Annotated in this window: 53 protein-coding genes and 1 pseudogene; 18 read left to right on the top strand and 36 right to left on the bottom strand. The window is 39.7% G+C overall.

Features of this window, described 5'->3' with window-relative positions; all coding sequences use genetic code 11:
• Positions 1-365 precede the first annotated feature (365 nt).
• Positions 366-467 (top strand): annotated as a pseudogene (locus K1M91_RS21550) (IS1595 family transposase); the annotation flags it as partial.
• A gap of 120 nt (positions 468-587) precedes the next feature.
• On the opposite strand, the gene K1M91_RS16625 reads toward K1M91_RS21550, so the two are convergent.
• From K1M91_RS16625 to wecA, 27 genes are all read right to left on the bottom strand, one after another.
• A complete protein-coding gene (locus K1M91_RS16625; RefSeq protein ID WP_232803390.1) occupies positions 588-1,592 on the bottom strand; it encodes a hypothetical protein in 1,005 nt (334 codons plus the stop codon).
• Positions 1,589-2,404, bottom strand: coding sequence for a glycosyltransferase family 2 protein (locus tag K1M91_RS16620; RefSeq protein WP_232803389.1), 816 nt, complete (start codon positions 2,402-2,404; stop codon positions 1,589-1,591). The genes K1M91_RS16625 and K1M91_RS16620 overlap by 4 nt, the downstream gene beginning before the upstream one ends.
• On the bottom strand, positions 2,405-3,325 hold the full coding sequence (locus tag K1M91_RS16615) for an NAD(P)-dependent oxidoreductase (RefSeq protein ID WP_232803388.1): 921 nt from the start codon (positions 3,323-3,325) through the stop codon (positions 2,405-2,407).
• Between the two features lie 3 nt (positions 3,326-3,328).
• Positions 3,329-3,757, bottom strand: a complete 429-nt coding sequence (locus K1M91_RS16610; protein WP_232803387.1) for a dTDP-4-dehydrorhamnose 3,5-epimerase family protein — start codon at positions 3,755-3,757, stop codon at positions 3,329-3,331.
• Complete coding sequence (gene rfbG, locus K1M91_RS16605) at positions 3,750-4,892, bottom strand: CDP-glucose 4,6-dehydratase (protein ID WP_232803386.1); 1,143 nt, start codon at positions 4,890-4,892, stop codon at positions 3,750-3,752. The genes K1M91_RS16610 and rfbG overlap by 8 nt, the downstream gene beginning before the upstream one ends.
• Entirely contained in the window at positions 4,864-5,634 is a 771-nt protein-coding gene (gene rfbF / locus K1M91_RS16600; protein ID WP_232803385.1) for a glucose-1-phosphate cytidylyltransferase, read from the bottom strand. Before rfbF ends, rfbG begins: the two co-directional genes overlap by 29 nt.
• Before the next feature lie 12 nt (positions 5,635-5,646).
• The gene (locus K1M91_RS16595) at positions 5,647-6,819 is read right to left on the bottom strand and encodes a glycosyltransferase family 4 protein (RefSeq protein ID WP_232803384.1); all 1,173 of its coding nucleotides are present in this window, start codon (positions 6,817-6,819) and stop codon (positions 5,647-5,649) included.
• Entirely contained in the window at positions 6,816-7,988 is a 1,173-nt protein-coding gene (locus K1M91_RS16590) for a hypothetical protein (protein ID WP_232803383.1), read from the bottom strand. Before K1M91_RS16590 ends, K1M91_RS16595 begins: the two co-directional genes overlap by 4 nt.
• A 10-nt stretch (positions 7,989-7,998) precedes the next feature.
• Entirely contained in the window at positions 7,999-9,453 is a 1,455-nt protein-coding gene (locus K1M91_RS16585) for a hypothetical protein (protein ID WP_232803382.1), read from the bottom strand.
• Positions 9,454-9,956: 503 nt separating this feature from the next.
• Positions 9,957-10,499 carry an acyltransferase gene (locus K1M91_RS16580; RefSeq protein WP_232803381.1) on the bottom strand — a complete coding sequence of 181 codons (543 nt, stop codon included), beginning with the start codon at positions 10,497-10,499 and terminating at the stop codon, positions 9,957-9,959.
• The gene (locus K1M91_RS16575) at positions 10,486-11,217 is read right to left on the bottom strand and encodes a HisA/HisF-related TIM barrel protein (protein ID WP_232803380.1); all 732 of its coding nucleotides are present in this window, start codon (positions 11,215-11,217) and stop codon (positions 10,486-10,488) included. Before K1M91_RS16575 ends, K1M91_RS16580 begins: the two co-directional genes overlap by 14 nt.
• A 50-nt stretch (positions 11,218-11,267) precedes the next feature.
• Positions 11,268-11,879, bottom strand: coding sequence for an imidazole glycerol phosphate synthase subunit HisH (gene hisH, locus K1M91_RS16570; RefSeq protein WP_232803379.1), 612 nt, complete (start codon positions 11,877-11,879; stop codon positions 11,268-11,270).
• Positions 11,876-13,018 (bottom strand): N-acetyl sugar amidotransferase, encoded by a 1,143-nt coding sequence (locus K1M91_RS16565; protein ID WP_232803378.1) that lies wholly within the window; start codon positions 13,016-13,018, stop codon positions 11,876-11,878. The genes hisH and K1M91_RS16565 overlap by 4 nt, the downstream gene beginning before the upstream one ends.
• Before the next feature lie 17 nt (positions 13,019-13,035).
• Positions 13,036-13,809: an oxidoreductase gene (locus K1M91_RS16560; RefSeq protein WP_232803377.1), complete on the bottom strand. Its 774-nt coding sequence runs from the start codon at positions 13,807-13,809 to the stop codon at positions 13,036-13,038.
• Positions 13,809-14,495, bottom strand: a complete 687-nt coding sequence (locus K1M91_RS16555) for an acylneuraminate cytidylyltransferase family protein (protein ID WP_232803376.1) — start codon at positions 14,493-14,495, stop codon at positions 13,809-13,811. The genes K1M91_RS16560 and K1M91_RS16555 overlap by 1 nt, the downstream gene beginning before the upstream one ends.
• 16 nt (positions 14,496-14,511) lie before the next feature.
• A complete protein-coding gene (locus K1M91_RS16550) occupies positions 14,512-15,498 on the bottom strand; it encodes a Gfo/Idh/MocA family oxidoreductase (protein ID WP_232803375.1) in 987 nt (328 codons plus the stop codon).
• The gene (locus K1M91_RS16545; protein WP_232803374.1) at positions 15,498-16,556 is read right to left on the bottom strand and encodes a nucleotidyltransferase family protein; all 1,059 of its coding nucleotides are present in this window, start codon (positions 16,554-16,556) and stop codon (positions 15,498-15,500) included. The genes K1M91_RS16550 and K1M91_RS16545 overlap by 1 nt, the downstream gene beginning before the upstream one ends.
• Complete coding sequence (locus tag K1M91_RS16540; RefSeq protein ID WP_232803373.1) at positions 16,553-17,212, bottom strand: acetyltransferase; 660 nt, start codon at positions 17,210-17,212, stop codon at positions 16,553-16,555. Before K1M91_RS16540 ends, K1M91_RS16545 begins: the two co-directional genes overlap by 4 nt.
• Positions 17,202-18,275: an N-acetylneuraminate synthase gene (gene neuB, locus K1M91_RS16535; protein ID WP_232803372.1), complete on the bottom strand. Its 1,074-nt coding sequence runs from the start codon at positions 18,273-18,275 to the stop codon at positions 17,202-17,204. Before neuB ends, K1M91_RS16540 begins: the two co-directional genes overlap by 11 nt.
• A 7-nt stretch (positions 18,276-18,282) precedes the next feature.
• The gene (gene neuC / locus K1M91_RS16530) at positions 18,283-19,452 is read right to left on the bottom strand and encodes a UDP-N-acetylglucosamine 2-epimerase (RefSeq protein ID WP_232803371.1); all 1,170 of its coding nucleotides are present in this window, start codon (positions 19,450-19,452) and stop codon (positions 18,283-18,285) included.
• A 43-nt stretch (positions 19,453-19,495) separates the two neighbouring features.
• On the bottom strand, positions 19,496-20,635 hold the full coding sequence (locus K1M91_RS16525; protein WP_232803370.1) for a LegC family aminotransferase: 1,140 nt from the start codon (positions 20,633-20,635) through the stop codon (positions 19,496-19,498).
• A gap of 64 nt (positions 20,636-20,699) precedes the next feature.
• On the bottom strand, positions 20,700-21,890 hold the full coding sequence (locus tag K1M91_RS16520; protein ID WP_232803369.1) for a UDP-N-acetylglucosamine 4,6-dehydratase: 1,191 nt from the start codon (positions 21,888-21,890) through the stop codon (positions 20,700-20,702).
• 169 nt (positions 21,891-22,059) lie between these two features.
• A complete protein-coding gene (locus K1M91_RS16515; RefSeq protein ID WP_232803368.1) occupies positions 22,060-23,031 on the bottom strand; it encodes a Wzz/FepE/Etk N-terminal domain-containing protein in 972 nt (323 codons plus the stop codon).
• A gap of 76 nt (positions 23,032-23,107) precedes the next feature.
• Positions 23,108-25,798 (bottom strand): SLBB domain-containing protein, encoded by a 2,691-nt coding sequence (locus K1M91_RS16510; RefSeq protein WP_232803367.1) that lies wholly within the window; start codon positions 25,796-25,798, stop codon positions 23,108-23,110.
• 24 nt (positions 25,799-25,822) lie between these two features.
• On the bottom strand, positions 25,823-27,148 hold the full coding sequence (locus tag K1M91_RS16505; protein ID WP_232803366.1) for a capsule assembly Wzi family protein: 1,326 nt from the start codon (positions 27,146-27,148) through the stop codon (positions 25,823-25,825).
• 220 nt (positions 27,149-27,368) lie between these two features.
• The gene (gene rfaH, locus K1M91_RS16500; protein WP_232803365.1) at positions 27,369-27,887 is read right to left on the bottom strand and encodes a transcription/translation regulatory transformer protein RfaH; all 519 of its coding nucleotides are present in this window, start codon (positions 27,885-27,887) and stop codon (positions 27,369-27,371) included.
• Between the two features lie 17 nt (positions 27,888-27,904).
• Positions 27,905-29,005, bottom strand: a complete 1,101-nt coding sequence (wecA, locus tag K1M91_RS16495; RefSeq protein ID WP_232803364.1) for a UDP-N-acetylglucosamine--undecaprenyl-phosphate N-acetylglucosaminephosphotransferase — start codon at positions 29,003-29,005, stop codon at positions 27,905-27,907.
• A gap of 460 nt (positions 29,006-29,465) precedes the next feature.
• On the opposite strand from wecA, the gene K1M91_RS16490 reads away from it, so the two are divergent.
• On the top strand, positions 29,466-31,361 hold the full coding sequence (locus K1M91_RS16490; RefSeq protein ID WP_232803363.1) for a nucleoside-diphosphate sugar epimerase/dehydratase: 1,896 nt from the start codon (positions 29,466-29,468) through the stop codon (positions 31,359-31,361).
• Between the two features lie 50 nt (positions 31,362-31,411).
• Here the strand turns inward: K1M91_RS16490 and K1M91_RS16485 are convergent, their stop codons facing one another.
• The 9 genes from K1M91_RS16485 to K1M91_RS16445 form a co-directional block, all read right to left on the bottom strand.
• Complete coding sequence (locus tag K1M91_RS16485) at positions 31,412-31,975, bottom strand: sugar transferase (RefSeq protein ID WP_232803362.1); 564 nt, start codon at positions 31,973-31,975, stop codon at positions 31,412-31,414.
• Positions 31,975-32,940, bottom strand: coding sequence for an NAD-dependent epimerase/dehydratase family protein (locus K1M91_RS16480; RefSeq protein WP_232803361.1), 966 nt, complete (start codon positions 32,938-32,940; stop codon positions 31,975-31,977). Before K1M91_RS16480 ends, K1M91_RS16485 begins: the two co-directional genes overlap by 1 nt.
• A complete protein-coding gene (locus K1M91_RS16475) occupies positions 32,918-33,706 on the bottom strand; it encodes a glycosyltransferase family 2 protein (protein WP_232803360.1) in 789 nt (262 codons plus the stop codon). The genes K1M91_RS16480 and K1M91_RS16475 overlap by 23 nt, the downstream gene beginning before the upstream one ends.
• A 48-nt stretch (positions 33,707-33,754) precedes the next feature.
• Positions 33,755-34,846: a glycosyltransferase gene (locus K1M91_RS16470; RefSeq protein WP_232803359.1), complete on the bottom strand. Its 1,092-nt coding sequence runs from the start codon at positions 34,844-34,846 to the stop codon at positions 33,755-33,757.
• Between the two features lie 217 nt (positions 34,847-35,063).
• Positions 35,064-37,223, bottom strand: coding sequence for a glycosyltransferase (locus K1M91_RS16465; RefSeq protein ID WP_232803358.1), 2,160 nt, complete (start codon positions 37,221-37,223; stop codon positions 35,064-35,066).
• Positions 37,223-38,512 (bottom strand): hypothetical protein, encoded by a 1,290-nt coding sequence (locus tag K1M91_RS16460; RefSeq protein ID WP_232803357.1) that lies wholly within the window; start codon positions 38,510-38,512, stop codon positions 37,223-37,225. Before K1M91_RS16460 ends, K1M91_RS16465 begins: the two co-directional genes overlap by 1 nt.
• 8 nt (positions 38,513-38,520) lie before the next feature.
• On the bottom strand, positions 38,521-39,264 hold the full coding sequence (locus K1M91_RS16455) for a sulfotransferase (RefSeq protein ID WP_232803356.1): 744 nt from the start codon (positions 39,262-39,264) through the stop codon (positions 38,521-38,523).
• Positions 39,254-40,558 carry an ABC transporter ATP-binding protein gene (locus K1M91_RS16450; protein WP_232803355.1) on the bottom strand — a complete coding sequence of 435 codons (1,305 nt, stop codon included), beginning with the start codon at positions 40,556-40,558 and terminating at the stop codon, positions 39,254-39,256. Before K1M91_RS16450 ends, K1M91_RS16455 begins: the two co-directional genes overlap by 11 nt.
• A gap of 103 nt (positions 40,559-40,661) precedes the next feature.
• Positions 40,662-42,134: a hypothetical protein gene (locus tag K1M91_RS16445; RefSeq protein WP_232803354.1), complete on the bottom strand. Its 1,473-nt coding sequence runs from the start codon at positions 42,132-42,134 to the stop codon at positions 40,662-40,664.
• An 824-nt stretch (positions 42,135-42,958) separates the two neighbouring features.
• On the opposite strand from K1M91_RS16445, the gene rfbA reads away from it, so the two are divergent.
• The 16 genes from rfbA (at position 42,959) to K1M91_RS16365 (ending at position 57,530) form a co-directional block, all read left to right on the top strand.
• Positions 42,959-43,849, top strand: coding sequence for a glucose-1-phosphate thymidylyltransferase RfbA (gene rfbA, locus K1M91_RS16440; RefSeq protein ID WP_232803353.1), 891 nt, complete (start codon positions 42,959-42,961; stop codon positions 43,847-43,849).
• Positions 43,836-44,384, top strand: a complete 549-nt coding sequence (gene rfbC / locus K1M91_RS16435) for a dTDP-4-dehydrorhamnose 3,5-epimerase (protein WP_232803352.1) — start codon at positions 43,836-43,838, stop codon at positions 44,382-44,384. Before rfbA ends, rfbC begins: the two co-directional genes overlap by 14 nt.
• A 72-nt stretch (positions 44,385-44,456) precedes the next feature.
• Positions 44,457-45,545 (top strand): dTDP-glucose 4,6-dehydratase, encoded by a 1,089-nt coding sequence (gene rfbB / locus K1M91_RS16430; RefSeq protein ID WP_232803351.1) that lies wholly within the window; start codon positions 44,457-44,459, stop codon positions 45,543-45,545.
• A complete protein-coding gene (locus K1M91_RS16425) occupies positions 45,546-46,346 on the top strand; it encodes an ABC transporter permease (RefSeq protein WP_232803350.1) in 801 nt (266 codons plus the stop codon).
• Positions 46,347-46,430: 84 nt separating this feature from the next.
• Positions 46,431-48,101 carry a type II/IV secretion system protein gene (locus K1M91_RS16420; RefSeq protein WP_232803349.1) on the top strand — a complete coding sequence of 557 codons (1,671 nt, stop codon included), beginning with the start codon at positions 46,431-46,433 and terminating at the stop codon, positions 48,099-48,101.
• A complete protein-coding gene (locus K1M91_RS16415; RefSeq protein ID WP_232803348.1) occupies positions 48,102-49,280 on the top strand; it encodes a type II secretion system F family protein in 1,179 nt (392 codons plus the stop codon). It begins immediately after the preceding gene.
• A 14-nt stretch (positions 49,281-49,294) separates the two neighbouring features.
• Positions 49,295-49,702 (top strand): type II secretion system major pseudopilin GspG, encoded by a 408-nt coding sequence (gene gspG / locus K1M91_RS16410; RefSeq protein ID WP_232803347.1) that lies wholly within the window; start codon positions 49,295-49,297, stop codon positions 49,700-49,702.
• A gap of 6 nt (positions 49,703-49,708) precedes the next feature.
• Positions 49,709-50,137: a prepilin-type N-terminal cleavage/methylation domain-containing protein gene (locus K1M91_RS16405; protein ID WP_232803346.1), complete on the top strand. Its 429-nt coding sequence runs from the start codon at positions 49,709-49,711 to the stop codon at positions 50,135-50,137.
• Complete coding sequence (locus tag K1M91_RS16400) at positions 50,134-50,532, top strand: prepilin-type N-terminal cleavage/methylation domain-containing protein (RefSeq protein ID WP_232803345.1); 399 nt, start codon at positions 50,134-50,136, stop codon at positions 50,530-50,532. The genes K1M91_RS16405 and K1M91_RS16400 overlap by 4 nt, the downstream gene beginning before the upstream one ends.
• Positions 50,529-51,230, top strand: a complete 702-nt coding sequence (locus K1M91_RS16395) for a prepilin-type N-terminal cleavage/methylation domain-containing protein (RefSeq protein WP_232803344.1) — start codon at positions 50,529-50,531, stop codon at positions 51,228-51,230. Before K1M91_RS16400 ends, K1M91_RS16395 begins: the two co-directional genes overlap by 4 nt.
• Positions 51,227-52,099, top strand: a complete 873-nt coding sequence (locus K1M91_RS16390; protein WP_232803343.1) for a hypothetical protein — start codon at positions 51,227-51,229, stop codon at positions 52,097-52,099. The genes K1M91_RS16395 and K1M91_RS16390 overlap by 4 nt, the downstream gene beginning before the upstream one ends.
• A 3-nt stretch (positions 52,100-52,102) precedes the next feature.
• Positions 52,103-53,203 carry a PilN domain-containing protein gene (locus K1M91_RS16385; RefSeq protein WP_232803342.1) on the top strand — a complete coding sequence of 367 codons (1,101 nt, stop codon included), beginning with the start codon at positions 52,103-52,105 and terminating at the stop codon, positions 53,201-53,203.
• Positions 53,193-53,825, top strand: a complete 633-nt coding sequence (locus tag K1M91_RS16380; RefSeq protein WP_232803341.1) for a hypothetical protein — start codon at positions 53,193-53,195, stop codon at positions 53,823-53,825. Before K1M91_RS16385 ends, K1M91_RS16380 begins: the two co-directional genes overlap by 11 nt.
• Entirely contained in the window at positions 53,822-54,298 is a 477-nt protein-coding gene (locus K1M91_RS16375) for a hypothetical protein (RefSeq protein WP_232803340.1), read from the top strand. Before K1M91_RS16380 ends, K1M91_RS16375 begins: the two co-directional genes overlap by 4 nt.
• Before the next feature lie 18 nt (positions 54,299-54,316).
• Positions 54,317-56,407 carry a secretin N-terminal domain-containing protein gene (locus K1M91_RS16370; RefSeq protein WP_232803339.1) on the top strand — a complete coding sequence of 697 codons (2,091 nt, stop codon included), beginning with the start codon at positions 54,317-54,319 and terminating at the stop codon, positions 56,405-56,407.
• A 61-nt stretch (positions 56,408-56,468) separates the two neighbouring features.
• Positions 56,469-57,530 carry an acyltransferase gene (locus K1M91_RS16365; RefSeq protein ID WP_232803338.1) on the top strand — a complete coding sequence of 354 codons (1,062 nt, stop codon included), beginning with the start codon at positions 56,469-56,471 and terminating at the stop codon, positions 57,528-57,530.
• Positions 57,531-57,671 lie beyond the last annotated feature (141 nt).

The raw sequence follows: 57,671 nt of genomic DNA, 5'->3' as shown, positions 1-57,671 counted from the left end.
TAGACTCGTATTATTAGGCAGATGTTCTCGGATCAAAAAATGTCTCTAAAAAAGACTAATTTGATTGCCCTGAAATAGCTCCGGCCTGAATTTTTATCTCACGTTACTTTATTTATTCTTCTTATATCAAGTTATTTGCTGGGTAATTTTCTAAATAGATACTACAGAAGATAACAGCAGTAAACATGTTCTGCGTTAAGTCCCCATAGATATTGTTATACACCTTCTTTGAAGTCCAAACCCATTCCCATTGTTGTGTTGGCTCGTGATGTCTCAGAGCCTCAGTTTTAAGGCTACCTGATTACCACTGAAAGTCCGTACGTCTAAGCTATGATTATGTTGAGTTCAAGCATGAGGTGGCTATCATGGCTAAAAACAAAGTTCAACTTCAGAAAGGTATTTCAACACATTGATTTATCATACAATATGGCACGGATGAACAATGCCGTAAACGCCTGTTTGATATGTGTTGTTTCAAGTATTCAAACAGCGCCGATGCCTGCTAGGTTACTTAATCGATGGTAATCAGAAAGCGTAACACTATAAGATAAGGGCTTCATAACTTACTCTTACCAAACTAATTGAGCTCATGGGCCACGCTTTCGACAATTTAATACGTATCCAAGTACTACCTGACCCGAAAGGAAAAACATAGCAGGATAGTGCCAAGTAAATAAAAAAATAATCAACAAAGGCATGAAATTAACTTTATTAGACTTATTTATCAAAAAAGCGACTATAAGACAGGAACCTACAAGTCCGAACCCTGAGAAAAAATACACCCAACCGAAATCCCCACCCAAACCAATGTTACTGTAATTCGAAACGTCTCCAAAGATAAAATCAATATAGGTAAAGGACGCAAAAACATCTTTAATCTGCCCCAGCTTAAATTCAACAAGAAAGTTAATATAAGCATTTGAGACCTTACTTGAAAAGAACGCCAAATCGAAATTATTGATAAATATCCCACCTAAAAAAATTAATAAAAGTGAAATAAACACAGTAAGAAGAGGCACTCTAACAAAAATAAAACAATAAATCATAAATATAAAACTTAAATAACCAACTCCAGATGAAAGAACAAGTACTGAAAGAGAAAGCATCAGAAAATTTAATAACTTAAAACGAAGCATTGTAAATAAAACAACAAGAATAAGGCTTGCTACCGATGCATTTCCAGCGAATGAATATGGTCGTTGATACCCCCCAATATTAAAGTGACTTGGTGCAGACGCATCGGGAAAATTAGGCATCAACTGAGGAGAAATAACTGTATTTATAACCACCGACTCAAGAACAACTAAAAAACACAAAAATAAAAAATGACTACTACAAAAGCGGTAAGAACTATATTTAAAAACAATATAAAAAATCAAGAAGCCAAAATAAAACCTAACAGAACTAATAGCCATGAGTGGTTCAAAAAATAAAACATTGACTAAAAAAACCACCGACAAATAAATAATAAAAAAATAAAAAAGAAGGTTATCGGTAAACTTAATATTTTTAAAAACAGATAAATAACCAATCGCATTTACAATCGGTAAAAAAGCCGAAAAGAAGCTGAAATAGAAAAGTCTGTTTTTCACTTTAATAACATCAACCTAAAAGCACGAAAAAAATTAAAAATTGTTGCCCCTAGAAAGTTATATGGAGCTTTAAACTTAACATGGGAATAACAATTAACTAACACACTCTTTACAAGCATCAAATATTTACCATCTTTACTGCTTAATGAAGATTCAATCACTCTATAGCTAACAAATTCATCTGAACACACCAAGTAAAAACCCGAGTTATTTGATAGAACTTCTAACCAAAACAAATAGTCCTCTACACACTTAAAAAAGTCATTTTCATTAAATCGAACTCCTTTAATGTTAGTTTTTTTCAAGATAACCGAGGAAGTTATTACATTATTTCTATACATCAACCCCTTTAAATCACATTCGGCAGTTCTCCTGAAACTCAACCCTCCAAAAACTCCTTTACCCTTTATTAAAGTATTACCATGCTCATCAATACGATGTATCGATGAAGACACGAAATCCCATCCCCCCCCCTTTAACAAGCAAAGTTGTTTTTCTAGCTTATCTGGGTGCCAAATATCATCTGAATCTAGAAATGCAATATATTCTCCTTGTGCATTTTCAATCCCAATATTCCTTGGTTTAGCTGGACCACCTGAATTTACCTCACAGCAAAATACTTTTAGATTTTTAAACTCAAATGCAAATCTATTAACTATCACCATACTCGAATCTGTCGATGCATTATCAACAACAATGACCTCATAGTTATTATATGTTTGGTTTAAAACAGATTGTAAAGTTTCTTCAATATAGTTTTCCGCATTGTATAACGGGATAACAATACTGACCAAAGGAGAAGATTCATTCATTTATCTAGCCAATAGTTGAAATATTTTTTTCGCTTCTTGCACTATACCGTCTCGATACTGATGAGTAATTACGGCACAAAGCTTCTTATTCGACACCAGTAATTCGGCAGGTTCAGTTTTATCTTGTTTGTTAGCAATTATAGCCACTTCTCCACCAAACTCTTGTCGATAAGCTAATTGAACTCTGTCGACCATCTGATTTAGCGAGTAGGATATCCCAGCGGAAAGGTTGAAAGTATCGTTCAATGGCTGTGACAGATAAAGCAACTTAATTACAACGTCAACGACATCACCCATCCAAATGAAGTCTCTGATCGCAAGTCCATTACTTTTTAGCTGAATTTTTTGCTGAGAAAAAGCTTGATTACAGATATCGTTGAGCACTAAGTACCATTTGTCTGAATCTTTAAACGTCGGGCAACCATAACTATTGGAAAGTCGAAGAATTACGTAGTTTAGTCCGCTCTGCCGATGGTGCTTTTCGATATATTTTTCAGCAAAATAATGCGTCAGCCCATAATCATTAAAAGGAGTAATCGAAGTAGACTCTTCAACAACCCCACTCGTTTTGCCATAGACATGGAAAGTACTGAAATACACAAGCTGACCAACTCCATGCCTCGCAAGAGCCTGACATAACAACTCTGTTCCTAACGAGTTAATCATTAAAGCATCTTTTGTATAATTAGCTTGAAAATGCTCGTTGTAACTCGCCGTATGAATACACACATCGTAGTAGCAGTCTATTGCGAAATTAAGTTGTTCTTGCTGAGTGATATCTGCCTGAACAAATCGATAATTGGGATGATTGACAACATGACGTTCTTTTCGTGCCAAGACCGTCACAGAGTGATTATCGAGGCACTCTCGCATTAGCCAAGAACCAAGATTACCTAATCCTCCAGTTATAAGAATATTCATGGCTTACCACTCAAACCGGATGTCATTGAGCGATTTAACCTCACTCTCGTTTGGATCGTGAGGAATACTCGCCAGATTAAGCAATAAATTCCGTGACTCACCTATACCTTGAAAAGACAACCAAATACCATGTGGTACAGTAAGACGACAGTAGTTATCTGCCGACAGCTCTGTTTGATAGAATTCCCCATATGTACTCGACAAAGGCCGGTCATCGTAAGCGACAAACTTGATCCTTCCTAACGGAACTACCAGGTTTAACACCATCTCAGAGTGCTTCTTCCAGCCTTTAATTTCTCGAAAATTGACTTCTGAGAAATACGCTTCACCAAAACCCGCATATCCACTATCGGAACTTTTCATAGCATGAAAAATATCACCTTTCTCGTGGGGAATTTTTTTAAGCTTAGTAAGTATTAAACCATCAATCATTATCTTTACACCACTGAATATTTTTCGCCGTGGCTTCCTTCTGATAGATTCGAATTTGCTCTATGGTAAAGCTCAACATATCACAATCTTCATTATAAAATTTATAGTACCACTCGCTTACAAATTTAATACATTGTTGATAGTTTAAGTTTGCTTCCCATTTAAGGTTAAACAAAGCCTTATCGCAATTAAGCTTTAACAGACCAGCCTCATGAAAAGGTATATTATCGGTAACTAAATAAGCATCACTAGTACGCTCAAAATTCCAAAAACTACTTAAATCGTAAAGCAGTTCTTTAACCGTGTGATTTTGCTCAGCTCTAGGTCCAAAGTTATACTGCTCCCCATGATTACGATTGTCTTCTACAAGTCCTTGGCCAAGGGCTAGATATCCACTTAAAGGCTCTAACACATGTTGCCAAGGTCTCGTTGCTTCAGGGCATCGAATTTCAACTTGCTCACCTTGACTCCACGCTCTCATACAATCAGCTACGATTCTATCCGCAGCCCAATCTCCACCACCTATCACGTTACCAGCGCGCCCTGTTGCTACGCGTACTTTACTGCTTGGGTCTTTGAAAAATGACTGTTGGTAAGCGTGGAAAATAACCTCGGCAGCACCTTTTGACCCGCTATAAATATCTTTCCCACCTAAATGATCAGTCTCTTTATAGCCCCATACCCACTCAACATTTTCATAGCATTTATCACTAGTAATTATTACAGCATAACACTCTTGATCATACTTCCTAAGTATTTCAAGCACATTAGCTGTCCCGATAACATTAGATGATATTGTATCAATTGGATCTTTATATGAAAGGGAGACAATAGGTTGAGCGGCTAAGTGGAATAAAAAATCAGGTTTAAAATCATTTACTATAGATGATAACTTCTCTAAATCTCTAACATCACAAAAATGGTGCTCTATTTTTTCCTGTAAAGCCAGCTCTTCGAACATAGATGGCTTTGTAGGTATATCTTTTGATATACCACATATATTTGCCCCTAAATCAAGCAACCAAGTAGTAAGCCAAGTTCCTTTAAAACCAGTGTGACCGGTGATAAGTACCTTTCTATCTTTGTAAACATTATTAAACATTGTTTTACCAGGTCTTCCAGAGAGCTTTTCCATTTTCAATCATCTCATTTAATTTCTGTTTATCATTCAATGAATCCATACATTTCCAAAAGCCATGGTGTTTAAAGGCCATTAATTCACCATCTAAAGCCAAATCTTGTAACGGCCTTTGCTCAAAGACAGTCGAGTCGCCTTCTTTGATGTAATCAAATACGTTCGGTTCACAAACAAAGAAACCACCATTGATCCAAGAGCCGTCTCCTTTGGGTTTCTCAAGAAAATTTGTCACATTATCATTGTCTAACTCTAATGCACCAAATCGGCCATCAGGTTGTACTGATGTCATCGTAATACTTTTTCCATGTGACTCATGAAACTGAACTAGCTTCGAAATATTTACGTCAGATACACCGTCGCCATATGTTAGCATAAACCTTTCATTATTAATTATCTGTTGAGCACGTTTTACCCTACCTCCGGTCATTGTATTTAAACCAGTATCAAGTAAGGTGACGGTCCAAGGCTCAGAGGTATTTTTATGAATTTTCATTTCATTTGTAGAAAGATTGATTGTAACGTCACTCTGATGCAGAAAATAATTGGCAAAATATTCTTTAATATAGTACCCCTTGTAGCCAAGGAGTATTATGAAGTCATTGAACCCATGTTGTGAGTACATTTTCATTATGTGCCATAATATTGGCTTTCCACCAACCTCCACCATTGGCTTTGGACGCAGACCGGTTTCTTCACTAAGGCGAGTACCGAAACCGCCTGCCAGTAATAAAACTTTCATAATAAGATCACCCTAAAATAATTTATCGTAATTTTGTGCCATTATTGTCGAACTATATTTTTTCTTAAAACTATCTCTTGCAGCATCTATTAAGAGCTGGTTGTAACTTTTATCTTCCAGAATATTGGTTATATATGTACAAAGAGAATTGACATCACCATAGTTAACAAGAATACCATCTATTTCATGCTCAATCACCTCAACCATTCCACCAACTCTAGTAGCTATTACTGCTGTGCCCAAAGACATCGCTTCAATAATCGTCAACCCAAATGATTCATTTTCTTTTGAAGGTACGACGAGCAAATCAGAGGTAGCAATAATTGATTGAGCGTCTTTCCTAAAGCCAAGTAGAGTAATATTTTCAACCCCACTAGCTAGTTCAACGATTCTTTTTTTCTCATGCTGCGTTCCCGTGCCACAGACAATCAATTGGTACTGCGGTAATTTTTTCATCGCAGAAAAGAGAAATTCATGGCCTTTCCTTTCTTCGAAAGTACCAAGCATGACAATAGTTTTTTTCCTAGCCGTTTCGGTTATATTATCAACTAAGTTAAAAACATTATGAGCATCGATAATAGGTTTTGATATTCCATTGTAAACAACCTCAACAGGAATATTTTTAAGTCCAGACCTGACTTGAACTGATTGTGCACAGCTTCTTGAAACTGTTACGAAAGACTTTATTGAGCGACACAACAGCCGATCACAAGAGTATTGAAAGAAACCTATAAACTTCCGATATGGCCTAGCATTATTATGGAAATTATAGATACACCTCTTTCGATTTATTAAAAACCAAGCGATGGCCGCCAAATTACAGCTTTCTCCACCAGGGAAGCCACCATTAACAATCATTAACTCGCTAAAATGCATATTTTTTTTGAAAAAATCCAACAATTGAACAAGCAAAATTGGATATGAAACAAGCAACAAAATACCTTTAATAATATTTTCTAGCCAAGAAAAGCGTGATAAAATTCCGCTCCCAGGTTTGATAAAATTATGTCTAGAAAAGAAATTCACCAATTTTACACTGTTACCGAACTGATTTTTTAGATCTTCTGCTCCTTCATGGCTCTCATTAATAACCAAGCAACAGTCGTCCCTCCACTCATTCAATAAATTATTTAGAAAGGTATCTAAACCACCTTTTCTGTAATTTTCACAAAAAATAACTCTCACTCTCTGCCTCCATTTTTCATAAACTCAATCATATTAATGGCATTTAATGGTTTTAGTGAGGGCATATGAGTAACATAATTATCTATATATGCATTATATTTCTTTGGGTTTATTTCAAAATCTGACTGAGAAAATGTGAAAGGCGTGCTTGTTGAGATACAGGGACACCCCAACTCTTCACTAAAAGTTTTTGTAAGCCCGTTATCATAACCGTTATCGGTTAATAGTGGGTCTTCCACTAAAATTAGTGGCGTTTTGAAATGGGCAACAGCATGTATTGCGGTACTGTTATGTGTCATGCATATTAAAGCTCCCCGAATGGCATCAATCGTCTCTCCTAAAAACACTTCCCACCCCTCCCAAACATTTTGATACTTTTTGTACCCAATCATCCTCGGGTGCATGGAAATTTTAACCTTGCAATTGTAACTAATACTAGCTTTTATCAACAGTGACTTTATTCTTTCAAAATATTTTTCATCATTATTACTGATATCACCATTGCATTTAAGTGTATCTGTATGGTACGGGATTGCCTGGTCGATCCATAATATATATTTTTCTTTATTATCACCCGAGGTTTCAGTAGAAAGCCTCTCAGAATTCATAAGTAAATACAGATAAATATCATAAGATTGACATTCAATAACTTTTGTTTTTTCATCAATCCCAGGATAAGCTTTATCTGATAGCACGCCAGATCGCATAACAAAATAATACGGTAGCTTCTTATAGAGATATCGCCCATAGATTTTACTAATTATTTTTTTTACTATCTTTTTCCTTTTCAAGACAGGTAATAGTTTTGAAGAGAAAAAATTTGATTCTGTATTTGTAATTAATGGCATTGCGCCTAACGTTTGCAGCCCTATATTTTTAGTAAAATCAAATATTTTCTTGTGAAAGGTTGGGGGAAGTACTCCTCCACAAATGATAAAATCACTTTTTGAGATACTAAACCTCAAAGATTCAAAGTCAGTTATTGTATTACAGTATATGATATCTATTGGTACTTGATTCTTTATTAGTTCATCACTTTCACACCAAATTAAAGTTGATACATCAACAACGATGACTTTCACACCTAGAAGAGATAATTCGTATAGCCCATACCTGTAATAATCACGATCACTAACTCTATTCACACTAAAAAACCAAACTTTCATCATGCTCACCTAATTAGAATATATTCGTCCATTTTTTCTTTATCAGTATAGCAAAAGCCCCCCCCAATATTGCATATACCAGTCCTGAAGCTGCTACATTTAAAATGGCAGAATTAAAGTATGATATTTTTGATATATAGCAAAATAAGAAAAGAGGAGGAAGCACCCAAAACTGTTGCAATAGCAATTTGAAAAAGTTAATTTCTAAATATTTGGAATTGAAATATAGTTGCGTATTCACACCAAAAAACTGAATCAGAATCATTTTAATCGCTAACCCCATGGCCCCTAACTCAAAGAAGCTCAAAGTTAAAAAACTAATTGCCACCCCTATCAATGTATAAAATAAGCCAATATTCCTATACAATCTAACCTTTTCAGACGCAAAAAATAAAGAGGAGCTTATTTGTCCATATGTTTGGTGTAATGGATAAAAAGCCATTATCATCAATGACACATGCGCATCAAAATATCTATCATCAGAAAAGACCAAGAGTAGATCTGTAGCGTTCATCATAATAAACACACAAAAAAAGGCGGAAACTAAATATAGTCTAGGAGAATAGGATAAAAATATGCTTCTGACCTCTTTCAATTTACCGCTATGTATTGACTTTGAGAACTCCCTCATAATTATTGGTGTCATAGCACTTGTAAAAATCAGGCACATAGCTGATATTGAGTATGCCAACCCATAATATCCAACCTCTTCGGCACCAGACACTCTTTGCAACAACCAAATATCAAAAAAACTACCTAACACAGCTACAATATTAAATATAATTAGAGGCGAACAAAATTTATAAAACTCTTTTAAAATACTTCTCCAACCAGATATAAAAAATAAAATTTTAACAGAGATAACGTTAAGTTTTATAAAAACCAAAGAAACTACCAACGCAAAAAAAAATGACAAACCAATTTGCAGTATAAAATAAAGCTCCAGATCTAAACTCAAGAAATAAAATGCACTAAAAATAATACCTAAAGAAATTAGCCGATGTATTACTTTTATAATTTCTATTGAAACGGTAAGAGCATATGAGTCTGATATTTTCACTAAAACCTGCGTAAGCCAAGTGATAAAACCAAACATTAATGCATAATAAATATAAACCCTATCGACTTCCGAGAATATATCAACTGAAAACCCAAAGCATTCAACTGAATAAACAAAAGTTATCGCGCAGAAAAAAATAATTAGTGAAAAAAAGAAATAGAAACCCAACAATTCCTTTCTCTCATTATTAGCCGATAATTTTGTAAAAAATGCCGTGGATGTATTCGAATCCAAAAAGGAAAACAATTGATTGAATAGTTGTTGAAGGTAATTGAATTGGCCGTAGGCAATTGGGCCTAGTGCTTTTGGTGCTATTGCTACCAAGATTGCATTTATTATCCCAGATATAACGCTGGATAAAAGCTTAAATACGTACCTCTTTTTTAGGCTATCGTTATTTTTATACATTTAGTTTTTCATTACTGTTATTTATAGGAATTAGATGGACAGATCTGTAACTAAAACGCAATTACACTGGTATGTGTCAGGCGCTAAAACAAATAGCTAATATATTGTTTTTCTCACTGAAATTGATTAACAGTAGCCGGAATAACCCTTTTTGTGTAGTTTTACCTCTTATTTAAGTAAGGACTGCTTGGTGAAAATAAGCCCGAGATGTTCCTCATAATGAACTATCTAGGGAAGTTTAGTGAGCGACGCTCTGTGATCAAGCACATTACGATTTGCGCAGATGTTCATTAAAGAACTGTTATAATTCCACAGAATCACAAACATTTACTTTCCAAGGTATATCTTTTAAATTAGAGACTACTTCAAGGATTTTTAAACAGCCTTGGTAAGTTAGTTAATTTATCGAGCTACAACTTGACTGGTATTTGTTTTGATATGGCTAGTCACAGTTGTTCTAATGAAACCAGCACCATCAGCTACAAAAACCTTCATTTATTAGCTCACTTTAATTCTTTTATTATCTTCGCTGGATTGCCAACTGCTACACAAAAGTCAGGAATCGACTTCGTTACGACAGCCCCCGCACCTATTACACTGTTTTTTCCCACTGTTACGCCAGGAAGTATAATACTATTGGCGCCGATCCATGCCCCCTCCTTGACTATCACATCTTTAGAAGGATAATAGCCTTGCTCAATTAGCGGTATATCCCTTCGGTCAAAGCGATGATTGTTGACATAAAAGTGTACACCTGCGCCAATCATTACATTATTTTCAATGACGATCTGCGCAAATTCATCTGCGAATAACATAGTTAATGGTCTTATTACAACATTTTCCCCAATACAAATATTTGAGCAACTTATTGCATAAGCTCCTGATCGAAAGTCAGCGGTAATAGCAAAGTACTTAAACTTTTTACTACACAGTTTTCTCATTTTACTTTTGTAATGTAGCATCCAGTGAGTAAACGGAATATCAGGTCCTATCCGATCAGTATCAATGCAAAACTTTATTTTTTTTACTATCTCAAAAATCAGCATTATCCCACCTAGCTAAATTGGCTCCCTCATTTAGCATAAATTCACGTGCTTTAGGTAAACCATTGCCTATGAAATTAAACAAGTTAGCTGTTGCAACACCTGATACGCCTTCAACATTTAGCCCATCATTTAAATGCGCTCCATTACCAGCACCACCTAAGATAATGAAAGGAACATTAACTGAATTAGCGTACTTGGTTATATTTGGTATGTCATAACCAAAACCAGTCCCGTCTTTCTCAATAGAATTAAATAAGATTTCACCAACTCCTAGCCTTTCTAGTCGTTTCAGATAATCTTCCATTGCCACTGGTACTGAAACCGTTCCATCCTTAATATATACAATCGGTTCATGTTCAATGATTTTATAATCAACAGAAGCAATAAGACTTTGTGCCCCGTATCGAGCAATTATTTGCTTAGCCAACATTTCATTTTCATATAATGGTGTATTGAGTAATACCTTATCTGCCCCAGAATTGAACAGTTTTTCTGCATCATCTATACTTCTAATGCCACCACCTGCAGTTACTGGAATAAATACATCTTCAACTAGACGGCTGATTGTTTCAGAAAACTTGTCAATATTTTTTTCTTTTCTAGTTGCATCAACAACAAGTAACTCATCCATAGAAAAAGAGATTTTTTGAAATTTATAGTTTTTCTCTAGCCAGTTTATATCTCCAACACGCTGCAATCTAAAATTACGGCTTTGCATAAAGCAGCCTTCATTGTAAATAAGCCCAAAAATCAACCTGTTACGTAGCATTAAAATTTCTCAATAAAGTTGCGAATCAGCTTAAGCCCATTGTGTTGGCTTAGCTCCGGATGAAACTGGACTCCTGCAATATGATTTTTTTCAAATGATGCAATAAAGTTTTCACCGTAAACACACCTAGACGCACAGATATCAGCTTCTGATTGCATTCTGAAGCTATGGGTAAAGTAATAATCAAGTTCTGTATTAATCCCCGAATACAACCGACTATTTAAAACAGGCTCAACCTGATTATATCCAACATGAGGAATTTTAATTCCTTTCGAATTAAAAGCTTCAACCTTTGCATCAATAAGCGCAAGACCTTCATGAAACCCATCTTCAGTACTAGAGCGGCCAATTAGTTGCATACCTAAACATATACCTAGGATCGGAATTTTTTTACACAGAACTAATTCCCGGATTATTGAATGCAAGTCTAATTCATGAATTTTTTTCACTGCCATAGCGTAGTTCCCTACGCCAGGCAAAATAAGTTTATCTGCTGACGCTAATATGGATGAATCATTAGACAATATTACATCTTCAAACCCAAGATACCGTATAGCACTTATAACAGACTTCACATTCCCCATACCATAATCAACAACAACTATTTTCATACTTCGAAATCTTCGCCTACAGTAAACTTAGGTTCCCAAATACCATTAACTTTCTCAAATAGGTCCTTATTAGCATATTTATCTAGAACCACATCAAACTCATCTTTTGTCATCTTATAATAATCTAAATATAGATCTATAAATTCATGTGGATACTGATTGTCGTATGCGGCCACCAAGTTAAGAGCTTGTTCACGCGTCATTGCCCCCCTTCTTATTTCTATACCCGCATCTTGAGTTGCTCGACCAAAGCCAAATTTTAGGTACATGAGATAAGCGTGAAGAGAATACAGAGCCTGATCATTCTGTGCAAAATTCGTAAATGTTCCAGCTGTGCCCTCTTCTTTTTCTTTGAGTCCACAGTGCTCTTTAGCCACAACATAGTTTCGATAAGAATCCCACGCTTCAAAATATGACCAGTGTGTAAATGCTAGTTCGGACTCAGAAACTTGCTCATCAGTAGGAAATTTCCAGAAAGCTAAGTCACCTTCATTGACATCAGGTTGCTTAAGTACTTCATTAAATACTTTTTCATAGCCACCTTCAAAGTAAACCCGCTTCATATATTCTATATCATAAAGTGCTTTATTTTTACTCTCTGTTGAACCACCATATTCTACTTCACCATCTTCCCCGTAAAATATTAACGGTATACCAAAATTCATCGCTGTTTGGATTACTGCCGTTTTTATCGCTATTAACCAGCCGTAGTAAGGGAATCCTTTTTCGACAAATCCTAACTTATTTAGCTTTTGCATTACATTTGCATCAGGAGATATATGAATATGATTGAAGCCTGAAGCTATAAAGTTCGATAAGTTTTCATCACCAAGCTCAAGGCTTAATGCTGGTCTAATGGTGACAGCTAAAGGATTCATTCCATACTTATGCTTGAGAGTATACGCAACATATGAACCATCTTTACCACCGCTAACTGGTACAATACAATCAAATCCTTTGCTATTTGAAGAGCGATACTTATTTAATAGCGCGTCTAACTCTTCTTGTCTGTTAGACCAATTTAAATCTTTCTTTTCTTCTTTCCATTGGCAAGCATTACAACTACCATTTTCATCAAATGATATACGTGGCCGGGTTGACATATTCAAACAAGTTTTACACCAAAATATTTTTTTCATAACTGACCTTTTAATTTTTACAAACTGAAACCATCATCTACAACTAAATTTTGCCCTGTGACATAGCGTGATTGCTCAGAGAGCAAAAACAGCACAGAGCCTACAATTTCTTCAACATCCAACATCCCTGCACCATGCGTTTTATCCTTATAAGCTTGCAAAAAAGCATCTGGTTGGTTATCAAAAATACCACCCGGACTTACACAGTTGATTCGAAAACGGCTGTCATTTACGTAGGACACCACGTATTTGTTAAGATGCAGGATAGCTGATTTGATTGCAGCGTATTCAACTGGCATCGTCATTGGTGTGTTGTTATAGATCTCGAATTTCGGTGCAACCACCCCATAAATTGAGGAAATATTCACCAGCGAAAATGAATTTTGCCTCGACTTAAAAAATGAGGCGCATTGTTGGGTGAAGAGAAAAGCACTCCCCAAATGTAAGGATAAGTTTTCATTAAAACTCTCTAAGCTCACATCAAAAAGATGCTTACCGTAAGTTTTATTTCTTGGATAAGTCGCATTTACAGCTCCATCGAGCTGTAAATCATGTTGCTTAAAAAACTTCGTTACATCAACTTCATTAGTTACATCCAACTCGCGGCAAGACAACCTTTCATCATTGATATTAATACCCAAAGAAGAAAGACGAGCTTGCATTCCCTCCAAACTTATATCTGCAGCAATAACCCTTGCATCTTGTTTAAGCAAAGCGGAAACTAGCCTAGTCCCCAAAAGACCTCCAGCGCCCGCTACAAAGATAGCTTTGTTTTCAAGTAGCTTTTCCATTAGTGTCCCTCAATTATCGCTTCTGCCAACTTGAAATCATAAATATCGTCGATATCAACTGCTCGCTCTTTTGGCACTTCAATACTGGTGACTTTACCAGAAAAAATCCCATAGTGGTTCAAAACAAAGTTGGGGGTCGTGGCATACACTACCGTGGTGATATCAAATACCGACGGTGCATCTTGGCGACGCGAAACCTCTGCGTGTGGCTTATTGACAAGTTCAACCATTCCGGACTCGGCCAGCTTAACCATATTGAAAAAGGGACTACGACTAGCTGGTGTTACAGAGATACATACATCCGCTTCTGTAGTGTTCAGCTTAGATATTGCCCCTTCAACATCGCCAACACTCCTTAATGGACTTGTAGCAGGTAAGCTAACAAAACCATCAAATTCACCATAGCTCGTTCGGACCCATTCGATAGCATGGCGCCAAGAAAGCCATTCAGGGCTAGTATCGCTGGCTAGCTCTGCTGGTCGGTCGATAACAATTGCACCAGCGGCAATTGCGACTTCAGCAATCTCTGAGTCATCGGTTGAAACAAACACATGCTCAATCAAAGGTGTGGCCAAAGCCGTATCAACCGAATATTGCAACAACGGTTTGCCAGCTAAAAGTTTGATATTTTTCCGTGGCAGCCCCTTAGAGCCACCTCTTGCAAAAATAAAAGCAAAATTTTTCATTCGATCATTAACCTTCTCATTCACCCGATACAGATCTCATTGGAAAACGCTGTTTGATATGTTCTATCAGTTCAACACTTTTCGCCGCCTCTGCAAGTGAAACACATTGATTTGGCTGTTTTTGGATAAGCGCGGCAAAATCAGTAATCATTGCCGTATACATTTGGTTTTTATCCCACGTTGGTTCACTGTAAAGTACTTGAGCACCTTGAGGTGATACGAATCGAATTTCATTGCCGATTAAGTCCCACTCCAATGCTCCTTTACTGCCCACAAAACGGCACTGGCGATACGCATTTCGCTGCAAAAAATCGAAGTGCATATGCACAATGGCTTGCTTTGTGGTGCTCAAAAGCATGTCTGCGCTATCTTCAACTTCCAGGCTAAGCTCTTCAGTTTGACGCAATATAGCGTGCTCTAAGATCAACTCCCCCAATAGCCATTGGGTGTAGTCAAACTCATGGCTAAGTTCTAACAAAGCACCACCACCTAAACTTGCTTTAGCTGAAACACTCTTACGATAGTCCTTACTAGGACGCCAGTCCGGCAAATACTGCCCAATCTCGATATGAGCATGATATAAATACCCGACTTTATCTGACGCGAGTAGGCTCTTTATTTCCAGCGCAGAAGATAGATAACGTAGGCAATAACCAATTGCAATAGGTGTTTGATATTGTGAGGCAACACCCTGCAGCATCTTTAATTCATCGAGGGTTGCTGTCACCGGTTTCTCTATTAAAACTGGAATGCCAGCTTCAATCAGAGGGATAGCGTGCGCGGCATGGAACGGCGCAGGCGATGCAACGATTACGAGTTGAACACGCTGTTCTATCAACGCATCAATTGAAGGCACTAAATGATCTGCATCATTAACGATTTCTTGAGGAATACGCCCGCTTGCCGACATAGCATATAATTGCAGATTCGGAAACAATTGTTTTAAGTTTCGACGATGGCGAGTAGCGATATTTCCCAACCCAACAACAGCAGCTCTTTCCATTAGTCCAAACCCAAGGTGTGGATATCAGCTTGTGCTCGGTTAAAGTCATCCATTCGACCAATATCTAACCAGTATTCGTGAATAGGAAACATTAAAATATTGTCGTTGTCTCGCATATGCTGCTCAAGAAGAGTTGGCATATCTATCTTGTGATTCTCAGGGACCGACTGTACAACTTTCGGAGACACCACGTAAATTCCTGCATTGACGAAAAACCTTTGGATCGGCTTTTCAACCATACTTTTGATTTTACTCCCTTCACCATTGATTACACCATATGGAATTTGATAATCATATTCACGAACGCACATAGTTGCATCCGCCTGATTCTCATTATGAAATACAAGAAGCCTTTGAAAATCAACTTTAGTAAGAACATCACCATTAATCATAATAAGTGGTAAGCTTTGAGGTAAACTACTCGGTAGCAATCCTAAAGCCCCGCCTGTACCTAAAGGAGATGATTCATGTACATATGTAATAGACCCCCCTAGTTGTGAACCATCACCAAAGTAATTTTTAATGAGTTCCGGCATGTAGTGCGTTGAAATATAGAAATTAACAAAACCAGCGCTTATAAAACTACGAATGAGTGTTTCTAAAATGGGTTTACCGCCTACTTTCAACATTGGTTTAGGGCAATTATCTGTTAGAGGCTTCAATCTTGTTCCAAACCCACCTGCCATGATAAAAACGGGGTTTTGATAAACAGGCTTTTCGAATAAATGATTAAGTGTTTCTAAGCCAACTATGCACCCATTTTCAATTAGTGGAATTGAAAGTATGTCTTTCTCTTCCATCAATTTAATCAACTCTTTCTTCGCTGTATTGGCACAAGCTGTTACCGGCGATGTATTCATTACTTTTGAAACTTCGGTATCAAGTGTTAATCCATTTAGAATACCACGACGAATATCGCCATCTGTTACAACACCAATTAAACGCTGATCGTCACCAACCACAATAGCCACTCTGAGCGCTTCAGTATCGATAATCTTTAACGCCTGAATGATTGTACTGTCCGGACTTATCAATACATTTTTCCAGCTCTGACTCATGAATTAGCCTTAATGATTTTTGTTCTTGACGGATAACAAACACTATTAACAGGTATGTTCGATGTAACAATAACCCCTGCACCGACTATGGCTTGCTCTTCTATAACGATATTTTGAATAATCGTCGCCCCTGCTCCCACAAAGACATCCTCTTTTGTTAAACTCTGACCACACACTACGGCTCTTGGTGCAATGTGATTATATCGACCAATGCTTGTATCATGTTCGATGATCACGCCACTATTAATGATTGAATGACTGCCAATAATCGCACCCGCTTGAATGAGTGAACCTTGAAGAATCTGCACGCCTTCTCCTACGCTTGCATAACTAGAAACATTTGCACTATCGGAGATGACTTTTTCAAAGTGGTAGCCAAGTGACAAAAAACGTTCACTCACTCTACGCTTAATGTTTGTTTTCGGCATCATCCCGATGCCATTAACAAGTAATACATCTTCAGGCGAGTAAGCCAAAATGCCATCATCATTTTTTAAGTGTTTAATACCTGCAAAAACCTTTCGATTAATGATTTGATCAGGAGAAACAACCGCTAATATTTCACGATTTTGCGTACGTAAAATATCAACCAACACACTCGCATGACCACCGGCACCGATGATAATGAGCGGTTTTAAACTGTTACTACTCAACAATTAAATCTCCAGCTTGATAAGTATGGGAAGCTTCTTTGCCCAAAAGCTCCCAATAGCGATAAGGAGACACGCCTGAACCAGGACGTTTAATGGTCAAATTAGCCTGCGACCATATTTCACCAGCTTTAATGTCTTTTGCTGCGACTAAGCTCTTACGTGCAACAGCCTTATTTTTTACCTCTGACACAGTAGGGCTTTTAACTCCCACTCCCAAAGCAATTTCTACTTGGCGAATAGCTTTCACCATTGCTGCAAGCTCTTGCGGTTCGAGCGAGGCTTTATGATCTGGGCCTTCCATATTTTTATCAAGAGTGAAATGCTTTTCAATCAGCACCGCACCTCGCGCAACAGCTGCGATAGGAATGGTAATTCCTTCACTATGATCTGAATAACCAGCAGGAAGCTCAAACGCACGCCCAAGTGTATCCATTGCTTTTAGATTTATCTCAGCCATCGGCGCAGGATATTCAGTTGTACAATGTAAAATCGTTACTTTTTGTTTAAGCGCTTGTTGTCCCGCTTCCGATGCATAAGCTTGTTGAAATGCAAATTCACTCGGTGTGGCTGTTTTATCTGCAATATAGCCAAATGCTATCACCCCTAATACAGCTTCAATTTCTGATAAGGTTGCCATACCAGTAGACACTATCAAATCACAGCCTGTTCTTGCATGTTCAAGCACTAGAGGAGCATTTGTTATTTCGCCAGAAGGTATTTTGAGGCGAGTTAAGCCTAAATCGTTGACTAGAAAATCTAAACTTTCTGAATCAAATGCAGTAGATAAAAATTCAATGCCCAGAGATTCGCAGTGATTTACTAGTTGGTGATGCGCGTCGTATGAAAGCTCTAAACGGCTCAACATAGCCAGTTGTGATTCTTGTTTTTGGGTGTTTGTTACTTGATATTCTGCTTGCTTCGCATCTTCAGTGACCAAATTTTTTGCTTTGAAAGTTTGAAACTTAACGATATCTGCGCCAGCTTTATATGCGGCATCAACTAGTTCAAAAGCTAATTTTTCATTGCCATTATGATTAACACCAGCTTCAGCAATAATTAGAGTCATTGTTCTCTCACTTAACGTCGTTAAAGTTTATATCGTAAAAGGTTTTACTTGGTTTGAACTCAAGCGACTTGATCATCTCAATCACTTGGCTGCTTGTGTCACCTTGGCCATATGGATTAGGTACTTTCTCATTGTCATGCTTATAAGTACGAGATATTGCGACGCTGATTGCAGCCGAAATAGCCCTTTTATTAGGCTCTGCATTCAACACGCTTTTTGCAGCTAAGCGTCCTTTTTGTCTTGATCCAATGTTTACGGTTGGCACATCAAAGGCTGGCACTTCAATAATACCGCTTGATGAATTGCCAATTACAGCTACAGCATTGGCAACAGCGCTGAGGTAGCGAACCTGACCTAAAGAGGGTATAGCAAAAACACGTGTAGAATTATTCCGCGCGTATTCTTCCAAAATAGGAATAATTCGACGCCCACCATCATCCGCATTAGGGTAGGTAAGGATCACTTGGTAGTTGGGATACTCATCTAGGGCATCAAGCAGTGCTTGAAAGCTCGCAATAGGCTCTTCACCACCAAGAGTGACGGGATGGTAGGTAACAAGGAAGTATGGCTTATCTATTTTAAAATTAAGGGATTCAGATAATTCAACAACTGTCATGAAAGTTGCACGTTTTAGGTGGTCTAAACCTATTGCGCCTACATTTTTCACCCTATCTGGTGATTCACCAAGCTGTATTACCCGCTGACGATACTCTTCTGTTGATGTGCCATGGAGGTAACTCAACTTGGTTATTGCATGCCGAATAGCGTCATCATAAGCCCCTTCTGTGATCTCCCCACCATGCAAATGAAGAATGGGAATGCGCATGATCATTGCCGTTTGAGCCGCTGCTAACGCTTCAAAACGGTCGCCTAAAATGACCAGTACATCGGGTTGCAATCGTGCGAGTGCATCAGAAAAACCTAACACTCCTAATCCCATGCTTTTAGCTGTACCCACAGCGGAATCAGACGACAATAAAATTTCTATCTTCTCGTCAATATTGAAACCATCTTGCTCTATTTGCTTATAGGTCTCACCAAATTCAGGCGATAAATGCATTCCAGATACAAGAAGCTGCAAACAAAGCTCTGGATCATTTTGAACGTCTTTTAGCAGCCAAAATAGAAGTCCGTACTCTGCCCGTGTACCAGTGAAAACCGCAATTTTTCTAGTCATAATACTAAACTTGCTATTCCTAATTCTATCAACTTAATTAAATTTAAATTGGACTACTAGGTAAGTTAATCAAATGCATTTCAATGTGTTCTGATTGCGTTAACTCACCACGAGGTGCATTTTTGAACATGGGCAATCGATGCATTAATTGCCAAATAGGACGCGTCATAACTCCTGATTCATTTGTTTCTTTTAGTAGTGCATCTCTTGCTTGTGCTGATGGGCAAATTACCGCATTTAGCCAGTAATTTGATTTGGCATACTCAGGCTCTACGACAAATTTAAAATCGCCCTTTGCAAAAAAATCTTGGTAACGGTTAGCCAACTCTCGCTTTTGGATCAGATATTGCTCTAATACTTCCATTTGAGCACAACCGAGCGCTGCATTTAAGTTTGGCATACGGTAATTAAAGCCTGCTTCATCGTGATAAAACTCATACGGGTGAGGCACTTTTGCTGTTGTGGTGACATGTTTAGTATGCGCACCTAGTTCTACCGTTTTACATAAAACCATACCACCGCCACCTGTGGTAATGATTTTGTTACCGTTAAAACTAACTGCTCCAAAATCACCAAGAGTACCAGTGTGCCTGCCTTTGTAAAATGAACCTAAACTTTCCGCGGCGTCTTCAACAAGAGTTAGATTCCATTTATGACAAACTGCAATTAACTCATCTAGTTCAACAGGATGGCCAAATGTATGCATAGGAACAACAGCCCGAATAGGCCGCTTGGTTTGCTTATGTACGCACCCCATATCTGTCAAAGTCGCATGTTGTGTCAGAAACTCGTCAACTGCCTTTGGACATAACCCCAAACTTACAGGGGATACGTCCACAAAAATAGGCTCTGCCCCCATGTGATATAAGGCATTGCATGTTGCAACAAAGGTTAAAGCTTGAGTAATAACAAAATCACCACTTTGAACACCAGCCATATATAGCGAAGCATGTAAGGCAGCGGTCCCATTTACAGTAGCAACCGCTTTAGCGCTTCCGGTGTAATTTTCAATCTTTTTTTCAAATTCATCGACAAATTTGCCAACGCTAGAAACAAACGTGCTCTGTATTGTTTCTAAAACATAATTCTGCTCATTGCCATCAAACCTTGGTGCATGAAGCGGGATAAACTCATTGGTTTGATACAATTCACGAACAAATTCAACGATTGAAGTATGGCTCATTACTTGACTCTCATTCTAAACTGAAATGGATCAACTAGACTAAATACACGTGTAGTAAATTTGGTTACATCTTACTATCAAGATATTTACCCGTTTCTTTATGACCAAAATCAGGGATCATAGTAAAAAAGAGCTTCACTATTTCATCTTTACTCCATCCGCAATCTGACTTCATTTTATCTATTGTGGTTTCGAATAGCTTAAGAAGTGATTGGTCATAAAGTGGCTCGTTTTTAATAATGCCTAAATTGCTAAAGCGATCCATATCCAGTGTTTCTTTATTTGTAAAAAACTCCTCGAAATCTTTCTCACCTGTTGTATCACTTGAGGTGAATAAACAAGGCCACTTACCTTGAGCCGGTAAAGTATTAGATAATTCTCGCGCCTGATCTTCTGTTTGACACAAGTAAGGCTTTAAACCTCTTTGTTCTAAATATTTCACAGCTATATCTGCAAATGTTATGAGGTGGAGAGCTTCGCTTAATTTAGGGAAAAAGATATCGCGATTTTCACCAAAAATGCATGACATTAAGCACAACTCGCCTGATTCTTGAGGGGTGACGAAATAACGTTTAATGTCATTGGGAGCAACAATTGGCTGATTCTTTTGTAAGCGCTGGTTAAACCCATGAAGTAACGAGCCATCAGAAAAAGCAACATTTGCAAAGCGAGCAGTAGAAATAGAAATCTGCTCACTTTTACGCATTAGAAACATTTCCATAATGCGCTTAGAAGCTCCCATCATGTTAACTGGATTAGCGGCTTTATCAGTAGACACGCAAAAATATTTTTTTACACCTGCATCTATCGACTGCTGGATGGTTTTATCGGTATTAAATATGTTTACTTCGATCATGCGCATTAACGTAAAGGGGTCTTTCTCGCTACGGACATGCTTTAAAGCCGATAGGTTTAGTACATAATCATATTTCCCATCCGATTTAATAAACGCATCATACTCGATTGAGCCAATGTCTAATGCAAACGTTTGAAAATCGCCATCAATGTAACCAAATGAACTACGGATATCTCGAACTAACTCAACCATGTTGTTTTCACTAATATCAACGACATGTAATTTCTTTGGATTACGTTTGAAAATCTCTTTTGTTACAGCTTGACCGATTGAACCAGCTCCGCCTAAAACAAGAAACCTTGAGCTAGATACGATGCGCTTTAACTCTTCATCATGAGCAGTAATGTCAGATACAAACAACGCTTTGTCGCGTCCGATTAGAGGCAAAATATTGCTCATACACTTAAGTTCCTAATTCAATTCTAGCAGTATTACGTCTCAGTCCTTAAAGCCAATCTGAGACACATTTATTTTGTATTGATAGTGTGGTTTCTCGTTTAATCTTTGTTGAAACTGAGATTACTGGTTTCTAACAAACCGCCCAAATAGTTTTACAAAAAAGTAGATACTAAATTTGTTCTTCTTTTCTAAAAGTGAACCGAATCAGTACAATTACACAACCCAACATGCCACCTAGCAACGTTCCTAACACACAAATTAAAGCGCGTTTGGGCTTGCTTTTTTCTTCAGGTACAACTGCTGGGTCTACGACCTTAAATACAAACTCATCTTGAACTTTGGCTAACATTCTGTTTTTAATCTGGTCTTCAATTAATTGATAAAATACGCTTTGCATATCTGCAATAGTGGTTTGATTTAATTGCTCTTGCAAATAGTTAATATTTTTTTCACTTTCTAATAACTCTTTTTCTTTCATCACTTGGTTTAAGTCTTTAATTAATAATGTCACCCACTTCTGCGCAAGATTCGGGGATAGAAATTCAACTGACAAAGTAACTAAACCATTTTCTTTATCTTGTGATACAGCAATGACTGGTTGAAAGAGTTTATAAGATTCCCAATCGGTTGGGGTGATAGATTCCCCAGGTTTCACCTCACGAGTCCATTCACCTTTAACCGAGTCATACACCTCTGGATCTAGAATGAGTTCGTCACTATCTTTATTCCATTTCATACCAGCGAATAAAGGAATCTTCACATCGTATTTATTAATAAAACGGGTTTGGAATTCTCGAGATTTTAACACCGCCATTGCCAATTGCGTTTTATCACTTTTACCACCGCCTATGTTTACACCCGCTAAAGCGGCAAGGCCACCTAACTGCCCCAAGCCACCGGCACTACCTTCTCCCGAACTTGGCGCTAACAATGCCTGCGCTTTGTAATAATTTGGTTGATTGATTGCAAAGATGACGGCACCAGCAGCAAAAATGACAGTGCATAATATGATTAACCATTTGCCTTTCCATAAGGCGCCAAATAGCTCTCGTAGATCTATTTCATCATCTGACTCACTATTTTGTTGCTGAAAATATTCCGGGCTAATGTATATAGGTTGCTGTTTGATTTCTTGAGTCATAATTCTTAAATATAAATTTGGGCTTAACAGCTATACAAAACTGCTAAGCCAATTAGTAACGAATAAGCTAGTGTTTTTACTTAATAGCAGCCCAAGCAACGCCAACTTGGTACAAAATTTGCGTGGCAGAGGTGAGCACGCTCAAGCCGTCGACATAATCTGTATCCATAGGTACGACAATGGTGTCACCCGGCATTAACTTATCCTCACCACGCTTAAACCAGTAGCTGCTATCGGGCAGCATGACCGAGCCATTAGCGCGAATAACATAGATACGATCGGTATCCGCTTGTTTTTTCGGACCACCGGTGGCGTTGATGTAATCTTGAACGGACATATTGCTGTCAAAAATCAACGATGTTGGCATTTGTATGTGTCCCATCACGGTAACAATATTACGCAATGGCGGCACATGTATTTTGTCACCGTTTTCTAGCAAGATGTTTTGTTGTTTATTGCCTTCAATCACTTGATCTAAGTTAATCACCATACGGCCTACCGGGCTTGCAATGGCAAGTTTGTCAACTACGCCCATAGCATCGCTTACTGGCGAGGCTTGCTGCAGCGGATTACTTGAAGATTGACGGCGAAATGCTAGGGTTGATACTTCTTGACGTAATTGTTCATGTAAGTATCGTAGTTTTTGCGCTTCTTGCTCACGTAAACTTTCGCGCGAGAATACCGCTCCTTGTGGGTAAGCATACTCAGTTAAGCCGCCAGCACGCTCAATCAGCTCAAGTAGTGTTTCACCACGTTTGAAAGTATATCGACCGGGAAATAGTACTTCACCACCCAATTCAATACTTAAGTCTTCGCGCCATTCTGGTTTAGCAAAAATATTAATGCGGTCTTTACTAATTAGCTTGATTTGCTGCGATGATGAGCCATTAAATACTTTATTCAGGTCTATATCACGGTGCACTATATTACTGCGTCCGTCCTGTTCAATAATTCGACTCATTTCTGCTCGTGCTAGGTGAGCTGATTCTTTTAAACCGCCAGCTGCGTTGATTAAATCTTTTAGGCTTTGTCCTCTCGCCAGAGGGTAAACGCCGGGAAATTTAACCGCGCCGCGAATTTCTACTATCTGCACCGGTTTGCTAATTCCAGCCTGTGCTTTAAGCTGTGCAATCACTGGCTCTAGCAACATGTTACGTATATCTTGTGCACTGCGCTCAAGACGGGTTTTATTATTTAGGCTATCAATTTCAAGCTTGCCTGATTGCTCATCATTGGCCATGTCTGCATCACTAATGCCACCTAGAGAGGTGTTTGCAACATTGTGAAAACGCTTATTTTCTGCTTCATCTTCTGTTTGTTCATTCCTAGTCACTAAACTTTCGCGTTGGGTCACCGTTTGGCGGCGCATTGCTTCCAAACGACTTTCCGTTTCGCCTACTGTTTGTGTAGACAGCTCTAAACTGCGTCCCAAATCTTTATTGAGAATGATGACTTGGTCGCGTTTTTGCAGTATTGGGTCGGTTGTTGTACCCGGTGCTGTTATTGCATTAGCTAGGTTAAACTGTAGCACTTGGATTTCACCTTGAGTGTTAATCTCTCGAACAATTAAACCGTAGTTATAATCCGTAGCTGGAGTTAGATCTTGCTTACTATTGCCCACTAAATCACTTAAACGTAAGCCATTTTTCCAGTTGTACGCGCCAGGACGCTCTACCGCCCCCAGTAAGCCGATGGCGTTATTGAATTCGCCTGGCACACGGGTAACTTTGATACTATCACCGCCGCCCACTTTAAAGTTACGCCCAGCCTGTGTGGTAACATCAATGTTGAATACGTCAGTACCTGAGTCTGTCACTCTGGCTACACTAATGTGCTGACTAAATGCGCGCTCGGTAAAACCACCCGCTGCTCGGATCACATTCATGATCGGCGTTTTGCCTTTTAATTCATAAATTGCGCGGCGACGCACTTCACCGTCTACCACTATAGTTGCACCGCGAGGTGGTATAAAAATTGTGTCACCATCACGTAACCTGATGTCATCACTGGTATTACCGTTTAATAGCAAGTCATATAAGTCAATTTGACGTAACAACTCACCGTCTCGCTTTATTTGAATTTTACGTAGCGAGCCTAAAGTATCGATACCGCCCGCTGCACGCAATGCTTGTGTCACGGTGGCCAGTGAACTAAGCACATAAGTACCAGGCTTATAAGCATCTCCTAAAACAAATACTTGCATCGAACGAAATTTGCCTAAACTAACGGTAACTTCAACACCGATAATTTTACTTTTGATGAAGGCCGTTAAGCTCTCTTGCACTTGAGAATACGTTTGCCCAGCAATCATCACTGGACCTAAGCGCGGTAAATCGATAGTGCCATCGCGCTTCACAATGAAGCTATAGCTATTGTTGTCTTTACCGAATATTTCAATATTGAGCTCATCGCCAGAGCCCATCATATAGTCAGCGGGGGCAGGAATATCGCCTATGGGCGCCATACTACTGGGCTCTCCGGCAAATAAATCATAGCCAAACAACTCAAGCTCACTTGCAACTTTAGTTGTGGCCTGGCGCTTGCCTATGGTTGGCTCTATTTTCGTTTCTTGTTCCGTCGTGCCTTGGCTTTGCAAGGTTGAAACGTCAATTCCATACTGACTTGCAAGCGCCTCTTGTTGCGATTTTGGCAAAGCTTGAAATTGGGCTATTTGTGAAGGCGTTGGCGACGCGGCCATTGCTGTTGTTGCAAAGGCAACACTTGAAACAAATAATGCGATTAGTTTAGATTTTTTCGTATTAGCCATGTATTTCCATTTCCGCATGGTCGATTAAAACCTGTAATCCCAGCTTGTTGCTAGTTGCAGGTTATCTTTTTGCCAGTCTGCATCACTCATCGAGAGCCGTATGCTAAATAAGCTGCTTAGCAGTGGTAACTGATATTCACCACTAAGTCGATTATGTTGTTTGTGATAACTTTCAAAATGATAAAAAAGGTTAAATTGCTGGTTATTACTTAACTGAACGTACCCGCCAACAGAGAGCTGGTTGGATAACGAGTGTAGTTGATAAAATTGACCTGACTCTATTTTTTTTAATCCATTTAAGTGGCTATTTAACTGATTGTTATCAGCCAGTGGATTGTAGCGGTTTTCAAGAACAAGCCTAAGTTGGGCGCCCATCACTTGATTTTGTAAATCAATACCTGTGATATTTGCGCCCTGCTGGCCAACACCATCACTGATCAACTGTTGAGAGTAAACACCACCATTCCAACCATTAAAAGTGGGTAAGCTCAGTCGACCTTCAACAATAAATTGATTGTTATTCTCTGCTGTTAAACCGAGCACGTCATACCACAGCCATTGTTGTGACTTTTTATCTGTTTTGCCTTGATAGCGAATGTAGCTAGCACCTAAACTTAGTGGTTTGGCTACGGTTACGTTAATTCGACCCGCCCATTTCTGTTGGTATGGCGAAAGGTCGTTAACATAACTAACCCCACCTTCAAGGTAAACAGCATCGAGCTCTGACAAGTCGTTACCCGCATAGGCGATATATGCGAGAGGGGCTGGACGGGATGCGAATGGCTGCGCTAGATTCGATTGCCAACTTGCCCCCCACCACTTATGTAAAGACCCAACCGTTATATCAACATTACCTGTGGTATACGCGGCGAAAGAGCCATCAAAATTGATGTCAGCGTCTTCGCCGTGTGGCTGGCCATAGTTGATGTTCAACCTAGCCGCCGTTCGCTTATGGGTGGTGCTATAAGCGCCTTCTACTTGCCACTCTTGGCCGTTGTATTGACCATAACTACTGGGCGACTCAAAATTAGCCGCGGTTAATTTAACTTGTTTGTTACCACGCTCAAGCTGGGCTGTTTCTAACGCATATTGAACATGCCGGTAAGCATTTAGCACATTATTAGGTAAATTATCTAAAGAGGCTTTTTTTAAGTCGCGCGCAACCGTATGCCAAGGCAAAGGAAAGGTCTGTAAAGGTGTAGATATAAGACCAGCATCCGCTAATAATTGCAGATCAGCACGCAAGTAAGCATCGTCGGCTTCAACCCAAGGAGAGGCGTATAAGGCAGGAGAAGCAACAAGCAATAACGAAAGACACAGCTTTTTAATGAAGACAAAGAGTCTCGACATAAATCTAGAAACATCCTGTAATAGTACAACTTAAAAGTACTAAAAAATAAATTTTAAACACGCTACCGCCCCAGGGTTTCAGCTCCCTCAGTGCTGTAGTCATATAGTAATTGTTAGCTGTCACAATGTTATCGGCAGATTGTCACACCAAAGTCATTAAAACAAATAACAATGGCATTTTTGTGACAACTGCGATGGTAAGTATTTTACATTCATCTTGCTAGGCAGCAACCGTACATTGCACATTGGGCAGGCTTATCTTTTGCCACTGGTTAATTAACTTTATCAGTAGCATGCTGCGCTCCAAACCATCATCAGATTGATAAATAGCTTCAAATCCAGCAAATGGACCTGATTCTACTCTTACCTTATCTCCTGACTTTGGTAACTGGCAAAGCACGCGTTGCGCGTGCTGGTCTTGCTCTATTGAGGTAGACAAGTGCTCGACAAAGTCAGCAGAGACGCTAGCGTAGTTACCGCCAAACTTAACAAAGTCATTGACTCCCCGAGTGGAGCGTATCGCATTGAAATTAGCTCGTAGGGGATCTATTTTAACGAATAAGTAAGAGGGGAACAGGGTTTCAACAATGAGCTTCTTTTTACCTCGAACACACTTCTCAATACTGAGCGTTGGGTAGAAGCTTTCGATACCCTGGTTAGCCAAATGCAAGCTCGCTTTAGCTTCTTTTTTAGGTTTGCAATATAACAAGTACCACTTTGAGGGGACATTCCTACTCATAAAGAAAACCGTTATACCTACGCATGATTTTCTTTGAGTAATCTTACTTTATTAATTCTTCTTGCTCTTAGATATTTGGTGATTCGCCAAACATGCTGAACAGCGTAAGAATAACAAAAAAAAATAGTAACAAAACCTATCATTAAGATATAACTTGGAATACTGAAATGGATCCCTAATAAACCAACGACACTCAAACCAGCCTGAACGATGGTAATGATCAGCAACGATAGCCTTGATGTAAAGCCCGAGTGTAAAAAGATATGGTGTAAGTGGTTTCTATCCGCTTGGAAGGGCGATTGCCCCTTGCGTATACGTCTGATCATAATTGAAGCCATGTCCATTAATGGAATAGCAATAAACCATAGCGCAGCAGCAGCACTGAAAGAAGTGTTTTGAGCGTCGACTTGGGATCCTGAAAGCAGTAAGAAAACGACACTGAAACCTATCATCATACTACCTGCGTCCCCCATAAATATCTTTTGCTTAACAAAGAAAAGTTTTAGGTTAACTACCAAAAAGGGAAGAATGGCCGCGCAAATAACCAAACAAATTAACATTGGAACGGTTTGACTACTCCAACTGAAAGCTATCGCCATTGGCAGTAACGTCATAATGGATAAACAACCACATAGCCCATCAATACCATCAACCATATTAAAAGCGTTAATCGCGCCGATAACCGCAAAAACAGTTAAGAAATAGCCAAGCCAACCTATATTCAGTTCACCAATAAAAGGCATCTCGCCAAGGTTATGGATGAATAAGTCACTTCCCATAATCATGATAAATGTAATGAGTGTTTGTACCGCTAGACGGATTTTTACAGATAGGTCTTTAGCATCATCAACTGCACCTAGAACAACGAGTATCGAGATACAGAAGATATAAGTCATTAATGGTGTGACTGACGAACTTATCCAGCCAAACACAACTGAGGCAAAAATAATACCAGTGAAAACACTAATACCACCAATCAATGGAACAAAACCAGTATGCTGTTTACGGGTACAAGGGTTATCCACTAACCCAACACGCTCTGCAATTGGTTTAAAGAATTGTATGGCCAGTAAGGTAAATAGAAAAACTAAGATAAGTTTTATGCTCAGAGTCAACATGACAGTCCTAAAGAAGCAGTAAATTAGGTGAAATTGGACGTGATGAATCTACCCAACCAACTTTTATAGTTTTGTGACCTAGGATAATATTAGTCAATACAAAAAAGCCTAACAACGTTTATTTACAATTTTTTACAAAAAATAGCAAAATAGACAACGTTATTAACTTCTCCTTTTATCTAAGCTATTGTTTGCAAAATACAACAGGCGCAAGCGTTTAGAGACACCTGCTATGTGTCTATAGGAGTAAGATATACTATATGCGTTTACCCAACTCTCGGACCTATCAATGTTGCGCTATTACAGTGCCCCTAGTAGCGATACCTTGTCACTAGGGTTCATTTATTTCTAACTAGTGATACTTTGCTTGCTTAAATACTGAAATCGGTATTTTTTCCAACTACTCATCTTTTAATAACGTGTGGTACAATCCCCCACTGAAATAAAAGCGGAATTATCGATGCCTTTTCACAAGCTAAATATATCAAGAAAATTCAAACGCTTAGCCACTATTATTTATGATGCATTAGGGATCATTGCATCCATTCTATTTGCATTGTTTCTACGCTTAGATTCCGCAGAACTCACTTTTTCACCAGGCTTACCAGAGCTAGCATCCACTCTTGTAACCGTAACTGTCTCAATCTTTTGCTTCATTAGACTCGGGCTATACCGCGCAATTTTGCGCTATATGACCATCAATGCTATCACCACACTGGTAGCTGGAATTACAACATCTGCCATCGTCCTAGCAGCCAGCAGTTATTACTTTCATAGCTTTATACCGCGCTCCGTGCCTGTCATTTATGCACTTGTGGCACTGATCATCCTTGGCAGTCCAAGGCTAATTTTGAGAAGCCTTGTTCACCAGCGCTTGCAACGCTACAAGCCTGCCATAATCATTTACGGTGCAGGCAATGCCGGCTACCAACTTGCTCACGCCTTATTTCGCGGCACAGACTACCGACCAGCTGCATTTATAGATGACGATGTAAAAAAACACGGCATTACAATACACGGTTTAAGGGTGTTTCCTTACAGCCAGTTAGAAAACTTAATTGCCACACACTGCGCTGTCAAAGTGTTACTAGCTTTGGGGAAAACCCCTCGCGCTGAAAGAGCCAAACTCATACAAACTCTTGAATCATGTTCCGCCGAAGTTTTATCTATGCCTAGTGTAGAAGATATCACCAACGGCAAAGCCAATATTAATGATATTCAAAGTATAGAAATAGAGGACTTGCTGGGTAGAACTCCCGTACCACCAAGTGATGACCTACTTGGTCGCTGCATTAGTAATAAGAATGTAATGGTCACAGGCGCAGGGGGATCCATTGGATCAGAGTTGTGCCGTCAAATTATTACCCAGCGCCCATCTAAACTTATATTATTTGAGCTCAACGAATTTAGCCTTTACAAAATAGAGCAAGAGATTTCGAAATACATATCTGTTAATGGGCTAGATACAAAACTACACGCAGTCTTAGGTTCAGTCCAACGGCAAAAAAGATTAATGATAGTCATGCAAAAATATCATATCGACACGGTCTATCATGCTGCGGCCTATAAGCATGTTCCTCTGGTAGAAGATAACGTGGTAGAGGGTGTCAGAAACAATGTATTTGGAACTTGGCGTTGTGCCGAAGCAGCAGTCAGCGCAGGGGTTAAAAATTTTGTGCTCATCTCAACTGACAAAGCAGTGAGGCCAACTAATGTAATGGGCGCCTCGAAACGTATGGCAGAGTTGGTTCTTCAAGCGATGGCGCCGCGTAGCCCTAGCACTTTTTTTTGTATGGTCAGATTTGGTAATGTACTAGGATCGTCAGGTTCCGTGGTACCTTTATTTAGAGAGCAAATTAAACAAGGCGGACCGGTTACTGTTACCCACCCAGATATTATACGTTACTTTATGACCATTCCTGAAGCGGCACAATTAGTGATACAAGCTGGTGCGATGGCCAAGGGGGGAGAAGTATTTGTGTTAAACATGGGCATGCCGGTTCGCATTATTGACCTAGCTACACGAATGATTAAGCTTAGTGGGCTAACGTTAAGAACAGAAGACGACCCGTTTGGTGATATTGAAATCAAGATAACCGGACTTCGCCCAGGAGAAAAGCTATATGAAGAGCTGTTAGTGGGTGAAGACTCACATCCAACAGAACACCCTTCAATTATGAAAGCTGACGAGGAGTTTCTTCACTGGCACGATTTACTGAAAATCATTGAACCATTGGATATCGCCTGCTCGGACTATGATGAAGCCAGTATTTATGAAATATTATTCCGCGCACCAACCGGATACAATACCAAAAGTGAACCAAGCCAAACACCATCCCATTCACTGGCATCCTAATTAAGCGATATAAAGGCACGATTAAAATAAGCTAATATAAAATAATTCTATTAAGGCCTAGCGGCATCACCTCTTCCAGCGCCAAAAATAGTCATAAAAATATATTTGAAATACTGTCTAATAGAAAAACCCGCTAACATTTTCTTATCCATTTCCGCAAGGTGTATTGGAGTGGACATATCAATATTATTGACCTGAGCCAAACCTGTAATACCAGGTAAAACTGAATAAATTTCGTATTCTTCGCGGGCTTTAATTACGTCGATCTGATTAAATAAATTAGGTCTTGGTCCGACCAAACTCATATCTCGTTTCAATACATTAATCAACTGAGGCAATTCATCTAACTTAGTCTTTCGTAATACCCGCCCAACGGGTGTAATGGATGAGGTTGCAACGAGGTGGCTTGCGACAGACTCCGTATCTGGTTTCATCGTTCTAAATTTTATTAAAGAAAATGGTTTTTTATTTTTCCCCATTCTAACCTGAATGAAAATGGGCGAGCCATGATCGAAAAAAATAATGATATAAATACAAAAAAGTATCGGAGAAAGCATTACTAAAGTAGTAATAGCAATAAAACAGTCAAAAAAGGTAATTATATTATTTCGCATTAAAATTTCTTTATTTTATTAGCCACACGTTTCAAGATAAAGTCGTCAACAGTATGCTGTACGCCCGATTCAAAAGAGCCAGGAGGTAACCAGCCCAAACGCTTCTTTGCTTTATTTATATTAACTTGAAACGAATCGGTAACTCGTGTAACTACATGTTCTTTTTTCAGTATTTTTGATATAGATAAAATAACACGCTTAGGGACAGGGAAGTTAAGCGAGTACACTTTAAAGCAACTTGCAATTACATCGAACAATCTTTTTGTAGAGACATCATCATCATCAGAGACTAGAAAGACTTGGTTTCCCGCCTGCGGGTGGTTTGCGCAAAGCGATATAAAGCTCACAAGGTTGCCGACTGAAATAAAACTTCGTCTATTACCATCAAGACTATAGAATGGTAAAGGCACCCTTTTATAAACACAGTTCAAGATGGAAGAAAAATTGCCTCTTCCTCTAGGGCCATAAACCAAAGGAGGCCTTACAATGACATATTCCATACCGGTTTGGGCGGATATTACTTTTAAGCCTTCTTCAGCATCATATTTACTTTTCGCGTAACTACCTTGAGGGTTTGGTTTATCAGTCTCACAAAAAGCTTCCCTATTCTCGGTGGTTTCACCGTTAACCTTAGCCGTACTGATAAAAATAAACCGCTTGATACCCGCCTTGGCCGCTTGGGTGGCTAAATTCAACGTTCCTTCGACATTGACCTGTCTAAGAAGGTCTAACTTTTCCTCTTCAACATCATGATTAATCGCGGCACAGTGAATGACCACATCAAATTGAAATTTATCTAATTGAAACAGAGTATTGCCATCAAAAGTTGGAACATATATGGCATCAACACATTGCGTGTCAGTTAAACAACGGTTGAGTACGGTCAACTTCACATCTAGCTCCATAAGGGTTTGCTTGAGATGACTACCAACAAAACCAGAACTACCCGTTAATAGTACTTGCATTTCGTCTCCCGATAAAACTTCTTAACATAAAACGAATCATGCTCGACAAATACCAACGAAAATGCGGAGAGAAAAAATTCCTGTTTTGATAGCCCCCTCGGTGTACAACCTTAATGTCTTTCATATAGACAACTTTTTCATTGAATTTTTTTTGTGCTCGGAAGCAAAGATCTACATCCTCGAAATACATAAAGTATCGCTCATCAAACCCTCCTAATTGGCGATATAAGTCAGCATGAATAATCAAGAACGATCCCGCTGCCCAATCGACCTCTGCACCATCAACTAGTTCAGACTTAATGTAAGGAGTGGTTAAGCTTTTCCCGAAAAACAAATTAAAAAAAGAAAATATATTAGGAAATTTTCTTAAAGATCTTTCTTCCATAGAAAGTTTTTCATCTGAGTATAGGTTTGCGGAATAAATACCAGAAGATTTAGATTCAATTTTCTTTATAAGACTACGAAACATCGCTACAGAAACAGTGATATCAGGGTTCAGCAGCAGAAACCAATCTGACGACAACATACCAGCCTCACATGCCTGCTCATAATTTATATTATTATTAGCACCAAAACCGAGTCTTTCCGCCGAGGCTGAATAAATAAAACCATTATCTAAACAATAGTCTCGGAGTTTTGAACTATCAACATTATCTCTAACAATCACTATTACATCATTTAGTTTTGATATCTCTCGTAAATCAGCATTAAAAATCAGATCATCATCATTAGCGTGAGACACGATAGATATATATATTTTAGCCATTGTAATGCTCTCAATATGTAAAACTAAATTATTATTTAGTATTGGATGTCATTTTACCATAGCTGAGACTAACGACGGCCATGAATCGATCACATCAAGACTAGATTGAAACTTAACGCTATGGAATATATTCTTCTCGTGAAATAAGTCAACGATTGCATTTGCCAAGGTAATATAATCATCAGGGTCGACAAATAACGCAGAATGATAATCTCCCAAAGTTTCATGTGCATAAGGCAGATCAGATAAAATTATTGGTTTTGCAGCGAGTTTAGCTTCCGAAATTGGCAACCCCCACGTTTCTAACTTTGATGGAAACACTACTATGTCACAATTTTCATACCTCTGCTTCACTTCTTCAAAGTTAAGTCTACCTAAAAATTTTACATTCTCTAACTCTCGATAACGATTTACCAGTGTACTAGCAAACTTATTTTCATTTTCATCAATAGTTAACTGTAATTCAAAAGAATTATAAACATTTCGGTACTCTTTTTTTAAGTATGCAAAACAATTTAGCAGTAATTCAAAATTTTTGAACGTTCTAGCAAGGGCTGGGTAAAATAGTACGATGGTTTCTCTTAGAGGACTAGAGTCCAACTTTTTAATGCTCCGCGGAGAAAAAGAAACAGGCCTAGCAATAATCGCTTGCTTCGCTCCTAAAACATCAGTTAGATAATGGCCAAACCATTCTTGTTGTGCAATTACTGCAATATTTTTTTTTATATTAATTCGATAAAGCCACTTATAAAAAATAGAAAATAAAAAAACCTTCGGCTCATACCAAAATAGCTTAAATGAAACAGGAAGGAATGGTGATGGGTTATGGCAATAAACATACTGAGGGCACGTCCCTACATTTGGAGTCATATCATGCATAGCCAACCATAAGTCAGGCTTTATACTTTCCGCAATTTTTTTACAACTAACATACTCAAACCAGCACCTTTTCACCCAGCTATTTTTAATGCCAGGAAAAGAGATGAAATGTACACCTTTAATATTAGAGAACAAAGATTTGTCATTAACCAAGCAGATAACTTCAATTTTTTTGTCTATAGAAAAAGCCGAAATAACATCTTTAAATACTGTTAATGTACCACCTTCAACCAAGTTGACACCAGAAATAACAATCTTCATATTTATCACCCACAATAAAATATTTATCCACTATTTATATAACATATATTCAACATAGTTAAAAAAACAAGCGGACAAAGGTCAAACGTTCGTAATGTTTAAACCATTAAAAGCCGAGAAATAAACATTCAAAACTATTAATGGCTTAATTGTGGTGTCTATCAGACTAATAAAAATAATTAAAACTTTTACCGACGCCTTTATTGTCAAGTAGTCGTTATGATTTAGTCTTTTTTAGTATTCTTTCTTTCACTTTACGTTGAACCGATAGAGGGATCCTACGAGCTAACCAGGCCAATTTTTTCGATGCTTTTAGCCTAGCTAAACGATGAAGTATTTTCGCTTCTTTTGTTATCTCTGGTATTTTTTGATTTTCAATAAAAATATTAATGTCAAACGACATATCAATTATTGAGTCTCTTTCTCTTAATGGGAAGCTCAAATACTCTTGGCTGTAAAAGTTTGGACTCGAAAGGTTAGAAAACTGCATAACTTCACTATCAGGAGTATAACTTCCCTCGAGGTAAGCTTCCCAAAAATTAGACCATTGTTGCTCGCTGTAGTCCCAAGGCAAAATAATTGAAGATGAACGTTTAGCTAGCCGTTCTTTAAACGCCCCCAAATCAGAAGCGATGATCACTGCATGACTACGCAGTGCCGCACTCAAAGTATAACTATACGTTTCAGGCCATAAGGCTGGGAACCAAATTACATCAGGTTGTAACTCTCGTATCAGTTCATCTAATTTTTCACTATTATACTGACCGTAAGTAGTAACCGACTTTAAAGGCTTAAATGCGTAGCCCAAAAGGTGGAACTCAATTGGTCTATTAGCCAATGCCATTGCCGCTTGCTCTAATACCTCAGCCCCTTTTTCACGACTTAACGCACCAAGGACTAGTACTTTTAACTTAGAATCTTTTCGCGGTACTGGTTTAATATCATCAATAAATAGATTAGCTTCATTATCCGAATGATAAACAACCCGACCTTGGGGCAAACTAAAGTAGTTATTAAAACGCTGCTGCACATCAAATGAAGGAAAGATAATGCGTTCAGCAGGAGCCAAAAGTACTTTAGCATTCTCTCGCCAGATTTCGCTGCTAACTGGGATCGGATAATGCTGATGACACAGCTCATCCATATTGTCTTTATCACCACAATAGCGACCGTTAATATCGGTTAAGCTCGGGTTGCCATTAATATGGTAATAATCATGAATCGTTACATCATGTTTAATACCTAAATCGGAAGCTATCCCCCAAATGCGCGTAGGTAGCCCCATTGTGTGATGAAAGTGCACGCGACTGATGTTCAAATACTGTAATAGCTTTATCAAGCTGGCATAATCTAAATCCACATCAATAAAAATATTATCTTGTAATAGTGCACCTGAGATGAAAAAAGATAATTTTACATCAGAGCCTGATGTCGGTTGCAACAACACATAGTTTGCTTTACCTCTTGTAAAACTCGCTAATTGATGAATATGGTCAAGCACTCCGCCTCCCAATCCGTGGGAAACAGCGAGAATATTGGCGGTGCTAGAAAGTGCTAAAAGCTTCATCGTGACTGCTAATCGTGCTCTTTTGGCTGGATCTTGAGCAATAAAATCCATCACATCTGGCTGATAATTTGGGTGTAACTCATTCAAAATCTCAAGTGCTTTTTCTTTACGAGGATCTTGCTCATCTGCAAAGCTCACACCACCTTTGTGGTAAGCAAATACGTTAAGAGCATGTACATTACGCCAACCCGATTTAATCGCGCGTTGACACCAATCGTTTTCCTCTCCATAACCCTTACCGAAGGTCTCTTCATCAAAATACCCCACTTTATCTAAGCAGTCTCGGCGTATATACATACAAAAACCAACGCCTGTTGGAACATCCACGAAATCTGTATTATTCAGAGTTTGAGAAAATAAATTATCGATTTCCACTACCGACAAGTCGGCAAATAAAGTGTTGTCTTCACAAAAATTTGGGAAACTGCAAATCGTTGCATTATTTGAGAAGGGCGTAACTGAGCCTATATTTTCAGCTTGATAAGCTACGGCTTGAATCCGTTCCAACCAATCATTTGCAACTTCAACATCACTGTTAAGTAACAACACGTCATGATTAGTATTTAACTTCATGCCCCGATTTACGGTGGCAACAAAACCTAAATTAACATCATTCTCTAAAAGCTGTATTTTACCTTCAGCACTGAGATTTCTTAAATACTCGGTTAATGCAGGCTCTGGAGAACAATCATTAATAACTATTAAATTTGCCAGATTCATATCTAAGGTAGCTAGCGCTGAAATAATACACTCTGACGTTTCTTCTAAACCTCGGTATACCGGGATAATTACATCAATTTTTGTTTTCATTATGCATCCAATTTACGTTTCATTTTTCGCCAAGTAAAATCGACAGCGCTTAAACTATCTAAATCATCATATTTCTGTTGTAGGGCAGCCAACTCCTGTATAACTTTTGTTAATTGTGCATCCCTTTCTTCTATCACACTGATTGCATGGCCATGAGCAGCCCCTTCTTGCTCAAGCTGGGAGTATAAATTTGCTAACTGTTGATCTCGCTCTTTTACCACAGCAACCGCATGAGCTAACTCTTTTGCTAAATCATTTAACTGCTGATCGCGTTCTTCAACCACAGTTACTGCATAAGAGAGCTCTTCACGTTGTTTATTCAAACATAAATTAAACTCATCAAGCTGTTTGTCTCGTTCATCGATCGTCGCTAACGCAAGGGAATGAGACTGTCCAAGTCGAGTAAGCTTTGCTTCACTATGCTGATGAGCAATTATTTCTCTATTCATAGCAATAAAAGCCTCAGTCAGTGCAACAAGATAAGGCATGTTTTGATGGCTATGTTGTTGGCATTTCTGTTGATACTCTTGTAACACTCGATCCAAGTCAAAATCGGCAGTGTTCAAAGCATTATATAAGTCATTAGCTAAATTTTTCTGTTGTTCATGGCAATGTTGCCGGCGTAAGTTCGGCTCAACAAAGCCAGATGCAGCGTCAATATTAATAGGTATCGCAAGAGAAAACTGTTGCAATACTTTAGTTAGAAAACGACTGGGATCATTAAGAAAGTCTTCAAACGAAATGATCGTCACAACATCAAACTGCAGCTGACATACCTGTAAACAGCCAAGGGTATGCTCCAGCCAGAGTTGCTGAGCAATCAACATTGGGAGCTTATCTCTTTTATATAAAGAAGCTGCCACCTCGTCAGGCATACGGTTCAAAATGATAACCTTAGTTTCAATTTCAAGGGACTGAAATACATCCAACCAAAATTCTGCCAACACGCACATTCGAGGATCTTTCAAAGCAAAAATAGGCGCACCAGAGAACTCTGTTTCAATGAACGTTATGGCTTGCTGTTTGAACTTAGCTAACTCAAAGAGACCGACATTGCTTAACTCAGCTGCGACATCTAACGAAAACCAACTTTTGCCTAGATGAGCAAGAATCGCTTCATTAATTTCAACTAAACGCTTGTGTTCCCAGAACCCTTTTTTATTAACATCGGCAACGTCATCAATAAACTCCGTTCCTAAAGGGATCCCCGCTTTTCCGAGCATTCCTGTTAAAGCACTGGTACCACTACGATGCATACCGAGAATCAAAATCGCTATTTGATTTGCCATTGGACCCCTTAAGAAGTAGAAAATCTATATTTATTGCTTATCTGAATATCCTTTCGCAGTATAAATCGAGCCAACAACAGCGCTAATTTATCTGTGAACCCCATTTTTTTATCTTGCCCGGCAAAAATTTCTTGATGAGCAATATCATGCTCAGCAATGTCTAAAAATTCAAATACCCGCTGCAGTGTTGCTTGGTGATGGTGGCGTAGATCATCGTTATGCAGAATCAGCACTTGTTCAGAATCAAAGCTTTGATAAATAGAATATAATTGCTGCGTATAGCGTCCCCTGTCTAAATAAGAGTGAATTCGCCAAGGGGAATGATCGGCTAACTTATCCTCGCATTTCTTTAAACGTGCAGATTCAATTAAAAAAGCCCTCAACATAGAGCGGTGCTCTAAACCTCTGCGAGACTCCATTTTATAATGTGACACGGCACGATCAACGGGGTCTCTCAGTAACATAATAACTTTTGCATTGTTAGAGTAACTGGCTAAACGCGACATAATGCCTGGTAAATAACAATATATTGGCGTCGCATCGCAGACATAACGTTGCTGTGAATAATGCTGAAGCTTTGCCTGATAAGCCTCATTAATGATATTTTTTTCAACATTTTGCAGTCGCGGGGAGTCAAAAACATGGGCTTCTTTGCCCTCAACTAAGCAAATATCAGGGTGTTGCTGTAGAAAACTAGCTAACGCAGTGGTACCACATTTTTGCCCACCGACAATAAAAAGATTAGGCTTCATTTATTACCTCTGCATGTAATTCAATGCCAAAATCAATCACCCCGGTAGCGTCAGGGTTTTCCTCTACCACCGCAAACATCGCAGCATCCACGCCGCGATGTAAAAACCGCCTCTCACCTTGCACTAAGGCAGAACAGCCACAATTTAAAAAATAGGTACCATTACGTAACAAACAGGGGAACCGAAATCGCACTTCAATCACTTGCCCTTTCGCTACAAATGGTAATCTCTTTTCATGATTTCGCGTGGTAGTAGCCCCTGTAAGCTCTGCACCAGCAACCGTCTTAATCAGCATGCCAAAGCCAACTTCAAAGGCGTCATCAGTGAACTCAACGTGAAAGCAATAATCATACTGATGGCCGGATTGTAGCAAGTTTACCTGTTGCCCAGCCGTATTACGCAATAAAGGTTGTGAAATAAACGCGCCATTTGGCTGGTACCACACTGTTGATGTTGGCACTAAATTATCGTCTAGTTGACCACTGTTATCTTGCTCATCATTGATAATAGCAACGGGCTCATTACTGATATTTCCGGTTAAAATCTGCTGACGAAATTCATCTCTTTCTGCGCCTTGCATATGCAGTAGCTTGTGATAATTGTGCACCACAGATTTAGGGCTCCCCTCCATCAACATTTCGCCTTTGTCGAGCAGGATCGCCCTATCACATAAATCAATGACTTGACCTGCGGAGTGAGAAACAAAAAGTAAGGTAACACCTTGTGACTGCAGTTGTTTAATACGAGCGTGACATTTACGCTGAAAGGCATCATCACCAACCGCTAATGCCTCATCAACTATCAACACATCCGGATCAGTATTAATTACCACCGAAAAGGCCAAGCGTAACATCATACCGCTGGAATAGGTCTTAACGGGTCGATCAATAAATTCACCGATAGCTGAAAAAGCTAATATATCATCAAGCTTAGCGTTAATTTCAGCTTCAGTTAAACCTAATAGCGAAGCACTGAAAAATACATTTTCACGACCGGTAAACTCAGGGTTAAAGCCTGAACCTAATTCCAGTAAGGCAGCAACACGTCCTTGCACCTCAACGAGCCCTTCATCAGCGCGCATTACCCCAGTAATAATTTGTAATAGGGTTGATTTACCTGAGCCATTATGTCCAACAATGCCTAGGGTTTCACCTTGATTAGCACTAAAGCTAATGTTCTTTAAGGCATGAAAACGCGCAACTTTTTCTTGACCAAACAACTTATCTTTAATTACTTGAACCGGATTATCAAACATTAAAAAAGATTTAGAAATATGACGAACGCGAATAACCACGATGATTCCAAACTAACAAACAGGGCGGGTATTATGACAAAAGCCAAGAAAAAAAAAAGAGGCGCTAAGCGCCTCTTTCTAATGCAGTATGTTTCGCTCTTAATTAAAGAGTGAAATCTACAACTACACCAGCAACACCTTTAGTACCGTTTTGGATGTCAACACCCACGCCAGATACTTGTTTCTTAATCGCAACTTCACCTTGATTAGTCTCAACTTCGAATAGGAAGCGAGCTTGACGACCAGCGGTAACTGTTACACCTAGGTCTTCTTGGATTAGTTTAGGATCAAGTGTTACTGCACCACCGCTTGGTAGCATAGTAGATAGCGCTTTACGTACTACTAAGTCAGTACCTTCGCCTTTACCGTTTACGTCGTGTGGAGCGTATTCAGTTACTGTTACGAAAATCTTACCACCTACAGCTGGTAACTTCTTAGAGATGTCACGGATGTAGATTAGGTTAGAAGATGTTGTACCAGTAGTGATAGTGTCAAAACGCATACCGTCACGGTTAACGATGAAGATATCAGCTAATTCAGCAGTAAAATCTTCAAACGTTGCGTTGTCGCTACCTAGAATTGTTGCAGTCGCTTTGTACTTAGACGCTTCAATTGCATCAGTACCGTTAAACGCTAGCATGAAGCCAGTTACGTCTGCAGTAGGGATACCAGCTTGACCTTCTAGAGTACCTGAAGTATCAAGAACCTTAGTTGCCTTACCGTTCGCTAGCTGCCAGCCTAGACCAGCACCAGTGTTATCTTGTAGCTCACCAGTTGCACTTACTTTAGCGCCAGTAAAGTCACCTTCAATAGTAACCTTAACTTTATTCTTTTGAATAAGCTGGTTAGTAGTTAAGTTTTCAACTTTTAGTGCATCGTAAGTGATCTTGTTGTCAGCATCATTTTTAAGCTTTAAGAAGCCTTCTGCAACTTGTGCAATATCTTCTGGAGTAGAAGCTTTTGTTAGCTTGAACAATTTAACAGGGCTAAAGATAGCAGAAGTTGTTACTGGGTCAGATGTGTAAGAAGCATTCTTAAGTGCACCAACCATCAGTTTAATATCGCTTGAGAAGCCATATGCAACGTTGAAGATTTGGTTAGCTTCAGCAAACTTGAAACCAAAGCTTACAGCAGTGTTATCTTGTTTAGAATATAGACGTAAACGCTTACCATCTTGGTCAATTGTGTATTTTAACCAAGTAGCAGTACCATCTGTGTCTGTGTCAAATTGTGCTTCAACATCAGCTTGAGCGTAGCTTAGTGCACCAACTGCACCAAGACCAACAGCATAGCTACCACCGTTTAGAGTAAGGAATTTACGCACGTCACCATCGTTAAACGTTGCTTCACCTTTAATTTCAACAGTTAAAGCGCCGTCTAGTAGTAGTTCATTGGCAGGGATACCAACAACAAGAAGTTGTTGTGCAGTTGTCAATGCTAGTACTGGAGCTTTAGTTACTGTCGCAAGTAAAGTAGATGTAGCTGGTGTCATAGATTCAACGCTAACGTCAGCCATTGCTGGTGCAGCGCTAAAGCCTGCAAGGATTGCTGCAGCAATCAGTTTCTTTTGAAACATTGTTTATTTCCTTTTAAAAAAAAATTTTTTTTTGGATCCTAGCAATAAAGCATTGCTCTAATTGCTTTATTTTACCTTGATGCAAATTGCATCAAAATCTAGCTAATGATAAAAAAATATCATCAAACTGAATTCGCACCAAAGCGCGCCACGTTATTTTTATGCTAAATAGCCTGACTGTCAAACGAAGAATACAAAAATTCGGTTAAACTTCAATAAAACACAACGCAGATCGCTTAAATCTCGGTGTCAAGGCTTAATTTATCGACAACTTACTCATAAATAGATTATTTTTCAAGCAGCTAGTCACTTTCTGGTTTTCAAGGAGCATCAGAGCCCCCATCTGACAACTTTACAAAAACCATATAAAAACAAAAACTTAAAATAAGCCGTAAATAAACAGCAAAAGCAAACATGATCATAATAAGTTAATTAATTTGTCAAATAGTTACACAAGTGCAATGCCCTTCATTTGACAAATAAGTTTTTATTTACTTGGCACGAGGTCAGTAACACTAAGTGATTCAATCGATTACAATTAGAGCTATGCACTTAAAAACAAGCCATATCACTGTCCAGAGTGTGGGCTAATACAGCGACCTGATGATAATAATGAAGCTCAGTTGTGCCAAGTAAATGATGATAAACAACGCCTGCCCTTTTAATCACAGTAATGACACGCTAAAATCGCCCCTCTTAATTTAACTCGCTCCTCTCTGGACAAATTTAGCACACTATTTACATTCGCTTAGTGACTGCTTTGGGTGTTTATTTGGGTGTCTAATTTTTTAGCCACTTATTTTGTAACTATGTAGTAGGTAACTATGAAAGGTATTATCTTAGCTGGCGGCAGTGGCACACGCCTTCACCCCGTCACCCTTGCATCGAACAAGCAGCTGCTCCCCGTTTACGACAAACCCATGATTTATTATCCACTCACTACCCTAATGCTATCTGGAATTAGGGATGTGTTGATTATTTCTACACCTCATGATCGCCCGTTATATCAGGCATTATTTGGCACGGGGAAACAGTGGGGACTAAATCTATCATTTGCTGAGCAACCCAGCCCAGATGGCTTAGCTCAGGCTTTTATCATTGGTGAACAATTTATTGGTGATGACAGCGTTTGTTTAGTGTTAGGAGATAATATTTTCTATGGTCATGGACTGGCAGACACCTTACAGCGAGCCGCTAAACGTGAGCAAGGTGCAACTGTCTTTGGCTATTATGTGCAAGACCCTGAACGCTACGGAGTGGTTGATTTTGACGCTAATGGCAAAGCCCTAAGTATAGAAGAAAAGCCCGCCCAGCCTAAATCTAAGTATGCTGTCACCGGGTTATACTTTTATGACAATAAAGTTGTTGAGTATGCTAAACAAATCACACCATCACATCGTGGTGAGTTAGAAATTACCGATATAAACAACCTTTATTTACAAGCGGGGACTTTAAATGTCGAACAACTCGGCCGCGGTACCGCTTGGCTTGACACTGGCACCCATGACTCGCTACTCGATGCCGCCAATTTTATTCGCGTAATTGAAAAGCGCCAAGGGCTCAAGGTAGCCTGCCCTGAAGAAGCAGCCTACCGCATGGGCTATATTAATGCAGCCCAGCTAACCGAATTAGCGCAACCGCTCATTAAAAGTGGTTATGGCCAATATTTACTTTCAATAATAGAAGGGCAAGGTTTTCGCGATGCAGATTATTAATACCGCAATTAATGATGTAAAAATTCTGGCGCCTACAGTTTACGGCGATGAACGCGGTTTTTTTATGGAAACATTTCAATTAGAGCGATTTCAGAGAGAAGTAGCACCAGTCAACTTCGTGCAAGACAATCATAGTAAGTCCAAACAAGGCATTTTACGTGGCTTGCATTACCAAACCAAACACACCCAAGGCAAGTTAGTGCGCGTAGTAGCTGGACAGGTGTTCGACGTGGCGGTGGATATGCGTCAAGACTCTGCCACCTTTGGCGCTTCGGTAGGTGTGATTTTGTCGGCCGAAAACAAACATCAACTTTGGCTACCCGTAGGTTTTGCCCATGGTTTTTATGTGCTGTCTGATAGCGCCGAATTTGTATATAAATGCACTGATTATTATCATCCAGAAAGTGAAGTGTCGCTACTTTGGAATGATCCAACCATTGCGATTGATTGGCCACTACTATCAGGGGCTGAGCCTGAGTTGTCTCCTAAAGATAAAGCTGGTCTTTTATTCTCTGACGCACCAAAGTTTAATTAATAGTCAATTCGTTGATGGGGTGTGCTTAGCATCCCAGCGTAATACCAATTATATAAATGCAGTGAGTAAACAATGAACCGAATTTTAATTACAGGTGGAGCCGGTTTTATTGGCGCCAACTTCGCCCATTATTGGCTTTCTAAATATGACAAAGATTATGTTGTAGTACTAGACTCTCTCACTTATGCAGGCAACCCACAAAACCTGAGTTCACTGAACAATAATCCAAGGTTTCGCTTTGTTAAAGGCAGCATCAACAGTCAAGAATTGGTCGAGTATCTATTGCGTGAGGAGAACATTGATACGCTAGTACACTTTGCCGCTGAATCCCATGTTGACAGATCAATCAGCGGACCGGACGCTTTCTTAGAAACCAACATCAATGGCACCCACGCGCTACTCAAGGCGGCGAAAAATGTTTGGCTTGCTGACCCTGCAAACCCACTGCCTCACCGCTTTCATCACGTAAGTACCGATGAAGTCTATGGTACCTTAGCGCCGAACGATCCACCATTTACGGAAACAACACCCTATGCACCTAACTCACCTTATTCAGCTAGTAAGGCGGCATCGGATCACTTTGTGCGTGCTTATTACGAAACCTACGGTTTGCAAGTGAGCACGAGTAATTGCTCGAATAACTACGGTTTCTATCACTTCCCTGAAAAGCTGATCCCATTATGTTTAACCAATATATTAGATAACAAAGCCTTACCCATTTACGGCGACGGACAACAAATCCGCGACTGGCTATATGTTGAAGACCATTGCCGTGGCATTGATTTAGTTATCAAGCAGGGCAAGGTCGGTGAAACCTATAACATCGGCGGAGTCAATGAGTGGGCAAATATTGATATTGTCAATTTATTATGTGAATTGGTTGACCAGCGTTTTGCACAAAACTCTGCTCTAAAACAACAATTCCCACTTGCTCCTGCAGCTAATGGCCGCTCAAGTAAGTCATTAATTACCTATGTGACCGATCGCGCAGGCCACGACCGCCGCTATGCCGTAGCAACAGATAAAATAAACGCCGAGCTAGGCTATCAACCCGTTGAAACCTTTGCCACGGGAATTGAAAAAACCATTGACTGGTATTTAAATAATGAACCTTGGTGGCGGGCAGTGCAAGATGGTAGTTATCAGCAATGGGGTAAATAAATGCTCAATATTGTAGCCGCACCAATTAAACACCGAACCTTAATTTGGGCAATGGCAAAAAGAGAAATCGCCACAAAATATAAAGGCTCAATTTTGGGCGTGTTTTGGAGCTTTTTAAACCCTCTATTAATGTTAGCGATATACACTTTTGTCTTTAAGTATATTTTTAAATCTAAATGGGGCGTGCCAGAAGGTGCGGTAGAAGTAGACTTTGCCACCTTACTATTTGCTGGCCTACTGTTACACGGCTGGCTAGCGGAAGTGTTTTCTCGCTCTGTTTCTCTTATTATGAATAATGTTAATTTGGTTAAAAAGGTAAAGTTTCCTTTGGAGATTTTACCTTGGGTAACCTTGGTTGCATCGGGTATCCAGCTGGCAATCGGTTTTGTCGTATTGTTTACGTTTATGCTCTACCACAATATTGCAATGCAATGGCAGTTGCTATTGGTACCTTTGTTATTACTACCATTGGCATTCTTTTTACTTGGAGCCTCTTGGCTAACTGCAGCGCTTGGCGTATTTATTCGTGACATAGAGCAATTTATGATTTCTTTCATAACAGTATTACTCTTCACTAGTACGATCTTTTTTTCACTCGATAACGCCCCCGCTCTCATACAACCAATATTGCAATTTAACCCGTTAACAATTCCGGTTGAAGCGTTGCGCAACGCTGCAATTTTTGGTCTTTTTGACAGCTGGGGCAGTTGGACTATTTATTCTGTCGTATCGCTACTATTTATGATATTTGGTTACTACGTATTCAAACGGCTTAAGCCTCTATTTTCCGATGTTTTGTAGCTAATTTACCTATCTAAACTCTATCAAACCACTCCTACTGGAGTGGTTTTCTGTTAAGATGCGCGTTCAAATAAGGATTCTTTAATGGGCAGCATGAAGTATATTGGTGAGATTCTGATTCAGTTGAATGTGATCACAGAAGCTGAGCTCGACGACACATTGCAGACTCAAAAAAATGAAGGTTTTAAAAGGTTAACGGGTGAAATTTTAATTGCGTCAGGTATTTGCTCTGAGGCTGAAGTATTGCAAGCTTTATCTCAGCAACTCACTTTACCTCTGCTAGATACCGTACTTGCACAGATGGGTGAAGATGATATTGACTTGGTTAGGCCTGTTAGCACTGACCTACCTTTTACTTGGTGGTTAAAAAACGAAGCTTTTCCTTTATTCCTAAAAAAGAACACCCTATTTGTTGCAAAAGAAAACCTGTTTGATGAGTTTGTTGCGGAATCGGTACGCCAAGAACTTGGCTTTGAGTATCAAGTAGTGCTGACTTCCCATTATGAATTCCGCAAACTAGCACAAACCTTAGAAAACCCCGACCATGAAAAGCAGGATATAAGTTCGGGTGAAGAATCCAGCTCAGCCCCCATCATTAAACTAGTCAATAGCGTTATTCAACAAGCCGTTGATGCAAAAGCGTCCGATATTCACTTTGAGGTTTTTCGTGGTGTCTTTCGAGTTCGCATCAGGATCGATGGTGTGTTACAGGAAGTAGACAGACCTAGTTTAGCATTACATGCCGCTGTCATTTCACGGGTGAAGCTAATGGCTGGTTTAGATATTTCAGAAAAACGCCTACCACTAGATGGCCGTATTAGGGTTAAACTTTCCGGTAAAAATATTGATATACGTGTCGCTACGACCCCCACGGTTTATGGTGAAAACGTGGTAATGCGTTTGTTAGTAAACGAGCAGCAAAGTGCTAATCAGCACAAAGAGTTAGCAATGTTTCCTGATCACATGACTGCCATGTACAAGTTAACCGAGAAAAAAGAAGGTATTTTTCTGGTCACTGGTCCAACGGGCAGTGGTAAAACCACTTCTCTTTACACTTTGCTGAGTAAACTAAACGATATAGACACTAAGATCATTACGGTGGAAGATCCGGTCGAATATCAAATGCCTGGTTTAACCCAGATTCAAGTAAATAGTGATATTGGTCTACATTTTTCAACGGTACTGCGTTCGGCTTTGCGTCAAGATCCTGACATTATTTTAATTGGTGAAATGCGCGATAAAGAAACCGCACAAATAGCAGTGCAATCAGCTCTTACTGGTCATTTTGTATTGTCTACCTTACACACCAATAACGCGCCGAGCAGCTTTATTCGCCTAAAAGACATGGGCATTCCAGACTATTTAATTAAGTCCACTGTGGTTGGGATAATGGCGCAACGCTTAGTGCGTCGGTTGTGCTCACATTGTAGTGAAAGCTGTGAAGCTGAAACCCAAAGAGCGAATGATATTGGCTGGCAGAGCGTTAAGTCGCAATGGCCACAATTGTGCGCCGAACAAGATTTATTCAAACGAGCCGTAGGCTGCGATCATTGTAATCATACTGGATATCAAGGCCGATTAGCTATTTTTGAGCTTTTAGTTATTGATAGTCGCCACGGCGATTTTGAGATTGAAAGTAGCAGCTTAACTGCATACGCTAAGCAGCAAAATATGCGAACCCTACGACAAGATGCATTATTACGAGCCGCACTGGGTGAAACCAGCCTTGATGAGATTATGCGAGTGGTGGGCTAAATGTACTTTGAATATGTGGCGAGACAAAAGGACACCAGCTTAATTGATGGCTGGGTGCAAGCTAAATCAAAAGCGCATGCACAGCAGGTGCTTGATGATAGAGGCCTCAATGTTTTAGTTATCAAACGTGGCCTCTCGCGCATCCCACTAACGGTATCACGTGAAGCATTGCTGACCGCATTACGCGAGTTAGCAAGTTTAAGATCCAGCGGCATGCCTTTAGACAAAGCAGTATCTTCACTATCAAAAGTTGCCGAAAGCAAAGTACTAAGGAAAGCATGGACAATGGTACTTGCCAGTTTAGAAAATGGCCTTTCACTATCGGATGCAATGGAAACCTTACCTCATGTATTTCCGCAGTATGTCCCGCCAATGCTGCGATTAGGTGAGGCCAATGGTGATTTACCCAACGCCTTGTATAGCGTTGCTGAGCGCGTTGAGCGAGAAGAAAATTTATTAAGTGAAATGCGCAGCGCATTAACTTATCCCGCTTTTTTACTTTTTATCAGCTTTGCTATTATGTTGTTCCTTTTTTCTTATGTACTCCCTAATTTTAAAAGCATGGTTGAAGGTGGCGGTGGCGATACCGCTTTGGCCAGTTTAATTGCAGTTTCTGATTGGGTTAACAACAATTTCGATTTTATAATTCTGTCTTTATTTATTAGTATTGCACTACTTTGGTACGCACACCATCGAGGGGCATTGCAAGCCAAACTATTTTCGTTGTTAGCCGTATTGCCCATCACCAAACGTTTACTACTAGCATGGGATATTGTGCAATTTTCCAGTAGTATGCAAAGGTTGCTTGATTCTGGCGTTGAGCTAGTTCGCGGGGTTGAGCTTTCGGCCGAAAGCCTCGCCAGTGCTTCGTTAAAAAAACGCTTAGATGATGCCGTGGTAATGGTGAAACAAGGTAGTTCATTGTCAACGGCAATGGCACAATTAAAAGTATTTCCAGACATGGTGCTACAGATGATCAACACAGGTGAATCTGGCGCTAATTTAGGTCAAAGTTTCGGTGAAATAAATACCCTTTACGAGCGCCGCCTGAAATTAGGCTTACACCGTGTGATTACCTTATTAGAGCCTGCGGTTATCGTGATAATGGGTGGTTTAATTGGCTCCATTATGGTGGTTATTATTTCCGGTATTATTTCTGTTAATGAAATTTCTTTTTAAAGGTTAAGTAATATATGAAACGCAATACAAAAGGTTTTACCCTGATCGAAATGTTAGTGGTTTTAGTTTTGATCTCTTTACTGGCTGGCTTAGTTGGGCCGCGCTTATTTCAACAAGTAGGTGGCTCAAAAACAAAAGTAGCGGTAGCGCAAGTAGAACTACTGACCTCAGCTTTGAATACTTACCGCCTTGATGTCGGTGAAGCACCAACAACCGAGCAAGGCTTGGCTGCATTGATGGTATCCCCAAACGGTACTCGCGGTTGGAACGGTCCTTACCTTACTAAAGAAGTACCAGTAGACCCTTGGAATAAGCCCTATATTTATGAGCTTAAAACAAATGGTGATTTCGCTCTTTATTCACTCGGTCGTGATGGCACGAAAGGTGGCGAAGGCGAAGACCAAGACGTAGGGCTGTTTTAAATAGATATGATGCCTAGTAGCACTATTAAGCTTCAATCCAAGCAAAGCTGTAAGCGAGGCTTCACCTTAATAGAGCTGCTAGTGGTCATGGCATTACTTGGCCTTATTGCCAGTATCGCCGTGCCGAGATTATGGAACCAGCTTGAACAAATGCAACAGCGTCAAGCGATAGAAAAAGTGTGGCTAAATAGTTTTAAAGCGGTAAAAAAAGAGCTGAAAGATGGCCATGCAATTGCGGTGAATGAGGCATTTATGACTGCTCAGCTTAAAGAGGTCAATCAAACTAACTGGCAAGTAAGTGTTCCTACAGACATAGTGTATCGTCCTCACCATGTGACAACGGGGGGGAATATTATTTTTAAAATTGACCAAAAAACGCATTGGCAACTTTCAATTTCTCGTCTTGATGGCCAGATAGAACTTTCCAAATTATGAAGCAGAAGGGTTTTACATTAATCGAGGTACTCGTTGCAAGCGTAGTACTGGTTGCACTTTTGTCAGCATTGTTGCCCTTGTTTAATCAATCAGATTTAGCCACCAACCGGGCCATCCAGAGTAATCAGCGAGTATCGATTGAAAGAAACATTTACAACAGCCTTAAGTTTGTTAATCCATATTCCACCCAACAAGGCAATGGTGAGTTAGGCGATGTCACTTATAGTTGGCGTGCTCAAGCCATCACGCCAGAAATTCCTACTCGACTAGACATGCTTGCACTTGATCGTAACCGCCCCGTCCGACTGTACAATATCAGTGTAGAGATTAGCCCTAATGATACTAAAGTTGCAGCTTGGTCTTTTCAGTTTGAATTACTCGGGTGGGAAGTATGAAGCAGCATAAAGGTTTTACCTTAATTGAAATGCTCGTTGCTTTATCTATCTTTTCTGCCGTGATGGGACTAGCATTACTCGCCTTTGAGCAAGGCAGGTTAAACTGGACGCGAAGCTTGCATAGTGGCGAATCTGAATCAAGGGTACTTTATCGAGAACAGTGGCTAAGACTTGCGTTTGAACAGTCTGTCGCGGCTCGGTTTCGCTCGGGCTCTTCACAATCATCACCCTTTTTCTATGGCGACAACGAAAACATGCGTTTTTTATCCTCGGCTCCGATTTTTCAAGGTCCAGGAAAAGTCGCCGCAATAGAGCTACAGATTAAGCGAGTTGATGAACAATGGCAGCTCAGATACCGTGAAAAGCTTGGCGCAGATCCACAGCGGGGGCTTTACATGGCAGAGGTAGACTGGTTTCCTTTACTCACTAATTTGAAATCCATTGAGTTCAGCTACGAAGGCGATATTCACGCCCCATTTAATGACTCAATATCGAGCATTCCTCAAGGCAAACAAGCCTATTACCGTGATCAGCCTGCTTGGTTGAGCAAATTTGAAAGTGAATACGAAGAAAGTATACCTCGGCGGGTAAAAATACGATTCATTGACCAAAACAGTCAGATTTTTGAATGGGTTTTCACACTAAACCATCACTCGAATGTATTGGAACCAGCTTACATTCCAGGGACTTCGTCATGAATAAGATGTCAGGCGCGGTGTTACCTCTAACCTTAGTTATTTTAGCTATTTTAACCATAATGGCGCTAACGCTAACTCAAAAATCAAATGGATATCTAGACCAAGCTATTGAATATAAAAAACAATGGCAAGCAGAAATACAAATCCATAATGCAGAACAACGGGTACTATTAACGTTAATATCAGGCCATTTTTCGCCGGGTTCAATAACGTTAGGTAATACTAACCTTCCTATTTATAGCGAACCCTATGTGTTAAGTAATGATGTTGAAGTTAAAGTACAAGATGAAGCAGGACTAATTAATATTTTACACGCATCATCTAAAACCGTGGTGCGCTTACTTAATAACCTAGGTTATAGTGAGCAAGCTACTGATATTACAAACGAAGCCTTTGCATGGCAGTCTCCGCTGCGAACCATACCAGTGCAATTACCTCTGTCTGCTAGAAATCTACCATTTCGTAGCGAAGACGAGTTATTAGAGTTGCCCAGTATGAAACCAGATTATTTTAATGGTAAACAAGATGGCACTCTGCCAATCAAAGATTACTTACTAGTATCCGGCCCCGGCTGGATGAACTATGCAGCCATGCCTGAACAGGTACTGACCGCAACCTTAAGTTTAAATTTAAATGAATTGGATCGTATAAAAGAACTAAGGGCACGTAATAAATGGGACGAGCTAAAACCTATTTTTAGGGGTTACGGCATGTACGGTGAAGGGTTAGAATTTTCACCTAGTCCAAATTTTATTGTCAATTTCAGCTATAAGGGCTATCGCGCCAAAGGCAGCTATAAAATGCTCTCTGCAAGCCATTATTTATATGAAAAACGAATCTGGAATTTCCCTAAGCAGGATAGATTTTAACTAATGAAATTTTCACTTCAATCTACATACATATGTCGCCTAGGGGAGCATGGGCAAATAGACAACCTCCCGACACTATTAAAACCATTAGATCGTGTAATAGTGCTCATTCCTCAGTCTAAAGCGCTCTATAGAGAGCTGTCATACGATAGAGAGTATGTATCAAAAGCTGAACTTGAAGAATGTGTTGATAATGATTTACGGCAAGTTTCGCCTTGGCCTGTTTACGGGAAGTATTTCTTAACCCACAAAGGGGAGCAAAAATGGTCTGTTAAGGTTTGGATTTGGTCTCATTTTGAGCTTGAATCGGCTACCCACATGATTCCTGAAATGGCCTTCAAGTTAGGGTGCCTAAAACCGGGCACACTATTGTGTTGGAAAGATGGCGAGACCTTGTTTGCCGCCCTGCGCCAAAATGATGGCCCAGCGGCGAATATATGGAATCTAAGCCAACATCATCAACAGCGCCGCTTTTTAAGCTGGCTAAGCCAAAGCAATGGGATAGATAGTGTTTATTATGATGAAATTTCAGCCCTTGACTACATTGATCTTCCGCTGTCTGATTCCAAGAAAACAACACCCGATTTCAATTGGTTAAAAGCGGCCCAAAAAGAAAATGCCATTGATATATCCTCTCCTTGGGGGCTCCGCACCTTGTGGTCAGGATTAGCTACCTTAATGATGGTATGGATACTGGCAACATTCGGTTTAATTTTTTGGCAGACAACCAGTTTAGACCAAGGAGTTGAATCCGATGCTTTACAATTGCAACAGCTACAACGCCAGCGCAGTGAACTAGCCATCTACCAAAAGCGCGTTGACGCACTCATTACCGAGTTTTCTTCACAACAAAAGTTAACCCATGTTCTCGATTCACTATCAAAAGAGTTACCACAAAACGTGGTATTATCTCGCATCGCTTTTAAAGATAATAAAATGGAGCTAGATGGCGTAGCGCAAAGCACCAACGGTTTGCTTGAAGCACTCGAAAAGATGGACAGTGTTAGCTCGGCAAAATTTATCAGCGATATCGTCAAAACAAAAGAAGACAAACAACGCTTTTCTCTTGAGCTTATTTTGAAGCGAGGATCCCATGGCATTTGAAGCGCTAAAACAAACGCTCGCGACCAATGAACTACAAGCCGAATTAGACAAACCTATTGTACAATGGGGGCTGTTCTTATCACTTTGCATTGTCCTATGGGCTTTATTTTTTCAACCCATATTGGATTGGCGTTCAGCTAGCATAGACGAAATATCTCAGGCGCAATTGCAACGTTCAAAAGAAAAAAGTCTCCTTAATTCTCAGTTGCAACTGCAAAAGTCCTTAGGCGAATATAAAAACTGGCTTACCTTGAGCGATAAAGCTTACTTACAAGGGCGTTCAGAGGGTTCAGCCACCTCTAATTTAGTGGTGATTTTAGAAAAAAAATTCAAACCTCTTGCAATAACCTTCTCATCTCGCCGGTTTGTTCCCGCAAAGGTGATACCTTGGGTTGGCGAAAAAATAGAAACACGCTGGGTCCTAAAAGGCAATGCGGATAACCTGATCGATTTTATGCATCAAGTCGCTGGACACAGCCCCGAGTTATTAGTGATAGATCAAGCTGAATTTAGACGAGTGACTAGTGAACAGTTTGAATTATCTGTTAATATCTACGCTTTTAAAGCTATGTCAGAAAAAAACCTGCTAAGTGAAAGTAACAGGCTAGAGGCTTTACAGTGAGCAGTAAATTAATTTCCAGCATTCTTTACTCAGTCGGTATTACACTGATTTTGTTTGTCGTTTATAGTGATTACCAGACCTTGAGCAACACCAACCAAGCAAACTCAAGGCAGTATGATTTACCGCCCAAATACACTAACAGTCAGTACACTAAGCCAACCGCTAACTTATTTGTAAGTAACCGAGAATGGCGCCAAAGTGGTCAAAGAGAAGACCTTCAGAACAACAATATTACTGAGCCAGTTGAGCAAAAAAATGCTGGTGAATGGTTTTTAAGGGCCATAGTGTTGCAGCAAGGTAGATACATGGCTTGGATTGAACGGCCTGGACTCACCCCACTTCACCAAGGCTATGGTGAGGGGGATAAGCTGCCTAATGATATGCAAATAAAAACCATCGATAAAAATTCGATAACAGTTACAGAAACCGGGTCGGATGAGCCAACACTCACTCGACTATTCCCAATTAAGTAGAAATAAGTGCCTGAATAAATGAAGTTTAAAACAACGTGTAATATTCTATTACCCATGACTCTACTATGGGGTTGCGTGACGACAACACCAACAATCAATAAAACGATTGAATTGGAACGCGATATTTCAACTGAAAGTACGGTACTTGAAGCTCAGGAAGCTGCTGCACAACAAGCAACAACAAGCCCAGCCACTCAAAGTAAGATCATTAAGCCAGCGCCTTTACTGCGGGCTTCGCAACAGTTGTCGAATACCGCCAGCTTAGTTTTACCCACTGGTGAATTAACAATCAATGCCGAGCAAATGTCTTTACCTGCATTTGTTAATTTGGCATTAGGGGAAGTATTAAACCTTAACTACGGTGTTGACCCAGACGTTTCCGAAAGCAAGGCAAAAGTGACATTGCGGGTGAATGAGCCTGTTGCGTCAGACCGTTTATTAGGACTTGTAGAAGAAGTTTTGCAGCTGAATGGCGTATCGCTACTTGATAACAACGGTTTTATTAATGTGGTTCCTAATTCAAAATCGGAAAGTAGAGCCGCTGAATTTGTTAATGACACCCTCGCCCCTAAACTCCGTTATGGTAAAGTTGTGGAAATAGTCCCGGTCTACTATTTAGCCCTAACGGAGGCCAGTCAGGTTGCGCAAAAACTATTAGCGCCCAGCGGGGGTACCGTTTTGATGCAACTAAACCTCAACTCATTAGTGGTAATAGCCAAACGCAGTGAGATTGAGAAGTTATATGAAATGCTCGATCGGTTAGATATGCCTGCGGCCTCAGGCGCTTTTTTAACCACCATTCGCCCGGCATATGTTCCGGTGGAAGATATTATTCCAGATTTAGTTCAAGCACTTAAAGCGGCCAGTATTCCTGTTACCATTAATGAAGGTAATCGTGGTGTCATTTTATATCCGTTGAGTAACAACTCTTTTATCATCGCCTCGGCAACCAAGCCATGGCTCAACTATGCCCAATCTTGGGTTCGCCAGTTAGACAAGCCCTTGCCAACTCAAAGTGGCAGCGACGGTATTTACACTTACTTTATGAAAAACACTAGTGCGGGGGATGTATATCCCGTTATTTCTCAAGTATTTGGCGACAACAACAGCTCATCTTCTAACGATACTAGTGAGCAAGCTCCCACCGGTCAGCGCTCTGCAACAGGCGCAGCACGTGAGGCTAGTCTTAGCATATCGAGCATTAACGCAGATTACAAAGAGCCAAGCAAAGGCAAATCAGCCACTGGTGCCATTGTTAGTGAAAATTATCGCATTGTGGTAGATGATACGCGTAACTCACTTATTTTTGTTGGTAAATACCAAGATTACAAACGCGTATTAGACCTGCTTGAAGTGATTGACCGCCGTCCCCGTCAGGTGTTACTTGAAGCATTAATCCTTTCGGTAGAGGTAACTGACGATTTCGAATTTGGTACCAGCTTTAAAGTGGGCACTAACATCACACGGGGCGACCGCTCTATTCAATTTAATGGTGATGAACTGAGATTGGCTGGCGTATTTAACAATGTGGATGCGAGCCTAACCGCAAAATTAGCCAAAGGTAATAGCAAAGTAATATCTAACCCAAGGCTGATAGCGATGGATCAAGAAAGCGCTAAGATCAACGCTGGTACACAAATATCAGTTCAGACCGGTGAAGTTGATAGCTCCAATGGTGGTGACAGCGTATCTAAGTCTTATACTTATATTGATGTTGGGGTGACCCTAGAAATAACACCATCCATCAATGAATCCGGTGTTGTTGAGCTAGATATAGCCCAAGAAGTAAGTGAGCAAGGCGCAGCTGTTGGTCCCAATCCCTCAATAAACCGAAACTCGATTCAAACCAAAGTGGCAGTGGAGAGCGGACAAACTATTTATATGGGCGGGTTAATCAGAAAATCTGAAATAAAAGAGACCAAAAAGGTACCACTTTTAGGTGATATCCCGGGTATTGGCTTACTATTTCAAAATATGACAGAAGGCCAAAAGATGAGTGAAATGGTAATGCTAATTACACCTCATATTCTTTATAACCGAGAAGATGCTGACTTTTATACCAATCAATTCAAAGCTATTTCAGGTTGGGAGCCGGTGGTGAGTGAATAGGTGATGGCTTAGTTATATTTTAATTTGCCGTCACACTTAATCACAAGGCGCTAAACAACGAATGAATAGAATTGATAACCTCGATGCTTTGAGGGCTTTAGCAGCCTTGTCTGTTTTTTTTTACCATATTGCAGAAGTTGCAGGAAACCCCTTCCATAACTTTTTTAACATGGGGGGAATTGGAGTTGACCTTTTCTTTGTTCTCAGCGGTTTTTGTATCGGCATGTCTGTCATTCGAAGCCAAGAATGGTGCTGGAAAAATTTCGCCAGAAAAAGGTTTTTACGTCTGGCTCCTGCCTATTATTTTTCCATATTAATAATTGTTTTGTTGCTAATGCCAGAGTTGCTATTCAATAGAACTGGTTATCTGGATATATTCACGCATTTAACATTTATTCACACCTATAGTTACCAAACTCATGGCAGCATTAACGGCGTTTATTGGAGCTTAGGTGTCGAAGCTTCTTTCTATGTTTTAATGGCATTATCGGCCGTTTTTTTAAGGGACAGCCGAAAAATATGGCCGACGTTAGCACTTTGGATCATCATATCTTGGACATGGCGTTACATCATCGCTACCGAGATAGAAGCCATCCCTATTTACAAATTTATTTTATCAACGCAACTTATCGGCACCTTAGATGCTTTTGCATTTGGTGTAATGGTTGCCAAATTAACGACTATTGAGCGAGTTTCAAGCAAACTGTTCCAGCCGAATCCAGCACTGGCTTTATTGATTGGTTCCCTTATTTTACTCTATCTATATCAAAACTTTGGCAGGTCTCCGAACTATTGGGACAGTGCAAAGCACACGGTTTTATTCCGATCGATGCTAGCGTTTACTTTCTCCTTGTTGATCATTGCGTTTATTGGCTGCTCGAAAATTAAGTTCCTGACCCAAACGATGCATTATTCAGGGTTACTTTACTTAGGTAAAATTAGTTTCGGGATCTATCTTTTTCACTTACCCTTGATGCGAATAATGACAGACAAGGGCCTTTTTAACTCCGATAGTAACTACTATGCGGGTTTTGTTTGCTTGCTGTTTACCATTATTTTCGGCTCACTTTCTTATCACTTAGTCGAAAAAAGATTTTACCCCAGATTGACAACGATAGCGTAATTGAACAGTTTCAAAGCCTGTCAATGTGGCACTCTGCCACACTAGGGTCTGTTGATCTTTGCTTGTTGATTTTTGTTCGAGAGGGGACACCTTGTCTAAAAGCGTTTTGAGCAAGGCGAGCAGTGTGTAGCTTAGCATTCT

Origin of the sequence: Motilimonas sp. E26, from assembly GCF_021278025.1 — a bacterium.
Lineage (GTDB): Bacteria > Pseudomonadota > Gammaproteobacteria > Enterobacterales > CBDFNC01 > Motilimonas.
The sequence above is the reverse complement of the archived record's forward strand: the minus strand, read 5'-3'. Positions and strand labels throughout refer to the sequence as shown.

Coding starts and splice junctions, on each gene's coding strand:
- K1M91_RS16615 (WP_232803388.1), bottom strand. CDS start 3,325: ATGAATATTCTTATAACTGGAGGATTAGGTAATCTTGGTTCTTGGCTA.
- K1M91_RS16395 (WP_232803344.1), top strand. CDS start 50,529: ATGAAGCAGCATAAAGGTTTTACCTTAATTGAAATGCTCGTTGCTTTA.
- K1M91_RS16455 (WP_232803356.1), bottom strand. CDS start 39,264: ATGAAGCCTAATCTTTTTATTGTCGGTGGGCAAAAATGTGGTACCACT.
- K1M91_RS16555 (WP_232803376.1), bottom strand. CDS start 14,495: ATGAAAAATTTTGCTTTTATTTTTGCAAGAGGTGGCTCTAAGGGGCTG.
- K1M91_RS16465 (WP_232803358.1), bottom strand. CDS start 37,223: ATGAAAACAAAAATTGATGTAATTATCCCGGTATACCGAGGTTTAGAA.
- rfbB (WP_232803351.1), top strand. CDS start 44,457: ATGAACCGAATTTTAATTACAGGTGGAGCCGGTTTTATTGGCGCCAAC.
- K1M91_RS16490 (WP_232803363.1), top strand. CDS start 29,466: ATGCCTTTTCACAAGCTAAATATATCAAGAAAATTCAAACGCTTAGCC.
- K1M91_RS16475 (WP_232803360.1), bottom strand. CDS start 33,706: ATGGCTAAAATATATATATCTATCGTGTCTCACGCTAATGATGATGAT.
- K1M91_RS16415 (WP_232803348.1), top strand. CDS start 48,102: ATGTACTTTGAATATGTGGCGAGACAAAAGGACACCAGCTTAATTGAT.
- K1M91_RS16525 (WP_232803370.1), bottom strand. CDS start 20,635: ATGAGCCATACTTCAATCGTTGAATTTGTTCGTGAATTGTATCAAACC.
- gspG (WP_232803347.1), top strand. CDS start 49,295: ATGAAACGCAATACAAAAGGTTTTACCCTGATCGAAATGTTAGTGGTT.
- K1M91_RS16425 (WP_232803350.1), top strand. CDS start 45,546: ATGCTCAATATTGTAGCCGCACCAATTAAACACCGAACCTTAATTTGG.
- K1M91_RS16505 (WP_232803366.1), bottom strand. CDS start 27,148: ATGTCGAGACTCTTTGTCTTCATTAAAAAGCTGTGTCTTTCGTTATTG.
- K1M91_RS16485 (WP_232803362.1), bottom strand. CDS start 31,975: ATGCGAAATAATATAATTACCTTTTTTGACTGTTTTATTGCTATTACT.
- K1M91_RS16380 (WP_232803341.1), top strand. CDS start 53,193: ATGGCATTTGAAGCGCTAAAACAAACGCTCGCGACCAATGAACTACAA.
- K1M91_RS16585 (WP_232803382.1), bottom strand. CDS start 9,453: ATGTATAAAAATAACGATAGCCTAAAAAAGAGGTACGTATTTAAGCTT.
- K1M91_RS16515 (WP_232803368.1), bottom strand. CDS start 23,031: ATGACTCAAGAAATCAAACAGCAACCTATATACATTAGCCCGGAATAT.
- K1M91_RS16580 (WP_232803381.1), bottom strand. CDS start 10,499: ATGCTGATTTTTGAGATAGTAAAAAAAATAAAGTTTTGCATTGATACT.
- K1M91_RS16385 (WP_232803342.1), top strand. CDS start 52,103: ATGAAATTTTCACTTCAATCTACATACATATGTCGCCTAGGGGAGCAT.
- K1M91_RS16620 (WP_232803389.1), bottom strand. CDS start 2,404: ATGAATGAATCTTCTCCTTTGGTCAGTATTGTTATCCCGTTATACAAT.
- K1M91_RS16420 (WP_232803349.1), top strand. CDS start 46,431: ATGGGCAGCATGAAGTATATTGGTGAGATTCTGATTCAGTTGAATGTG.
- K1M91_RS16400 (WP_232803345.1), top strand. CDS start 50,134: ATGAAGCAGAAGGGTTTTACATTAATCGAGGTACTCGTTGCAAGCGTA.
- rfbA (WP_232803353.1), top strand. CDS start 42,959: ATGAAAGGTATTATCTTAGCTGGCGGCAGTGGCACACGCCTTCACCCC.
- K1M91_RS16575 (WP_232803380.1), bottom strand. CDS start 11,217: ATGCAAAGCCGTAATTTTAGATTGCAGCGTGTTGGAGATATAAACTGG.
- K1M91_RS16365 (WP_232803338.1), top strand. CDS start 56,469: ATGAATAGAATTGATAACCTCGATGCTTTGAGGGCTTTAGCAGCCTTG.
- K1M91_RS16545 (WP_232803374.1), bottom strand. CDS start 16,556: ATGAGTCAGAGCTGGAAAAATGTATTGATAAGTCCGGACAGTACAATC.
- K1M91_RS16560 (WP_232803377.1), bottom strand. CDS start 13,809: ATGGAAAAGCTACTTGAAAACAAAGCTATCTTTGTAGCGGGCGCTGGA.
- K1M91_RS16405 (WP_232803346.1), top strand. CDS start 49,709: ATGATGCCTAGTAGCACTATTAAGCTTCAATCCAAGCAAAGCTGTAAG.
- wecA (WP_232803364.1), bottom strand. CDS start 29,005: ATGTTGACTCTGAGCATAAAACTTATCTTAGTTTTTCTATTTACCTTA.
- K1M91_RS16390 (WP_232803343.1), top strand. CDS start 51,227: ATGAATAAGATGTCAGGCGCGGTGTTACCTCTAACCTTAGTTATTTTA.
- K1M91_RS16460 (WP_232803357.1), bottom strand. CDS start 38,512: ATGGCAAATCAAATAGCGATTTTGATTCTCGGTATGCATCGTAGTGGT.
- hisH (WP_232803379.1), bottom strand. CDS start 11,879: ATGAAAATAGTTGTTGTTGATTATGGTATGGGGAATGTGAAGTCTGTT.
- neuB (WP_232803372.1), bottom strand. CDS start 18,275: ATGACTCTAATTATTGCTGAAGCTGGTGTTAATCATAATGGCAATGAA.
- K1M91_RS16550 (WP_232803375.1), bottom strand. CDS start 15,498: ATGGAAAGAGCTGCTGTTGTTGGGTTGGGAAATATCGCTACTCGCCAT.
- rfaH (WP_232803365.1), bottom strand. CDS start 27,887: ATGAGTAGGAATGTCCCCTCAAAGTGGTACTTGTTATATTGCAAACCT.
- K1M91_RS16470 (WP_232803359.1), bottom strand. CDS start 34,846: ATGAAGATTGTTATTTCTGGTGTCAACTTGGTTGAAGGTGGTACATTA.
- rfbC (WP_232803352.1), top strand. CDS start 43,836: ATGCAGATTATTAATACCGCAATTAATGATGTAAAAATTCTGGCGCCT.
- K1M91_RS16610 (WP_232803387.1), bottom strand. CDS start 3,757: ATGATTGATGGTTTAATACTTACTAAGCTTAAAAAAATTCCCCACGAG.
- K1M91_RS16370 (WP_232803339.1), top strand. CDS start 54,317: ATGAAGTTTAAAACAACGTGTAATATTCTATTACCCATGACTCTACTA.
- rfbG (WP_232803386.1), bottom strand. CDS start 4,892: ATGGAAAAGCTCTCTGGAAGACCTGGTAAAACAATGTTTAATAATGTT.
- K1M91_RS16480 (WP_232803361.1), bottom strand. CDS start 32,940: ATGCAAGTACTATTAACGGGTAGTTCTGGTTTTGTTGGTAGTCATCTC.
- neuC (WP_232803371.1), bottom strand. CDS start 19,452: ATGACTAGAAAAATTGCGGTTTTCACTGGTACACGGGCAGAGTACGGA.
- K1M91_RS16510 (WP_232803367.1), bottom strand. CDS start 25,798: ATGGCTAATACGAAAAAATCTAAACTAATCGCATTATTTGTTTCAAGT.
- K1M91_RS16565 (WP_232803378.1), bottom strand. CDS start 13,018: ATGAAAAAAATATTTTGGTGTAAAACTTGTTTGAATATGTCAACCCGG.
- K1M91_RS16590 (WP_232803383.1), bottom strand. CDS start 7,988: ATGATGAAAGTTTGGTTTTTTAGTGTGAATAGAGTTAGTGATCGTGAT.
- K1M91_RS16520 (WP_232803369.1), bottom strand. CDS start 21,890: ATGAGCAATATTTTGCCTCTAATCGGACGCGACAAAGCGTTGTTTGTA.
- rfbF (WP_232803385.1), bottom strand. CDS start 5,634: ATGAAAGTTTTATTACTGGCAGGCGGTTTCGGTACTCGCCTTAGTGAA.
- K1M91_RS16445 (WP_232803354.1), bottom strand. CDS start 42,134: ATGTTTCAAAAGAAACTGATTGCTGCAGCAATCCTTGCAGGCTTTAGC.